A 57671-nucleotide genomic window follows, 5' to 3' on the forward strand; every position below is an offset into this window, starting at 1 on the left:
TTGACCACCGGCCAATTCTGGGTACACCAAGGACCAATCGTATTCGTCATCCACAGGTTCAAATGCAGAGATAGCGAAGATCAATGCTTCAGTAATAAGACCTACCGCAAGAAGAAGTCCACCTGTAAGGGGTCCAAACTCCCAGTGAAGGATCTTGAACAATGCACCAATGATTACCACCGATGCTCCAAGCCCGTAGGCCATGTTAAACAGCTTTTTTGTTGATTTTGACTGTGCCATAATTCTAGTTTTAATTAAGTTATATAAATAAGTATTTGGTTACTGGTTTATTTATATAATGTTCTCTCTAATTCTTAATTGTTATAATCCGCTTCTGCTTCCGTTGGTGGAATCCTCTTCACCCATATAGTCCTGTACGGTCCTGAAACCGATGTAACTTCTGGCGGAATCCTGATATTCATAATCCCTGGTACTCACCTGAAGGAAGTATGCCACATCCTTCCAAGATCCACCGCGGATCACTTTTCTTTGGTTTTGTCCAGAACCTACGTTGGGGTTCATGGTGGACAGGTATTCATAAGCGCCTTGATCAAAGCTGGAGCTGGTCCATTCCGATACGTTACCCGCCATATTGTACAGGTTGTACTCGTTGGGCTCAAACGATTTGGCCTCTACGGTATACAAAGCGGCATCTGCTGCATAATCTCCACGCTGTGGCTTAAAGTTAGCCATAAAACAACCGGTATCACTGATTACATAAGGACCACCCCAAGGGTAAGTACCTCCTTCAATGCCACCACGGGCAGCATATTCCCACTCGGCTTCGGTAGGCAATCTGAACTGGTTCACAAATTGTCTTCCACGAGACTTTTGATCATCGTTCTTGAATTTGGTCCTCCAGTTACAGAACGCTTTGGCCTGCATCCAGTTTACCCCAACCACAGGGTAATCACTATAGGCATCGTGCCAGAAGTAATCGTTGTGCATGGGCTCATTATAGGAATATTCAAAATCCCTGATCCACACGGTGGTATCTGGATAAATCTCCAACTCCTCATGCTGGATAAACTCTTTTCTGCTACCAGCACGGGCTCGTGCGGCAGCCTCAATATCCATCCAGCTGTACTTATATTTTAGTTTGGTAACATCAATAGATCGTAGACCGTTGTAGCTTTCCTCTTCTGAAAGATAAATGGAATCCATTACCTCGGCATAGTATTCATCTGGATACTCGGAAGTATCCCATACCAAATCCACATCTTTGTTCAAACCACGTCCCTCATATCCGGTTTCCCCCAGACCTGCGTAGTTGTCCAACATATACTTGTCATAGACCGAAAGTTCGGTAGTGTCCGTATCCTTAAAAGCATACTCTCCAATACCTTCATCTTCTGGGCTAATCCCCAACTCATCTGCCAAGATGGCCAATCTGGTCCGTACAATGGAATCCTTTACCCACTCCACAAACTGACGGTACTCACTATTGGTGATCTCCGTATCGTCCATATAAAAAGAACGTACGGTAACCGTTCTTGTGGGAGCATTCAATACTTTGGCCTGGTCTTCCTCGGCTTTACCCATAACAAAGGCACCTCGTGGAATCAGTTCCATTCCATAGGGTTTCTCGGGATGCCATTTCTTTCCAGGGGCCCCAACTAGTTCACCTTTCGACCTCGATTTAGAGCCGCAACTGCTAAGCAAAAAAACAAGTGCTATAGATGAAATGAATAGCTTTCTCATACTTTAGGTTAAATTTTCGATTCAAGATTATAAACGGTGCAACACAAATTCATTACTCTCAAAACTATTTTTTGAATAATTTATTGTGTAAGAACAATCAATGCTTAAAAATTAATTTGTTTAGTTAAGGCCCTTTCTATAGGCCTTGAACCACCTTTCTGGAATGTTCTGGTTGCAAGCATCCAAATAGTCCCCTTCGGTGCAAGGTAATAACGCCACCGAATTTGTTTTATTATGTTGGGGTAAAATTGATGGAACTTCAACCCACCAACGTTCGGTAACGTGGCTTTTGTAAAAGACCAGTTCCTCGGTATCCGTGGGCACGGTAAACTTGGTGAAGTCCTCACTTTTGGATGTGGGTTTTTCTTGAATCCTAAAACTCAACCCCTCTATAAAGTACCATACGATCTGGGCAATCATTTGAAAGGCCTGGTACGAGTTTTCCCCTTCGTAGATACCGAACAGGGATACACGATCACTGATACCGGCATAACGGGCAATGGCACAGATTTCCCTTCCTGTAAAACCATTGGGGGAAAAGTTTTTGTGCGAACCCATCTCGGCCGCCCTAATGGCGCGCAGGTCCAAACTTACAATGTCACTGCTTCGTAGAACAGGTTCGGCCAATTCAATGTTGGAGGCTATTTCCCCCAACCGATAGGCATCAAAGAACAAGCGCTCCATAAGATCAATTTCCTCTTGCGCATTGAAATAGCTTTGGTATCCTATGTTGGAAAAATTGAAAAGATTATTGGGCTTGTCCGTGATGATACGGCTCATATAGGAATGGGAGGAAATCAATTCCTCATCCTCCCCAAAATCAAAACGGCTATCTATGGAGACCAGGTTCACCATATCCCTGATCTTGTCAAAAGCCCTGTATGTGGGCAGGGTAATATCTTGGGTATATCCTATTATAATAGGTATGATGTTTTCTTCCAGCAGTCCGGCCGCGATTTCTTTGACCACAAAATAGGTGTCCTCAACGGTCTCACCCTCCTCCACATCCCCAATATCGATGATGGTGGAGTTCCAATTGCCCATCATAAGTCGGTACAATTGAATCCGGATTTCTTCCAAATCCAATTTTTCCGTTTTCTTCTCAAAGGCATTTCTGGATTCCTTTACTCCGAATATGGCCACATCGGCGTGGGCAAAGACGGGAAGCCCGTCCTTTTCGGTATGCATATGGATATTCTTTCCCAGTGCCTGTGGTGGCAACAATTCGGAAAATGCCAATACCTTGTCCTTGACGGGGACCAAAAAATCGAATGCCATATTATTTTTTCGCTTTTGCTTTGGCTTTTTTCTTAGGTGATTTCTTTTCCAAAAGGGCTTGTGCCTCTTCCAAGGAAATTTTTGTGGCATCCACATCCTTGGCGAGTTCCACTTTGATTCTTCCCTTTATGATATTATGCCTTCCCCATCGGGCTTTTTCTATGCGTATTTTTTCCTCTGGCCATTCTTGTACCAGCTTTTCGGCCTCCTTTTTCTTTTTATCCTCGATGAGTTGTTCAATATCGGATTGGGAAAGATTGTCAAAATCGTATTTTTTGTTCACATTGATGAACATCCCATCCCATTTGATGAAAGGTCCAAACCTTCCCGTACCTTTAGTCACCTCTTTACCTTCATAGTTGGCAATCGGGGCATCGGCTTTTTCCTTTTCCTTGATCAATTCTATGGCGCGGTCCAAATCCACATCAAAAGCACTTTCGCCTTGGGCAAGGGAAATGAATTTTTTTCCAAAACGTACATAAGGTCCATATCTACCTACATTGGCTTCAATTTCCTCTCCTTTATATTCCCCTAATTTTCGCGGTAATTCAAAAAGCTCCATGGCTTCCTCAAAAGTAATGGTGCCTATGGACTGTTCGGGCAAAAGGCTCGCGAACAAAGGTTTCTCTTCTTCATCCACGGTTCCAATTTGGACCATGGGACCAAAACGTCCCAATCTGGCTGCTACTTGCCGTCCTGTTTTTGGGTCGGTACCCAAAACACGTTCCCCACTGGCACGTTCCGCATTTTCCTCAACCTCAAGTACATTGGGATGAAAATCCTTGTAGAAGGTTTTCATCATTTCTTGCCAATCCTCTTCCCCTGCGGCGATCTCATCAAAATCTTCCTCTACTTGGGCGGTAAAATTATAGTCGAGAATCTTGGTAAAATGGTCCACCAAGAAATCATTAACGATCATTCCGATATCCGTTGGCACCAATTTTCCCTTATCGGAGCCCACCATTTCAGAAAGTCCTTTTTCGGAAATATTCCCTTCCTCAAGGACCAACTGTACATATTTGCGTTCTGAACCTTCCACGGTTCCTTTTTCCACATAACCCCTATTCTGTATGGTGGAAATGGTAGGGGCATAGGTTGATGGTCTTCCTATACCCAATTCTTCGAGTTTCTTCACCAATGAGGCTTCCGTATAGCGATAAGGCGCCCTTGTAAAACGCTCTGTGGCCGATATAAAAACATTCTGAAGGGCCTCACCGACCTGCATGGCCGGAAGCATGCCTTCCTGTTCCTCGGTCAAATCCTCTTCATCGGTACTTTCCAAGTATACTTTTAGGAATCCATCAAATTTGACCACTTCTCCATTGGCCGTGAATTCTTCGCTATGCGAATTGGCCTTGATCTTTACATTGGTACGCTCCAATTGGGCATCGCTCATTTGGGAGGCCAAGGTACGTTTCCAAATAAGTTCGTAGAGTTTGGCCTGATCCCTTTCCAGGGAGGGCGACTGTAATTTCATATCCGTGGGGCGAACGGCTTCGTGCGCTTCCTGTGCCCCTTTGGATTTCCCGGTAAAGTTCCGTACTTGACTGTAGTTCTCCCCATAGTTCTGAACGATGGCCTCCTTGGCGGCACTCAATGCTTCGTTGGATAGGTTCACACTGTCCGTTCTCATATAAGTAATAAGTCCGGCCTCATATAGTCGTTGGGCCACTTGCATGGTCCTACTCACCGAAAAGTAGAGTTTTCTGGATGCTTCCTGCTGAAGTGTGGAAGTGGTGAACGGGGGTGCCGGGGATTTTTTCGCCGGTTTTTTATCCAGATTCGCCACCGAAAAATCGGCTCCTATGTTTTGCTCCAGAAAAGTGGCCGCAGCCTCTTTGGTAGGAAAGGTTTTGTTGAGTTTGGAAGAAAATACACTCCCATTTGCAGTCTTAAAATCGGCCCTGATCCTGAACGATGCCTCGGGGGTGAACCCTTCAATTTCACGTTCCCGCTCCACAATCAAACGAACGGCTACGGATTGCACCCGTCCTGCAGAAAGTCCCGGTTTGATTTTTTTCCAAAGTACCGGGGAAAGCTCATAACCCACCAAACGGTCCAAGACCCTACGGGCCTGTTGCGCATTCACCAAGTTATAGTTGATGTCCCGGGGATTTTCAATGGCTTTTTGGATGGCCGATTTGGTAATGGAATTGAAAACAATGCGCTTAGTCTTGTCCTTGTCCAATTTCAGCTCTTCTGCCAAGTGCCAAGAAATGGCCTCTCCCTCTCGGTCCTCATCACTGGCCAACCAGATGGTTTCCGCCTTTTTAGCCAAGTCCCTCAGCTTTTTTACCAAGGCCCTCTTCTCCTTGTCTACGGTATATTTTGGCTTAAAATCGTTTTCTACGTCTACACCAAGTTCCTTGGAGGGCAAATCCGCGATATGCCCAAAACTGGATTCAACTTGAAACTCTTTTCCTAAAAAACGTTCTATGGTCTTAGCCTTTGCGGGGGACTCAACAATCACTAAATTCTTTGGCATGCACTGGGTTTTGTGGTAACAAAAGTATATCAAAATTTCGATTTTGAATTTTTTCCAAACTTTTGGGCAAAAAAATATCCCGTGGAAAACGGGATATTCAAGTGTAACATGATGTGTTTTTTAGTTAAGCCCTATCTGGCTGATGAGCTTTATTCCATCCTCCAAATACTCATATTGATACAGCACCTCATCGCCCACCATAATCAAATGATCTTCCAAGGGAATAACATCAAACGTAACAATATCTTCAAAATGATTTAACTCCTGAAGGTCATTGATATCGGTCTTGTCATATATCTTAAGACCAGCATCCCCATCACAGATAAAAAGTTTTTCATCCTTGATTCCCAACCCATAAGGTCCCTCCATGGAATAGATAATGGCCAACTCGGGGTTTTCAATATTGGAAATATCCACTATGTACAACCCACTTTCCGTAGCTCCACACCAATTGCCGCCCCGCAAAGTAACATAGGCGTAGTCCCCATCCACCACTACTGGGTCGCAAGCGGTACCATGCTCAAATTCAGAAACAAAAGTAGGTTCCGCAGGATTGGTAATGTCATAAATGTACATCCCTCTCATACTGCCCAAAAACAGATGGTTGTCCTTGTTGAAAATGGTCTCGATATCGAATCCAGCATAGACATCTTCCTTCTCTTCCGGATTGTCCAAATCGGAAATATTAAAAATATTGATGTTATGGCTGTCCACCGCATAGAGGTAATCGTCCACAATCTTAAACCGGGCCAAAGAACCGCCTTGCCCAGTTCCTCCCCCTGCATCAGTGGCCATGTTGGCATCTTCAGCGAAGGCAATCATATAATTTCCGAAACGGGTCTGGTATTCCTTTTCGGTAAGGCGCTCTGAAACCACTTCCCAGCCAACAAGAATTCCATCCCCAATATTGTTAAACTCATCATATTCCACTACATCCGCTTCAAATGGAAAGAAACCCTGATTGTTGTTCAATACATTTTTCAATCGGGCCACCTGATTGATAGTATTGATGTCCGAGATATCAAGAACCACCAAATCCATAAGACTGTCCGCATACAGATAATCGTCCTTGATGGAGATATCCACATTTCCAATAATTCTGATGAAACCAATTTTTACGGGTTGCTGTGGATTGGCATTGTTGATCACATGAATGCCCTGATACTTGTCATTGACAAAAATGTAGTCTTTATAGGTATATATCTTTCCAGATTCTTCAATGGGGCGTGGTGCTATCACATCCACACTTTCAGAGAATTCGGCCTGGCTCATCACAATGGGTTTGGCCACCAAGTACTCGGTATACTCGCCTTTAGGTTCATCGTCGTCACAGGAAACAAAAAGCAATAGGGTCAAGGAAAATAGGAATAGAATTTTCTTTTTCATTGGGTGTTGTTTTTTATTACCCTAGATGAAACCCTAAAAAGAAAGTTGCGCAAATTTTACCTTAAACTTCCATATCATCTTGAAAACCAACGGTATTCTTATAGATAAAATAGACAGGTATCTTACTCAACATGGCCGTGAAAAATACTCCCACGAAGCACAGTATCACTCCCAACTGGGCTACCAAACTTGTTACCAAGAGCAAGGCAATGATGATTCCCCAGTTTTTATTTCCCAAGGCAAATCCTGCCTTTGCCATCTCCATTCCCGTTAAATCTTCACCAAAAGCCAAAAAAGCGGGGAAGAGCGACATGGGAACAATCAAATAAATGATTCCCAATCCGCAGGTGAGCATCGCCAAAAAAACCAATCCCAGCATGATAAGGGATAGCATCAGTGCTTTCCCCAAATACGGTTTCTTCAAATAGAAAAAGTAAGCATCCTTTTCTACTTCCCCAAGATCGTTCTGCTTGCATATCCGCAGAAAGGCCGCATTCAAGCAAAGACCTATGGTCATTACCGCAAGGAAGAAAAAGGGCATCAACAAAAACATAAAAATCAAGGCTCCTGGAGGCGCCTGTCCATTTTCAAAGGATGCGGGATCGGTTATGCCATAAGCAATCAAGGGACTGTACAGGACAATATAAAAGGGTAGGATGGAAACAAAAGTCAGGAGCAAGGTAATAAATCCTTGAAGCCATACCTTTTTAAAGAGTTCAATGGTTGCATTGAATATGCTTCCAAAATCCAAGGAATTGCTTTGTTCGATGCGTTGGGATAAATCAGTAAAGTTCATAATACAAATGATTTGGGCAAACCCTACATCAACATTAACCAAAAAAACCTAATGGATCATTAAAAAACACTGCCAAATTGTCACTAAAATGGAATAAGCACTATCTTTGCAGCCCATTGTAGCTATATGATCAAGGACGAAAGCGTAGAGAAAATTATAGACGAAAGCCAGCAGGGAAGCACCTTGGCTCTAGAGAACAACGAAAAGAACTCCCGTAAACTTTATATAGAAAGTTATGGGTGCCAGATGAACTTTTCGGATAGTGAAATCGTGGCCTCTATTTTGGCCAAGGAAGGTTTCAATACCACCCAGAAGCTTGAGGAAGCCGACTTGGTACTCGTTAACACCTGTTCCATCCGTGAAAAGGCAGAGCAGACCGTGCGCAAAAGACTGGAAAAGTTCAATGCCGTAAAAAGGACCAACCCCGGAATGAAAGTAGGGGTTTTGGGCTGTATGGCCGAACGTTTGAAAAGCAAATTCCTTGAAGAGGAAAAAATTGTGGATATGGTAGTGGGACCCGATGCCTACAAGGATCTTCCCAACCTTATCCAAGAAATTGACGAAGGCCGCAATGCGGTAAACGTTATCCTATCCAAGGATGAAACCTATGGCGATGTGGCGCCGGTCCGTTTGAACTCCAATGGTATCAGCGCCTTTGTATCCATTACCCGAGGCTGCGACAATATGTGCACCTTCTGTGTGGTTCCGTTTACCCGAGGACGGGAACGTAGTCGTGACCCCCAGTCCATTTTGGAAGAAGTGAACGATCTTTGGGAAAGAGGCTTTAGGGAAATTACCCTTTTGGGCCAAAATGTGGACAGCTACCTTTGGTATGGTGGCGGACTCAAAAAAGATTTTGATAAGGCTTCCGAGATGCAGAAGGCCACTTCAGTGAATTTTGCCAAACTTTTGGAGCTTGTAGCCTTGGCCCAACCTAAAATGCGCATCCGTTTTTCCACATCCAATCCGCAGGACATGACCTTGGATGTGATCGAGGCCATGGCCAAATATGAAAATATCTGCAAGTATATCCATCTACCTGTACAGAGTGGCAGCAACCGCATTTTAAAGGAGATGAACCGCCTGCATACCCGGGAGGAATATTTTGAGCTTATTGACAATATTAAAAATATCATCCCCGATTGTGCCATTAGTCAGGATATGATCACCGGTTTCCCAACAGAGACCGAAGCGGACCATCAAGATACCTTGAGCCTCATGGAGTATGTGAAATATGACTTTGGGTTCATGTTTGCCTATTCTGAAAGGCCCGGAACCTTGGCCGAAAGAAAGATGGAGGACGATATTCCTGAAGCCGTCAAGAAAAGACGCCTTACGGAAATCATCGAAATACAACAAAAACACAGTCTGTACCGCACCCAGCAACATGTGGGCAAAATAGAGGAAGTCCTTATTGAAGGGCCCTCCAAAAAATCCGATGCCCACTGGATGGGCCGGAATTCGCAAAATACGGTGGTGGTCTTTCCAAAGGAAAACTATCAGGTGGGTGAGTTTGTGAACGTAAAAATCAATGATTGTACCTCTGCCACTCTCATCGGCGAGGCTTTGGAATACTCAAAGAACAACTAATATATGGAGAATGTTCAATCCATTAAACAACGGTTTGAGCTCATTGGCAATGATGTCAAGCTCAACCGTGCCATAGAAAAGGCCATCCAAGTAGCCCCCACGGACATCTCGGTTTTGGTGACCGGCGAAAGTGGGGTGGGAAAAGAGGCCATTCCCAAGATCATCCATTCCCTATCGCACCGCAAACACGCCAAATATATTGCCGTAAACTGTGGGGCCATTCCGGAAGGGACCATAGACAGTGAATTGTTTGGCCACGAGAAAGGGGCCTTTACCGGAGCCACCCAGACCCGAAGCGGATATTTTGAGGTAGCCGATGGTGGAACCATTTTCTTGGACGAGGTGGGTGAACTTCCCCTTACCACCCAGGTGCGGTTGCTCCGTGTTTTGGAAAATGGTGAGTTTTTAAAAGTAGGATCTTCCCAAGTCCAAAAAACGGATGTTAGAATTGTGGCCGCTACCAACATCAATATGTTCGAGGCCATTAAAAAGGAAAAGTTCCGGGAAGACCTTTATTACAGGTTGAGCACCGTGGAAATTGGTATCCCTCCCCTTCGGGAACGCAGGGACGATATCCATTTGTTGTTCAGGAAGTTTGCTTCGGATTTTGGACAGAAGTACAAAATGCCCACCATCCGACTGGAGGATGATGCGGTTCAATTATTATTGAAATACCGTTGGCCGGGCAACATTAGGCAATTGCGGAACATAGCGGAACAGATTTCGGTGCTTGAGGAAGACAGGAACATTTCTGCGGCAACCTTGAACAGCTATCTGCCCAATTCAACTGGATCCAATCTACCGGCAGTGGTAGGGCAGACCAAAAAGGAAAGCGACTTCAGCAACGAGCGGGAAATCTTGTACAAGGTCTTGTTCGATATGAAAAGTGACCTCAACGATTTAAAAAAATTGACCTTGGAACTGTTGAAGAACGACAATTCCGAAAAGGTACAGGAGGAAAATGAGACCTTGATCCGTAAAATTTACGGAGGCAAGGAAGAAGAGTTTGAGCAGGAAGAAGAGTCCATGGCCGAGGTACTGCACTTGCCGGAACCCGTAGTGGAAAACCCGGTGGTCGTGTCCCAGCCCCAAGAAGACCGGTACCATTTTGCCGAGGAGATCCAAGAGGAAGAAACCCTATCTTTACAGGAAAAGGAAATAGAGCTGATCAAAAAATCCTTGGAACGCAATCGAGGAAAACGCAAGGCCGCCGCAACCGAATTGGGCATTTCGGAACGGACTTTGTATCGAAAAATAAAACAATACGATCTGTAATGGGATTTATGAAAAAAAATGGTTTTAAAGTTGGGCTTTTAGGGTTGATCATCAGCTTTTATAGTTGTGGGGCCTATAATTTTTCAGGAGCGGATATAGGAACGGCCACCAGTTTTCAAGTCAATTTTTTCCAGAATTATGCCGACCAAAGCCCTGGTTCTACCATTGTGCCCGGTTTGGATCGCGATTTTACCTTGGCTCTACAGGACATGATCAACAACCTCACAAGTCTATCGCTCACGGGAAGCAATGGAGATTTATTATACGAAGGTGAAATTGTGGAATACAAGGTCATTCCCATGACGGCAACCTCGGACCAAAGAACGGCTCAAAACCGATTGACCATGAGCGTGAATGTTCGGTTTTACAATACCACAAAGGATGACTCAGATTTTGAACGACGATTTTCCTTTTTCTATGATTTTGATGCAGCGGCTTCTTTGACGTCAATCCAAGCAGCAGCGCACGAGGAAATTTTTGAACGCCTTACCCAGGACATTTTCAACGCGTCCTTAGGAAATTGGTAATGACTATGAACGTATCGGATTTTATACATATTCTTCAAAAATCGAACACGATCCTGTCCCCAAAGCAGACCAGGGAGCTGGAAGACATTATTGAGGAGTATCCCTATTTTCAAGCCGCACGGGCACTGCACTTGAAGGGGCTTAAAAATCTGGACAGCTACAAATACAATGGGGCCCTAAAAGTGGCCGCGGCCCATACGGCGGACCGTGAGGTGTTGTTCGATTACATTACATCCCAAGAATTTGTACAGAACAATATTGCCGACACCATTGCCGGAAGAGGAAGTAAACTGGAAGATCAAAATGCCGTTTCAGAGGAAATTGAACCCAGTGAGACCGTAAAAGCCATGCTGGTGGATGCCGAAGAAGTGGCTTTGCCCCAAAACCTTCAGGATGCCGAACAAATATTGAATCCGGCCCTGTTCAAATCCAAAACCCCCGAAGATTCCGTTTCAGAGGAAAACAAAGAGGAAGAACCCACTCCAGAAGCCGAACTGCAATTGGGCAAGCCCATTCCCTTTACCAAAAAAGAAAAGCATTCCTTTACCGAATGGCTCAAACTCACTTCCAAACATGAAGCGGAGGAGCCCCAAGAGACACAGGAGGTCATGGAGGAGTTGGAGAAAAAGAAAAAATTTGAGCTCTTGGACAAGTTTATCGAAAACAATCCCAAAATTGTCCCTACAGAAAATGCCAATGCCAAGGTGAACATCAAGGAGTCCACCAAGTTCGATAAAAACGAGCTTATGACAGAGACCTTGGCCAAGGTCTATCTGGAACAAAAGAAGTACAAAAAGGCCATTCAGTCCTTTAAAATATTGAGTTTGAAATATCCAGAAAAAAGTGGTTTCTTTGCAGACCAAATTCGGGCGGTGAAGAAGCTGCAGAAAGAAAAAGAATAATATACAATGAGCACGTTTTCCATTTTTTTGATATTGATCATTATCGTGTGCCTTTTGTTGGTCTTGGTCATCATGGTCCAAAACCCTAAAGGTGGTGGGTTGTCCTCCTCTTTTGGAGGTGGCGGAAACCAAGTTGTTGGTGGTGTAAAAAAGACAGGGGACTTTTTGGATAAAAGTACTTGGACTTTGGCCACTTTGTTGATTGTTTTGATTTTGCTTTCCAACGTTTCCCTAAAGGGAAGCTACAGCCAAGCAGATTCCAAATTATTGCAAGGTGATGGTACGGAAACAGCTGTTCCGGAAGCGCTTCCTGAAGAAGTTCCAGAGCAGGTTCCTGCGGCAGATACCACAAATCCCGCTGACACGATCAACTAAGAACAATGACAACAGATACAAAAATGCCAGCTTGAATGACAAGCTGGCATTTTTGTTTTCCATAATGTCAGTTTTTGGGCAATGGCATAATTTCTGCCCCAATATTTCGAGAATTTTAAAAACAAATACCTAAAAAGTAAAAATATGGCTAAAGTAAGCATCAAACCATTGGCGGATCGGGTCTTGATCGAGCCTCTTCAGGCTGAGACCAAAACTGCCTCCGGTATCATCATCCCGGACAATGCAAAGGAAAAACCCCAAAAAGGCAATGTAGTTGCCGTTGGACCTGGTACCAAGGATGAAAAAGTGACCGTAAAGGTTGGAGATACCGTACTCTATGGAAAATATGCCGGAACCGAACTTAAATTGGACGGAACGGATTATTTGATCATGCGCGAGAGTGATATTTTGGCAATTGTTTAATTAAAAATCAACTAAAAAGAAATGGCAAAAGACATTAAGTTTGATATAGATGCACGGGACGGCCTGAAACGAGGCGTTGATAAATTGGCCGAAGCCGTAAAAGTAACCTTGGGTCCCAAGGGAAGAAACGTGATCATCAGTAAATCCTTTGGCGCTCCCCAAGTGACCAAGGATGGTGTATCCGTTGCAAAAGAAATTGAATTGGAGGATGCCCTAGAAGATATGGGTGCCCAAATGGTGAAGGAAGTTGCTTCCAAAACCAATGACCAAGCCGGTGATGGTACCACTACCGCAACTGTTTTGGCACAAGCAATTGTAAAAGAAGGTTTGAAAAACGTTGCTGCAGGTGCCAATCCCATGGATTTGAAACGCGGTATTGACAAAGCTGTTGAAGCTTTGGTGGCCGATTTGGAAAAACAAGCCAAAAAAGTAGGTAGCGATACAGACAAAATAAAGCAGGTTGCCGCTATTTCTTCCAACAATGACGACACCATTGGTGACCTTATCGCCACTGCCTTTGAAAAAGTAGGTAAAGAAGGTGTCATCACCGTAGAAGAAGCCAAAGGTACCGATACTTACGTAGATGTTGTGGAAGGAATGCAGTTCGACAGAGGATATCTTTCTCCTTACTTCGTGACCGACACTGACAAAATGATTGCCGATTTGGAGAGTCCTTACATTCTTCTTTTCGATAAAAAAATCTCCAACCTACAGGAAATCCTTCCTATTCTTGAGCCCGTTGCGCAGTCAGGAAGACCGTTGTTGATCATCGCAGAGGATGTTGAAGGACAAGCTTTGGCCACTTTGGTAGTGAACAAATTGAGAGGTGGTCTTAAAATTGCCGCTGTGAAGGCTCCCGGATTCGGGGACAGAAGAAAAGCCATGTTGGAAGACATCGCTATCTTGACCGGAGGTACCGTTATCTCTGAAGAAAGAGGTTTCTCTTTGGAAAATGCTTCTTTGGATATGTTGGGTACTGCCGAGACCGTAACCATCGATAAGGACAATACCACTATCGTAAACGGTTCAGGAAAAGCGACTGACATCAAAGCCAGAGTAAACCAGATCAAGGCTCAAATCGAGACTACAACCTCAGATTACGACAAGGAAAAATTGCAAGAGCGTTTGGCCAAATTGGCTGGTGGTGTTGCGGTATTGTACGTAGGTGCTGCCTCTGAAGTGGAAATGAAAGAGAAGAAAGACCGTGTGGACGATGCTTTGCATGCTACCCGCGCCGCTGTGGAAGAAGGCATTGTTGCCGGAGGTGGTGTTGCTTTGGTTCGCGCCAAGAAAGTCCTTGAGAAATTGGAAACCGAATCTTTGGATGAAACCACTGGGGTTCAGATCGTGGCCAAGGCCATTGAAGCTCCATTGCGTACCATCGTTGAAAACGCTGGAGGCGAAGGCTCTGTTGTAATCTCCAAGGTTTTGGAAGGTAAGAAGGACTTTGGTTACGATGCCAAGGCCGATCAATATGTTGACATGTTGAAAGCTGGAATCATCGATCCCAAGAAAGTGACCCGTATCGCTTTGGAAAATGCCGCTTCGGTTGCAGGTATGATCTTGACCACTGAGTGCGCATTGACCGACATCAAGGAAGATACTCCTGCCGGACCTCCAATGGGTGGTGGCGGAATGCCAGGAATGATGTAATATCCTTTCGGGATTTAAAATAGGAACGCCCTGATGAAAATCAGGGCGTTTTCTTTTTTTCAGTTATGGCCCTTTGGGCCAAAAAACCACAAGTTACTTCTTCTTACCAGTAGCTTGGGTAGTCTTCTTGGCATTGCTTTTTACAGCTTTGGCAGGAGATGACTTTCCAGTTGACTTCGCTTGTTTCATGAGTCAATAAATTAAAAACTGAAGTAAATGTATATCAGTTTTCAATTCAATGATTTTTATTGGCTAAATATTAACTAAACTGGAAATAAAATATTTTTTATAGTTTGATTATCAGTTTATTACACCCACTACACTTCCGCATTTCAACATGGCTTCACCGTAATAGGGATTTTTGATTTCGGCATCTAAACTCAGCCAATTTGCCCCGTTGTTTTGATTGGCCATGGGACATTGTTGTACATATAGTTTTACATTCAACCCTTGCATTTGTTGCCCAACTTGAATCATATTTTGGGAAAGAAGAACAAATTCATCCCGTTGACCTTCCAAATCTCTTTTTGAAGCCATATCCTTAAATTGTATGGCCAATTGTGACATATGGCTCTTCCCCATACCATCCATTGGCAAGCCCGAAATGGTTGAGGCCATGCCCGCTCCTTTCTGGGCAAGTTTCTGGGTCTGCACCGGATCCGAAGCAACCAGAGCATCTTTTAACTCTAAATATACCTCTAGCAAATCTCCAAACGTATTTTGTGCCTCTTCGGAAAACTCCATTTTCATACCACCTCCCATGCTTGAATGATGATCTTGGTTCATTCCCATAGTTTTTCCCTCTTGGTTCATCATGGATTTTTTCCCTTGGAGCTGTGCAGCCGCATCCACGGTGAAGGCTCCCTTGACGACAACCTCCTCCCCTGAACTCAATCCAGCAGCTATCACATAATTGCCATTGACCAAATTTCCCAAGGTCACTTCGCGCATCTCAAAAATCCCTTCTTCGGAATTTGGCTTTATATAAACCACCGAACGTTCTCCGGTCCAAAGAACCGCGCTTTCCGGAACGGTAAGGGCTTCCGTTTTGGTATTATTCTCCAATTGGATTTCGGCCGTAACAAACATCCCTGGCTTCAGCAACCCTTTTCTGTTATCCAAATTCGCACGCACCTCAAGGGTCCTGGTGGAACTGTTCAACAAGGGATCCACAAAGGAAATCTTCGCATTAAAAGCTTCATTGGGGTACGACTTTGTCCGCACCGCAAGGCTTTGTCCTTTCTTAAGAAGTGACAATTGGTTCTCGTAGGCATCGAAAACGGCCCAAACCGAATTTAAGTTGGCCACTTTCACCAAAGGTGAGCCGGTGCTTACATAATCCCCTTCTTCGACCATGATTTCCGAAACCACTCCCGAAACATTGGCATATACCGGGAAATTTTCACGAACCTTTCCTGAGTTTTCAATTTCATTGATTTGATTTTCAGAAAGTTTCCAAAAGGCAAGCTTGTTTCGAACCGCGGCATAAAGCGCCGGTTGGGAAGCCTTCAAATTGGCCGCCGTAATCAATTCTTGTTGTGCAGCGACCAGCTCGGGAGAGTAAATAGTGGCCAGTTGTTGCCCCTTTCTCACCTCTTCGCCTTCAAAATTGATGTTGAGCCTTTCCATCCTCCCATTGAAGTAGGCAGATTGCACGGCATCCGCTTCTTGGTTGATAGCCACTTTTCCAGAGAGTTTCACACTGCCTTCCCCTGTCATCCCAGCCCCCACGGTCACGGTTTCCACACCAGCGAGCGCCATGGCATTATTGGACATTCTTATCTGTCCCATGGCGAGACCTTCACCTGAAGAGCTTGCCGGAATCAAATCCATACCACAGATAGGACAATCGCCAGGTTCCGGCTGCATGATCTGGGGATGCATGGAACAGGTCCACATTTGACCGGATGTCATTTCCTCGCTATGATCATGTCCATCGGCAGAACCTTCATCGCTAGCGTTTGAACCAAAAATCAGATATCCTAAAAGAAGTCCAACCACGGCTGCAACTGCAACAAATACACTATTCTTTTTCATGCTATTTATTTTTTTGTTTAACCACTTTTCGAACGGATGGGGAAGACGTGAACCAAAGTAAGAAACCACTCAATACCGTAATCAGTCCCAATAAAGAAAACCCCCTGAGCAACAGGGTATTAAAATCATCCCGACCTTGATAGTCCATGGTATGTGTCATCCATAAAAAATCAAACCAACGCCAATCCCTGTGCCGTACCGTTTGAAATGCCCCATTGTTGAGGGCCACATAAGCCTTTAATTCTTCAGAAGTCCCATACGAAATTTCATAAGCGGGCAAGGGTCTTCCTCGATACTCATGATGCGGCCCCACTTCATTGATCTGGACAATGGAACTGACCTTAAGGTCAGGGCGCATATGATCGGCCGCCACTTGTAAGGCCTCTTCTTCACTTACACTTTTCTTTTGTTCCCCGGTTTTGGCATTGAACAACTGTGCCCCATTGATCCAATAATAGGGTTGACCAGCAATCTCCAAAAGCTCCATGGATGCAATCCCGTTGACACCGTTTAGGCTATCCGTTCCCAAAAGATTGGAAAAAGATGTGATCTTGGGCGGCATTTGTTTGAAATGATCTCCATGGATTTCATCAATATCCGTCCAACTGAAATACATCCCACTGATCGTCCACATGAGGAATTGGATCCCCAAAAAGATACCCAAGTACCTGTGGGTCTTTCGAATTTTGATTGCTGTTTGTCGTTTTACCATTATTTAGTCGATTGATTTAGTTCGAAGTCTGAGTGCATTGGCAATGACCGATACGGAGCTAAAGCTCATGGCCAAGGCCGCTATCATGGGAGAGAGTAACAATCCAAAAAAAGGATAGAGCACTCCCGCAGCGATAGGAACCCCCAAGGTGTTATATACCAAGGCAAAGAACAGGTTTTGCTTGATATTGCCCATGACGGCACCACTCAGGTTGAATGCCTTGACAATACCATGCAAATCTCCTTTTACCAAGGTAATAGAGGCACTTTCCATAGCCACATCGGTACCTGTTCCCATGGCAATCCCAACATCACTTTTGGCCAATGCAGGAGCATCATTGATACCATCTCCGGCCATGGCCACCACCTTACCTTGGGATTGGAGTTCCGATACTTTTTTAAGTTTATCCTCGGGCAGCATACCCGCTTCAAAGTCGGACAAATGAAGTTCATTGGCCACGGCTTGGGCGGTATCCCGGTTGTCTCCCGTAAGCATGATCACACTCACCCCTTTATCCTGCAACGCCTTGATGGCCTTTGCACTGGTTTTCTTGATGCGATCGCCAATGACCACATAACACGCTGATTTTCCATCGATGGCCAAATAGGAAACGGTCTTTCCTTGCTGTTGATAGGTTTTTACCTCAGCTTCCATCTTTTCAGACACCTCTATGTCCATTTGCTGCATCATCTTACGGTTGCCCAAAGCGGTCTTCTTTCCATTTACGGTTCCTTGGACCCCTTTTCCGGTGACGGCTTCAAATCCATCAGCCTTTAAAAAATCAACTTTCTCTTCCCTTCCATAATTCACAGTAGCCTGTGCCAAGGGATGCTCGCTAAGGTTGTTCAAGGAAACCATGTATTGCAGAACCGTGTTCTCATCATTGTCGCCGAATGTTCCTACTTTTTCAACGGTGGGTTTCCCTTCGGTAATGGTACCGGTCTTGTCCACAATAAGCGTATCCACCTTGCTCATTTTTTCCAATGCTTCGGCATTTTTGATCAGCACCCCATGTTGGGCCCCTTTACCCACCCCTACCATAACGGACATGGGTGTGGCCAATCCAAGGGCACAGGGACAGGCAATGATCAATACGGCGATGGCATTGACCAACGCATATACATAGGCGGGCTCTGGTCCCCAAATGGCCCAAACACCAAATGTGACCACGGCTATGGCCACCACAATGGGCACAAAATATCCAGATACGGTATCTACCAATTTCTGGATAGGCGCCCTACTGCGACTGGCATCGTTCACCATTTTAATGATTTGGGACAATAGGGTGTCCGACCCCACTTTTTCGGTTTTCATTAAGAATGATGTGTTCCCGTTGATGGTACCACTGCTTACCTTATCTCCTTTTTCCTTGTTCACAGGAATGGGTTCACCCGTGATCATGGACTCGTCTATGGCCGTCTGACCTTCCATCACCATACCATCCACAGGAATCTTTTCACCGGGCTTTACCCTCAAAATATCCCCTAACTGAATGTCATCAATATGAACTTCCTCCTCTTCCCCGTTCACTACCCTGACCGCTTTGTTCGGGGCGAGCTTCAATAGTTCCTTTACGGCGGAATTGGTCTTACTATGGGCCCTAGCTTCCAATACCTGACCCAAAAGCACCAAGGTGAGAATTACTGTTGCAGCCTCAAAATAGACGTGTACCGTACCAGCTTCTGTTTTGAACTGTTCCGGGAAGAAATCCGGAAAAAGCATCCCAAAAACACTGAAAGTCCAAGCCACACCGGCACCAATACCTATGAGGGTGAACATGTTCAGGTTCCAGGTTTTGATACTTCTATAGGCCCGTTCAAAAAACATCCAAGTGGCGTAAAAGACCACGGGCAGGGACAGCGCAAACTGCACCCAGTTCCAATATTTTTGTGATAAAATGGTGTATAATGGATTGTTGGGCACCATTTCACTCATGGCGATCAAAAAAATAGGCAAGGTAAATGCCAAGGCCAGCCAGAATTTTTTGATCAATTTTTTATACGTTTTCTCCTCTGCTGAAAGATCTGGCTTTTTGGGGACCAAATCCATCCCACAGATAGGGCAGCTACCGGGTTCGTCCCGAACAATTTCCGGGTGCATGGGGCAGGTCCATTGTTCTGAGGAGGAAGCGGACAAATTCTGTTCCTCTACCAAATCCATTCCACAGACCGGACAATCACCAGGCTGGTCATAAGTTTTGTCCCCTTCGCAATGCATGGGGCAGTAAAAGACCCCTGTTCCATTTTTCACTGCGGGTTTTTCTTTTGGTTGGGGTGGATGGTGATGACCGGGCATATGGATACTGTACCTTCCCCCATCCTTTTCCAAGGCTTGTTGAAACCGTTCCAAGGGAATATGTTCCTTCATGGTAATAATGGCTTCGGCCTTTTCCAAATTGACCTCAGCGGAAATCACCCCGTCAACCTCGGAAAGGGTTTTTTCCACATGGCCCCTACATCCGTTGCAGGTCATTCCGTGTATGTGATAGGTGTGCTTCATTGTTTTTGTTTTTATGTCGAAACTACCGCATCCTCCGGTCAACTACTTTTACAATTTTGGTTAATTGTTATACAATTTGGTCCCAAGCCTTTCTGTCCCACTGCTGAAGTTTTTGATATTCCCCCATGGACATTCCGGTGATGGCCTTGAACTGCTTGGCCAAATGACTACCACTGGCATAGTTTAAATCATAGGCAATCTCCGAAAAGGTTTTGTTTCCCATTTGGATCTGTTCCTTGGCCTTTTCAATTTTGAGCCTGATGAAAAACTTTTCAATGGTCATCCCCTCGGTGGCGCTGAAAAGTTTGCTTAGCACCGAATATTCCTTTTTCATTTTGTCGGACAGATACTCCGAGAGATTCCGGTCCACCCCATGATTCAAAGCCATGAGTACATGCTTTTTGATTTCAGCAATGCGGGTGTCGTTTGGATTCTCGATCAGCTCAAACCCATTGCTGACCAAAATCTCCCGAATATCGTCCATGCGATGCGATGCATCATCCAAGAACTGGATTTCACCCAAATCCATTTTCACCACGACAATGTCCGCCTTTTGAAACTCGTCTTTCAAAACGCTCTTGCAGCGGTCGCACACCATATTTTTGACTTTAATGATCATACTCGATGTTAGTGGGTGGGTAAAGTTCTCGAAGCTTAATTATGGGTATGCCCGTCCTTCATGTGCTCCGTATTCAAAACATAGGTCATCCCACAAACCGGGCATTTCCCTTCTGTATCACTGCCACTGCCTTCGCAGTGCATAGGACATACATACGTGGATGTATACTCCTTGCCTTGCATATCCTTGGTTTCCATATCACCCATGTTATGATTTTCATGGTTCATGTTGTCCATATCATGCCCTTCATGCTCCATGGTCGCTTCGGTGGAAGTTTCCTTTGCCTCCTCTGTTTTTCCTTTACAAGATATGGTCAATACCAATGCTGATGCAAATGCGATTCCGATAATTGTTCTGATGTTTGTTCTCATTTTTATTGAAATTAAATTACTTGTTGATTACATAATTGATCAAGGCAGATTGCACATAGTACATCTGCACAGATTGTATTTGATTGAGTTGAAATTTTAATTGCAACTCTTGAATGTCCAGTACATCATTGAAATCAATGGTGCCTGTTTCATAATTTTTGATGAGGATTTCCTCGGCATCCTTGGCCTGATCCAGATTTTTAGCCTGGATGGTATAGGCAATCCGGGCCTCGTTGCGTTGCGAAAGTGCTTTGGCGAAAGTATTTTCCAATACATTCAACCGTTCTTGTTTTTGCAGCTCGATCTCTTGCTGACGCATTTGGTTTTGTTTGGTCACAGACTTGAACTTATTGTTGAAAATGGGAATGGAAAGGGTGACCATGGGCATTACAATGTCCTTGCCATTGTCGTTAAAGCTCATATCGGGCCGTTCCGAAACGGTTACATAGTCCAATCCAAATCCGAGACTTGGGGCATTCTCCTTTTGGTTGAGCAGTTCGGATTGCACCACGGATTCGTACAATTGGTCGTACTTGAGGAGTTCCGGGTTCAGGGTCAATGCTTCCTTTTCAAGAATGGGGTCTTCCTCCGGAATACCCATTTCATCTACCACCTCAATCGAAATGCTCTCATCCCGATTCAATAGGTTATTGAACACGGCCTGTTCCGCTAGGTATTGTTGCTGCAATACTTCTTTTTGTTGTTGAAGTTCGTTCTGTCTGATCTGGAGTTTAAGCACATCCACTGCCGAAGCCTTTCCCACTTCCACTGAGGTAAGGGCCAAGCGTTCATAGGTTTTGAGCAAAGCGATATTCTCATCGAGCTTACCTTGTGTTGCTTGCAGCGCATACAATCGGTAATAGGATTGGGCTACGGACAATGCCAATTTGCGTTTGGCTATGACAATTTCCACATACTCGGCCTCGGCCATGGAACTGGCGTAGTTTTCACGGGCCGTAATGGTTCCAAACCAGGGCAGCATCTGTGATACTGAAAATTTGGCCCGCTGTGGACCGGTCCGTGTTTCAGGTTCGCTCACAAAATAACCCGCACCTATGGTCGTGTTGGGTAAGGTGTTCACCTCTTCCACCTTTTCCTTGGCGATGTTGTACCGAAGTTCCAAAGCCTGGATCAATGGATTGTTCTGCTCCGCTTCCTGAAGATACAGTTCCAATGTCTGGGCATTCATTCCAACTGTCAACAGGGTAAATGCCATAAAAATGAGATTCTTTTTCATCGATTTTGCATTTTAAGTTGCCACTCGCTTTTCCAACTGAACAATACAGGCACCACAAACAGGGTGATCAAGGCGATCAGCATTCCCCCAAAACTGGGAATGGCCATGGGAATCATAATATCACTTCCCCTGCCAGTACTGGTCAACACGGGCAAAAGGGCCAAAATGGTGGTCGCCGTGGTCATCAAACAAGGTCTAATACGCTTCTCCCCCGCTTCCAAAACTGATTCCCTGATGGCTTCCAACGAGGTAGGGGCATTTTTCCGAAAGGTCTGCGTTAAATAGGTGGCCATGACCACTCCGTCATCCGTGGCAATTCCGAAAAGGGCAATGAACCCTACCCAGACCGCAACACTCAGATTAATGGGATGCATTTGGAATAGGTCCCGTAGATTTTCGCCAAAAAAACTGAAGTTCAAGAACCAATCCTGCCCATACAACCATATCATTAAAAACCCTCCCGCAAAGGCCACAGCAATACCCGTGAACACCATCAAGGAAGTGGCTACGGACCGAAACTGAAAATATAGGATGAGGAAAATGATCAATAGCGCCAAGGGCACCACTACGGACAATGTCTTTTCCGCCCGGAGTTGGTTTTCATAGGTCCCCGTGAACTGATAGCTGATTCCTTTGGGTACTACCAACGCACCGCTATCAATTTTTTCCAAGATCTTGGCTTGGGCATTTTCCACCACATCCACTTCCGCAAAACCATCCAACTTATCAAAAAGCACATAGCCCACCAAAAAGGTATCTTCACTTTTAATGACCTGCGGACCTTGTTCGTATTTGATGGTGACCAATTCGCTCAACGGAACGGGATTGCCCTTTTCAACCGGTACATAAATATTGCCGATATCCGTTGGGTTTTCCCTGAGTTCCCGGGGATAGCGCACCCGAACCCCATAGCGTTCCCTTCCTTCGACGGTCTGGGTCAAGGTCATACCTCCAATGGCCACTTCCAAGATTTGTTGTACATCTTCAATGACCACACCGTATCGCACCAATTTTTCACGGTCAATATCGATCAGCAAATAGGGTTTGCCCACAATACGATCGGCGAAGACAGCCTCGTCCTTCACCCCATCAGCTTCTTTGAGGATGGACTCCAGCTGCATCCCAAAGGCTTCGATTTCCTTTAAATCCTGCCCCTTGACCTTGATTCCCATGGGAGCGCGCATCCCGGTCTGAAGCATCACCAAACGGGTTTCAATGGGTTGTAATTTGGGAGCCGAAGTAATTCCGGGCAATCGGGTCACCTTCACAATTTCATCCCAAATATCATCCGGGCTTTTGATCTCTGGACGCCAATTCCTAAAATATTCCCCATCCGAATCTGGAGTCAACAGCTTTCTGTCAATCCGCAATGGTTCGCTTACATGTGAGCTTGCGTAGTTGGTCTCATTCTGAACTTCAAGATTGGGATTGGCGGCCACTTTTCCGTTCTTCAACACAAAATACCCATCTTCATTTACCTTAAAACGTTGTGGTGATCCTGATTCATTTTTCTCGTATTCAGAGCGGTATTGGATCACATTTTCATACATGGAGAGGGGGGCGGGGTCCAAGGCCGATTCGGTCCTTCCCGATTTCCCCACTACGGTTTCAATTTCCGGGATGGTGGCCACGGCCATATCCAACTGCTGCAATACTCTTTTGTTTTCCTCTACCCCGGCATGTGGGAGCGACGTGGGCATCAACAAAAATGAGCCTTCGTTAAGGGAGGGCATAAACTCTTGACCTGTGTTACGCATGATTAAAAACCCAAAGACCACAATCACCGTGGGAATTGAAAGAAACAGTAGTTTGTTCTCCAAAGCCCATAACAAAATCCGATGGTAATATTTTCGGAACAGATAGAACACTCCCAACAATACCCCACAAATCAACCCCACAAAAAATAGGTTAATGGCTATACTCCTATCAAAACCAAGGGGTCGCCAATAGGTCGCCAATAAAAACAGAATGGTAGTGATGCAAATGACCACATTGAGCCACGTAACCTCTTTTTCAGATACCAACTCTTTCAACCTTAAAATGCCCAAAACCCCGAAAGCCACCAAGGTCAGGCCAAGCCATTGTCCAAAAACGATGACCGTCAATCCCAATGCCACAAGTACTCCGTTCCAAATGTATTTTAGGAGAGGCCCTTGCGATTTTCTTTTGAAAATGATGGCCGCAAACGGCGGAATGAGGAACAGGGCCACAATTACCGAAGCGGTCAAGGCCATGGTCTTGGTAAATGCCAATGGGCGGAACAGCTTCCCTTCTGCCCCTACCATGGTAAATACCGGGATAAAACTGATGATTGTGGTCAGCACGGCAGTTAATATGGCCCCAGAAACTTCTGATGTGGCGTTGTAGACCACATTGTTTATGGGTAGATTTTGGGTGTTTTCATCCCGATGCCGGATAATGTTTTCGGAAAGGATTACACCAACATCCACCATGGTACCAATGGCGATGGCAATTCCGGAAAGGGCCACAATATTGGCATCCACCCCGAACAGTTTCATGGAAATGAAGACCATGAGCACGGCCACTGGGAGCAATCCCGATATCAATAACGAAGCCCTCAGGTTGAAGACCATTACCACAATCACCAAAATGGTGATCAGTATTTCCAAGGTCAATGCTTCATTTAAAGTGCCCAAGGTTTCTTGGATGAGTTCCGTGCGGTCATAAAATGGAACGATGGTCAACTGCGATGTAGTACCGTCCTTTAATTCCTTGGACGGCAATCCGGCACTGAGCTCTTTAATTTTTTCCTTTACATTGTTGATCACCTCCAAGGGATTGGCCCCATATCGTGCCACAACGGCCCCACCGACCACCTCGGCACCTTCCTTGTCCAAAATACCCCTTCGAACCGCCGGTCCCAAGGAAACATGGGCCACATCCTGTACTCTTATGGAGGTATAATCCGTTGAAGCGACCACAGCATTTTTAATATCTTCCAAGGATTTGATGTACCCCAGTCCACGGACCAAATATTCTGCCTTGTTAATTTCCAAGGTCTGTGCCCCAATATCCCTATTGCTCTGCTTTATGGCCTTCACCACTTGATCCAATCCAATCTTGTACTGTTTGAGCAATTCTGGATCTACATCAATTTGGTATTCTTGTACAAAACCACCAATGGAGGCGACTTCTGAAACTCCACTGGCCGATGACAGGGCATACTTTACATAGTAATCTTGAACGCTCCGCAGTTCCTGTAAATCCCATCCACCAGTAACATTACCTTCTTCATCGCGCCCTTCCAACGTGTACCAAAAAATCTGCCCCAAGGCAGTGGCATCCGGGCCCAATGCCGGATTTACCCCACTGGGCAAAAGATTATTGGGCAGAGAATTCAGTTTTTCCAGAATACGGCTCCGGCTCCAATAAAATTCCACATCTTCCTCAAAAATGATGTAGATACTGGACAGTCCGAACATGGACGAACTCCGTATGGTCTTTACTCCCGGGATACCCAACAACGAAGTGGTCAACGGATAGGTGACCTGATCTTCCATGTCTTGAGGTGACCTTCCGGGCCACTGGGTAAACACAATCTGTTGGTTTTCCCCAATATCAGGGATGGCATCCACCGCAACGGGGTTTTTGGGCAAAAAGCCAGTATCCCAGTCAAATGGAACGTTCACCGTACCCCATCCTACAAATAGGACTAGGAGTAAAACGGCCACTAATTTGTTCTCTATGAGAAATTTGATGCTCTTGTTCAGCATAAAGGTTTGATTTAAACAATTGGATCAAGAAAAAAGTGCATAAAAGGGCACGCCCAACCACAAGGGGCCGGGTACAATCAACCAACGTTAAAATCAAATAAGGAAAGTCTGATGCAGCACTTGAACGTCCTGTATCAGTGGGGGTGGAGCATAGTCCCTAAAGGCACTGACCTCCTCCACATTGTTTTCGAAAAGGTAAAAATACGAATGGACGAAGCTTGCTAAAAACAACTGTTGTCCAACACTAAAATCATCAAAAGAGATTTTTAGGTCATCCTGACCTTGAACGGTGAAGGACTCATCATCACAACAAGATTTTTCCATCTCCATGTCCATACCACAATCATCCGCATGGGCAAAAAAGGAAATATCCTGAACCTTACCCATACAAATATGCTTGTCCACGGTCCAAGAAACCGTTGAGGCCAAGACCAAGAGGGCCATTACAGACGACATGATTTGATGAAAAACCTGTTTCATTTCCCTACAAAACTACAAAATTTAGCGATTTATTGTTTTGTTTAACAGAAGTTTAAAAATACGGCCCCGTAAGTTTGTTGCTTTATATCGAACAAATCCCCTATTCCATACCTTTGCAAAAAATAGATGTATGTTGGCAACCCTTCAACCCAAAGTACTTTCCATCATAACGGATGATTCGAAAACCGTGGACACCCGTTTGGGTGAAATCTGTGAACTATTACGCAGCGAAGTATCCTATTACGATTGGGTGGGGTTTTACTTCAGAAACGGCAACAAGGAAGAGCTGAAATTAGGACCCTATGCCGGTGCACCCACGGACCATACCATTATCCCTTTTGGCAAGGGCATTTGCGGACAGGTGGCGGTGAGCAACCAGAATTTTGTGGTCCCCGATGTGGCTGCGCAGGACAACTACATTGCCTGTAGCATTACCGTTAAAGCGGAAATTGTGGTCCCCTTGTTCGTGAATGGGGAAAATGTGGGACAAATCGATATCGACTCCAATACCCCCGACCCCTTTTCCGAAGAGGATGAGCGGTTTTTGGAATTCATCAACAAAAAAGTGGCCGGAATTCTGTAAAACTCCTCCATTTTGTTGATAACCCATTCTACTTTTTAGCAACAAAACAAGTACTTTTGTGGGCTTAAGAAATTGATTTTTAAGATACCCATGAAGACTGCCAAAAAAGCCTCCGCTGCACTGATTTCCGTATTCCATAAAGATGGTTTGGAGCCCATCGTAAAAAAATTGGATGAACTCGGCGTAACCCTCTATTCCACAGGAGGAACCGAAACATTTATCCGCAATCTCGGTATCGATGTGGTACCTGTGGAAGATGTTACCAGCTATCCTTCCATTCTAGGTGGACGGGTGAAGACGTTGCACCCCAAAGTATTCGGCGGCATTTTAAATAGGCAGGACAACGAAAGCGATGTGGCCCAAATGCAGGAGTTTGACATTCCCCAATTGGACATCGTCATCGTGGACCTCTACCCTTTTGAAAAAACCGTGGCCAGTGGCGCTTCGGAACAAGATATTATCGAGAAAATCGATATCGGTGGTATTTCCCTAATCAGGGCCGCTGCCAAAAATTTCAAGGATGTACTCTGTGTTTCCTCCATGGAGGATTACGAAGACTTCCTCAACGTCATTTCCGAAGGAAACGGCACCACTACTATGGAAGACCGGAAGCGATTTGCCGCCAAGGCATTCAACGTTTCCTCGCATTATGACACGGCCATTTTCAACTATTTCAATGCGGAAAAAGAAGAGACCGTACTTAAAATCAGTGAAACCAAAGGACAAGTGTTGCGTTATGGCGAAAACCCCCACCAAAAAGGATTCTTCTTTGGGGATTTTAATGCCATGTTCACCAAACTGCACGGCAAGGAGCTTTCCTATAACAATTTGTTGGATGTGGATGCCGCGGTGAACCTGATGGGGGAATTTGTAAACGACGATCCAACTTTCGCCATTTTAAAACACAACAATGCCTGTGGTCTTGCCACCCGAAGCACCATCAAACAAGCTTATGTGGATGCCTTGGCCGGTGACCCGGTATCTGCTTTTGGCGGGATTTTGATTTCCAACGTTGAAATTGATGCTGAAACCGCAGCGGAGATCCACAACCTGTTCTGCGAAGTAGTCATTGCACCTAGCTATTCCGATGAAGCCCTGGAAACCCTAAAAGGAAAAAAGAACCGTATCATCCTTGTTCAAAACCAAGTAAACCTACCTGAGACTTTGGTCCGCACTTGTTTGAACGGATTCTTGGTTCAGGACAAAGATTCCAAAACCGATGCCAAAGAGGACTTGAATCCTGTTACAGATAAAAAACCGACTTCAGAGGAAATCGAAGATTTGATTTTCGCTTCCAAATTGTGCAAGCACACCAAGAGCAACACCATTGTTTTGGCCAAGAACAAACAACTGTGTGCCAGTGGAACAGGTCAGACTTCACGTGTGGACGCTTTGAACCAAGCCATCCATAAAGCAGGGTCGTTCAATTTCGATTTAAATGGCGCCGTAATGGCCAGTGATGCCTTTTTCCCTTTCCCTGATTGTGTGGAGATTGCGGACAAGGCAGGTATTAAAAGTGTCATCCAACCGGGAGGGTCCATCAAAGATCAATTGAGCATTGATTATTGCAATGAAAACGGAATGGCCATGGTAATGACAGGCACACGGCATTTTAAACATTAATTTTAGTACATTAGCCGGTAATTTTTTACCGTTAATCCGAAAATAAACGCTTTTTATGGGATTTTTTGATTTCATGACCGAGGAAATTGCCATTGACCTTGGTACTGCAAATACCCTGATCATCCACTTGGATAAAGTGGTGGTGGACAGCCCTTCCATTGTGGCAAGGGATCGCGTGTCCGGAAAAATCATCGCGGTGGGGCGCGAGGCCAACATGATGCAGGGAAAGACCCATGAAAATATAAAGACCATACGGCCTTTGAAGGACGGGGTTATCGCCGACTTTGATGCTTCGGAAAAGATGATCAATATGTTCATCAAAAACATTCCGGCCCTAAAGAAAAAATGGTTTCCGCCAGCGTTGCGAATGGTCATTTGTATCCCTTCCGGAATCACCGAAGTGGAAATGCGTGCGGTCCGGGAATCTGCGGAAAGGGTAAATGGCAAGGAAGTATACCTCATCCATGAGCCCATGGCCGCAGCCATTGGTATTGGATTGGATATTATGCAGCCCAAAGGAAACATGATCGTGGACATTGGTGGGGGTACCACCGAAATCGCGGTAATTGCCTTGGGGGGTATTGTCTGTGATAAATCAGTGAAAATTGCAGGTGACGTGTTCACCAACGACATTATTTATTACATGCGTACCCAACACAACCTTTATGTAGGGGAAACTACTGCTGAAGCCATTAAAATAGAGATTGGATCGGCCACTGAGGACCTCAAATCACCTCCAGAGGATAAATCCATCCAAGGACGGGACTTGTTGACAGGGAAGCCAAAACAGGTGCAGGTGTCTTATCGTGAAATTGCCAAAGCCTTGGACAAAAGTATTCTACGGGTAGAGGATGCGGTAATGGAAACTCTTTCCCAGACCCCTCCAGAACTTGCAGCCGATATCTATAACACTGGTATTTATTTGGCTGGGGGTGGTTCCATGTTAAGAGGATTGGATAGAAGACTTTCCCAAAAAACGGACCTTCCAGTCTATATTGCAGAGGACCCCTTACGAGCTGTGGTTCGTGGAACGGGCATAGCACTGAAAAATTTGGAACGCTACAAAAGCATCCTGATCAAATAATCGGGACATAGTGGTTTTCAATTCGCTTAAGGGCGTTTAAACTCTCATAACGATACGATTGCATGCAACGGATCATCAACTTTGTTTTACGCAATAGAAATGCCTTCCTATATGGTTTTCTCCTGCTTATTTCATTGGTGATCACCATTAGATCGCATTCCTATCATCAATCCAAATTTTTTAATTCCTCCAAATGGTTGACGGGCAACGTGTATGGCTCGGCTGCTGATATTTCATCCTATTTCGGACTTCGAGAAGAGAATAATAGACTGGTCAGGGAAAACGAGCAGCTACGAAAAATGCTGTTTAATATGAAAGTTGACAGTGTACAGCCCTTGGATTCTACATTGACCGCTTACGAAGTTCTCAGTGCCCGACTGATTAAGAACAGTTTTACCTCCCCAAGAAACTATATCACCATTGATAAAGGGGAAAACCAAGGGATAAAACAGGACATGGGAGTCATCACCACCAAAGGCATTTTAGGTATTGTTGAAAACGTATCCTCAAATTTCGCCACGGTACAGAGCGTGCTCAATACCAAATCCAACATCAATGCCAAGATCAAGCACTCCGAATATTTTGGGTCATTGGTCTGGACCGCTGAGGATTATACCATTGCCCAATTGGTGGATATCCCCCGATTGGTCCCATTAGTGGTTGGCGATACCATTGTCACCGGCGGCATGTCCAGCATATTTCCGAAAAACATCCCTATTGGCACCATCAAAAAATACGATCTTAACGCGGCAGGGAGTTTTTATAATATTGATGTTGAGCTGTTCAATGATATGGCCAACATAAAGAATGTGTACCTTATAGAGAACAAAAACAAGGAAGAAATAAAAGCATTGGAGGCACGAACCTTAAATGAATAACACCGTATTTTTAAATAGTCTTCGGTTTGTACTGCTGATATTGGCGCAAGTATTGATTTTCAATGCCATGAACTTTATGGACAGCATCAATCCCTTGGTCTATGTCATTTTCTTTTATTGGTATCCCATCAAGGGAAACCGTACCTTATTCATGCTTATTTCCTTTTTACTCGGATTCATGGTGGACATTTTTTCGGACACCATGGCCCTGAATGCCATTGCTTCCTTGACCGTTGCCTATGCCAGACCCGTGATAATGCGTTTTTGTTTTGGAGTGAACTATGAGTTTCAAAATTTCAGTTTTAAAAACACCACCAAAGTCCAGCGCATCACCTTTATGGCTTTGTTGATATTGATCCATCAACTTGTTTTCTTTTCGTTGGAAATTTTAAGTTTTGCCCACATCCTTTTAATTTTGAAAAAAGTTTTTGCCACAGGTCTTGTAACTTTGGTACTATGTACGCTCTTTAGTTCTCTTTTTAGCCCAACAAGCGAATAAAAAAGACAATGTCACGTTGAACTATAGAGGTTTAGACCTTAAACCATTTTGTCCATGAAAAAACTGCTGCTATCTTCCGTGGTCATCTTAATAGGATTCACCTTTATAGGTAGACTTTCCTATTTGCAGCTTTTTCGTTTTTCTCCCGATCAAATATTGGATGATCCCGCCATCAAAAAAATCTACGATTATCCCGAACGGGGATATATCTATGACCGCAATGGGGAACTCATGGTGGGCAATCAACCTGCCTATGATGTTATGGTAATACCACGGGAAGTAACTCCTTTGGACACTTTGGAATTTTGCGATCTTTTGGGTATTGAAAAAGCCGATTTTTTGGATAAAATGGAAAAAGCAAGAACCTATTCCCCAAGACTTCCCTCGGTAATGGTCCCCCAGCTTTCCAAAGAGGACTATGCCAAATTACAGGAAAAAATGAGGCATTATGCCGGGTTCTATATCCAAAAACGTTCCCTGCGCTATTACGCCACCAATAGTGCCGCCAATGTATTAGGGTACATTAGTGAGGTAAATGAATGGGAACTCAAGAATAATCCCAACTATGTGGCTGGAGAACTAAAAGGACATACAGGTGTTGAGAAACAATATGAAGAGGTTTTAAGGGGTCGAAAAGGAGTAAAACACATTCAGAAAGATCGCTTTAACCGAGATATCGGCCCTTATAAAAGCGGAAAACTGGACACACTTCCTGAACAAGGCAAGGAAATCCATATCACCTTGGACAAAAAGCTTCAGGAATACGGAGAAAGACTTATGCACGGTAAGCATGGTGGTATTGTTGCCATAGAACCAAAATCCGGCGAAATCCTGGCCATGATCTCCGGTCCCACCTATGACCCTGCTCTTTTGGTGGGAAGACAGCGTTCCAAAAACTACAGTAAGCTTCACTTTGACACCATTTCCAAACCCACATGGGACCGTTCCATCTTGGCACAACCCTCGCCTGGGTCCCCATTTAAAACCTTGAATGCCCTGATTGGATTGCAAGAAGGGGTCATACAACCTGAGACCAAATTTCGGTGTTACCATGGTTTTTATGTGGGCAACACACTCCGAGGCTGTCACTGCGGTGGCGGGGTACGCGATTTAAATTCAGGAATTCAACAATCCTGCAATGCCTATTTTGCCGGGGTTTTTAGAAAAATCTACGATAAATATCGCACCACGGATGAGGGCATGGATGCCTGGGAAAAACATATGAAGAGCTTTGGTTTGGGCAACTATCTGGGAACCGACTTACCCACTGGCGCCCCCGGCCGAATACCCGACAAAGCTTATTATGACAAATGGTATGGTGATGGCCGATGGGCTGCATCTACCATCATTTCCAATTCCATAGGGCAGGGTGAGATTGCCGCTACACCCTTACAATTGGCCAATATGACCGCCGCTATTGCCAACCGCGGTTATTTCTATACTCCCCATGTCATCAAAAACATTGGTAATTCGGGAGCCATAGACCCCAAATACACGGAACCCCATTATACTACCATAGATCGGAAATATTTTGATCCTGTTATTGAAGGCATGGCCAATGTATACAAATATGGAACAGCCCGATGGATACAGATTCCCGACATTGAAATAGCCGGAAAAACAGGGACGGTAGAAAATTTCATCCGCATTGATGGTGAACGTATGCAGCTTACGGACCATTCTGTTTTTGTGGCCTTTGCCCCTGTGGAAAACCCTCAGATTGCCTTGGCGGTATATATTGAAAATGGGTATTATGGCGCACGCTACGCCGGGCATATTGCTTCGCTTCTTATTGAAAAATACATCAAAGGCGAAATCACAAGAACAGACTTGGAGAAGCGCATGTTGGAAAAGACCTTGGAACACGAATATGCAAAGCCGTATAGTGGAGAACCTTTCAAGATAAACGAATATGTTTGGTAGAGGGGTTTTTGGAAGGATAGACTGGATCACCATTATTCTTTATGCCCTTTTGGTCTTTATAGGATGGATCAATATTTATTCCACCTCCTTAACCGATCAAAGCACTTCCATTTTTGATTTTTCCACGCTTTATGGGAAGCAACTCTTTTTTATCGGGGTATCCCTTTTAGGGATAATCTTGGTCCTTTTTGTGGAATCCAACTTTTTTGAACGCTTTTCCTCCATTTTCTATGTGGTATCCTTATTGCTGTTGGCTGGACTCTTTGTTTTTGGAAAGACCATAGCCGGGGCCACATCATGGTACAACCTTGGTTTTTTTAACTTACAGCCTTCGGAGTTGGGAAAGGTGGCAACCGCATTGGCATTGGCCAAATTCTTGAGTGATATACAGACCGATATCAGGACCCGCAAACACCAAATGTATGCCTTGATCATTATATTGCTGCCCGCTTTTCTCATATTGCCCCAACCCGATCCCGGAAGTGCCTTGATTTATTTTGCCTTCTTTTTTGTGCTTTTTCGTGAAGGGTTTCCCCTCTACTATCTCGGTATTTTGCTGTTCATCGTGGCACTCTTTGTTTCCACCCTCATGTTTGGAACGGTATGGGTCACTATCGGCATGGTAGTCATCGCCTTATTGGTATTTACATTTAAAAAGGCATCTCTCAAGATTCCATTGCTGCCGGTGCTGGGGGTCATTATCATATCCACATTGTTTTCCCTTTCGGTGAACTTTGTATACGAAAATGTGTTTGAACAGCGCCATCGCGATCGTTTCACGCTATGGTTGGGTCTGGAAAAGGATGAGAAAAAGCTGGAGGAAATCAGAAAGACCATTGGCTACAACACCTATCAATCTGAAAAGGCCATTGAATCCGGAGGTTTCTTTGGCAAGGGGTTTTTGGAAGGTACCCGGACCAAAGGTGATTTTGTCCCCGAGCAACATACGGATTATATTTTTAGTTCCGTAGGCGAGGAATGGGGGTTTTTGGGAACTGCAACCGTAATATTGTTGTTTTCCGTTTTCTTTTTACGATTGATCTATATCGCGGAGCGACAAAAAAGTGATTTTAGCCGCATGTACGGGTATGGGGTCATTTCCATTTTAGTGTTCCACTATTTTATCAACATTGGCATGGTAATCGGACTGTTGCCCACCATTGGTGTACCGCTGCCCTTTTTTAGCTATGGAGGTTCCGGGCTCATTTTCTTTACAATGCTGCTCTTTATCTTTTTGAAATTGGACTCCAACCGCTTAAAGGACGGTATTTAAAAGTCCCACCCCGATGTATTGATCTGATGTTCATGGGCATCTTGCCATGTTTTGGGTTGTTGTTCAAAAAAATCCAGTCCCGTTTTTTCCTCCAATACATCAATAGGGACCAAAAAGGTATGCAAGGGCGCGTTGCTCTCCTTATTGGGAATCAAAAAGGCCAACACTCCCCTAGAATCATTCTTTGTATTGAACACGATTTTATAGAATGCCCGAGGCACATCCACATCTTCTTCCCCGATTTCCTCCAGACCTTGCTCCAAAACACCTCCTGTGACCACAAATAAATCCCCATGTTTTTTGCACCACCTCCTTACCTTTTGCTCCAAACGGTTCCAAACCCCCGCGTTAAAATCCCTGTCCTGCGGACTTATATTGCTGGTATAAAAAGTCTCGTTATACGCATACTCGGAAAAGCGTCTGTCCCCTGCTGGGCATAGGTGTCCACGGTCATATCCAGACCCCCGGTAATTTTTCCAATCGGCCGACTTGGTCCGGACCTCAGGGTCTTCTATAAAATAAGGTCGTTTTCTGTCATCATAGGTCAGGTGCTCCTTTTTAAGTTCATAAGCCACCCATTCGGCCTGCTCATGGGCCTCGCTATAGGAAAGGGAGAAATACTGGTGATGGACCACCTCTCCCGTAGTTGAGCTTGGCAAAAGGACCCCATTGGTTTTCTCGCCATTGGTGTTGGGGTCCGTGTAGGTGGCCGGGGTATAAAAATTTTCAAATACCCAGAACCCTATCACACAAACGGCCAAAAGGAGGGCAAAGACGGTCTTGTTTTTCATTCTATTGGTTTCACTACAAAGTTGAACAATAATTTATCATCCAAAAAAATAAAGAAGAGCCTATCCATTGATTTATTTTGATCATCGGGATTTTTACATTCCACAGCATGCCCTAAAAGACAAAAGCCGACCCAGTTGGGTCGGCTTTTAATATCTATCTATAATTTTTATTATCCTTTTACGCTGGCCAATTTGCGCTCATTGTTCTTGATGTTGTTCATTTTAAGGTCTTTGAGCACATTAACGGCCTCTTCCACATAGATGTCCTTGGCCAGACTCTTGTGCCATCTATCCCTTTTCTCCCGTAATACGGAGTCTTGGGTAAACAATTCGGTTTCATACTCCAAAGACTCAAAAGCCAATTTGGAATCATAATCCCTTAAGGTCTTAAAACTTTCAGAGCGTTTCTTCGCTTCATTTTCCCTACCGATATAGGTATCATAATTCAAAGAAATTACGGTTTCATCCTGTTGTTCTTTCAACCACTTGGCATTTTCATCGATAAGCTTGATCTGGGCATTGTTTTCCATCCGTTTCTTACTATTGGCAACGGTGGTCTCAAAATCGATGTAACCATCCCATACCTTGTAGTCGGCCGGGGTGATCTTATCCCAACCCAATGGGTTTTCCTGATCTCTTTCTCCCAAATCAATATAGCTGTATCTATCCGGAACCACAATATCACTCTTTACCCCTTCCAATTGGGTAGAGCCTCCGTTGATACGATAGAACTTTTGGGTGGTCAATTTTATAGCTCCCAAATCACCATGCTCATTGCTTCGCACAATGTTGTCCAAAGGAATTACATTTTGAACGGTTCCCTTACCAAAGGTCTGCTTGCTTCCTATGATTACGGCACGCTTGTAATCCTGCATGGCCGCGGCCAAAATTTCGGATGCCGATGCGGACAGTTCATTGACAAGAATCACCAATGGACCATCCCACTGTATACGCTCGTCCTTGTCTTCATGTACCTCCTTGCGTTGTCCTGAGGAACGCACTTGGACTATAGGGCCGTCCTTGATGAACAATCCGGCCATTTCCACGACGGTTTTCAGTGATCCACCGCCATTGTCCCTTAGATCTAGAACAATACCTTCTGCTCCTGCCTCCTTGAGACGCTCCACTTCCTTGGCCACATCGGTGGCGGCATTTCTTTCGGTATAGTCCTCAAAATCGATATAAAACTTCGGCAAGTTGATCAATCCAAACTTGTGGGCATCATCTGTCTTTATGGTCGCCGATTTGGCATAGGACTCTTCCAGCTCCACAACATCCCTGACAATGGAGACCACTTCAATGGTCCCATCGACCCTTCTCACAGTAAGGTCCACAATAGTACCTTTGGGGCCTTTGATCAATTTAATAGCATCATCAAGGCGCATTCCCACAATATCAATAGGCTCTTCGCCATCTTGTCCTACTTTTAGGATTTCATCCCCTACTTCCAAAGTCTGGTCTCTCCAAACCGGACCTCCTGAAATGATTTCCACAATTTTTGCACCTTCTGGTCTTTTTTGCAAACGGGCCCCGATACCTTCAAACTTACCGGACATCCCAATGTCAAAACGCTCTTTTTCTTCTGGAGCGAAGTAAAAGGTATGCGGGTCAAACTCTTCCACTATGGTATTGATGTACTGTACAAACCAATCCTTTCTTTCCAAATCACCCACAAAATCGAAGAACTCATCCAAAGTGTTCTTGGTGTTTTCACGGGCCTCTTCCTCAGTCAATGCCCTATCCACAGAAGTTGGGATTTCGTTGTATTTCACCAAAACATCTGCGGAAGCCTGGGGACCATCCCCCTGTGTGGCATCTAAAATTCGATTCTCGACTTTGTTTTCAAAAACGGCCAAAGTGTTGTATTTGAGTTGTTTTCTCCAACGCTCCTTGAGCTGTTTTTTATTGGTGGCAAACTCCTGCTTGTCATAATCAATGTCAATCACCTCGTCAAGGGTATAGTCGAATGGTTCGGCAAGCACTTCCTTATAAATCTCTTTGGCCTCGTTCATCCGTACCATCAAACGTTGGTAGACCACATTAAAAAATGTGATTTCCGTATTTCTGATCTCATCATCGATCATGAACCGGTACTTTTCAAATTCCCTGACATCACTTTCCAAGAAATATCTTTTTGTAGGGTCCAGGATATCAATAAAGTCATCAAAAACATTGGAACTAAAGGTGTCGTCCAAATCTTTGGGCTCATAATGGCCCCGCTCCAAGACATAGGTAATCAAATCCAACAGTAATTTGTCCTTATCATCGTTCTCAAAGGACTTATTGGTAAAGCTACAAGAGGCGACCGCTACAAGGATCACCAAAAGTGCCAAAACGAAGTTCTTCTTCATAATATGTTTTTATCGGACCGAAACTATCTCCCCCAAGAGGCTGGATTTAGGTTGCGGTTTCCGTCGTTTTTAATTGTATGAATTCCCTAAGATACTGAAAAAACCGTGCCAGTTCTTTATGGGTCCGCTTAATTTTTTGTTAAACGGTCGGGGCATCATATCCTTATGAAAAACGTATTTTTATGCCATTAATTATACGAAATGGAAAAACCACTTATCCTGGTCACCAATGATGATGGAATTACCGCTCCGGGCCTTAGGGCCTTGATACGGACCATGAAAGAAATAGGGGACGTTATTGTTGTGGCCCCGGACAGCCCCCAATCGGGCATGGGACATGCCATTACCGTGGATAGTACCCTGTTCTCCAAGAAGGTGGTCGTAGACCATAAAGAGGGCGCTCCGTTTGAATATAGCTGTAGCGGGACCCCAGCGGACTGTGTAAAGTTGGCCCTTAAAGTAATCTTGGAGCGAAAACCGGATATTTGCGTGAGTGGCATCAACCACGGTTCCAACTCTTCCATCAATGTCATCTATTCCGGCACCATGAGTGCTGCCATAGAGGCAGGGATCGAGGGTATTCCTGCCATTGGGTTTTCCCTGTGTGATTATTCATGGGAGGCCAATTTTGAGCCTTCCTTAAAACCCATCAAAAAGATTGTGGTCGAGGCCTTGGCCAATGGGATACCCAAGGGAACCGTACTCAATGTGAACATTCCCAAAACCTCTGAAGAGCCCAAAGGCATCAAGGTTTGTAGACAGGCAAGAGGGAACTGGAAGGAGGAGTTTGACAAGCGTACCAGTCCATCCGGAAAGGATTACTACTGGTTAACAGGCGAATTTGAGCTTTTGGACAAAGGAGAGGATACGGATGAATGGGCGTTGGCCAACGGTTATATTTCGGTGGTTCCCACCCAATTTGACCTTACGGCCCACCACGCCATATCGAACATAAACAACTGGAACTTGAATGGACACTAAAAAGGAAATCATTATCGGTTTTGCTGTGGGCATCATAGCAAACACTTTTGGCACTTTACTATACATTCTTTTGTTTTCCGATATCGGTATTGTGGATACCTTCAATGCTGCCGTGGAACAAGGCCATATTGGCAGTTTATTGGCCTTGGGTGCCATTTTGAACCTGATTGCATTCTTCGGGTTTCTCCGTATCAAAAGGGATTTGAGGGCAAGAGGGGTCATGATTGCCACATTGTTGACCGCCTTGGTGATTTTGGCCTACAAAGTTTTGTTCTAATTGAACTTGAGCATTATACGATGAAGTATTATATCATAGCAGGTGAGGCTTCCGGCGATTTGCACGGCTCCAACCTTATCAAGGCACTGAAGCAAGAAGATCTTGACGCGGATATCCGTTGTTGGGGCGGTGATTTGATGCAGCAGGCCGGAGGACAGCTGGCCAAGCACTACAAGGACATGGCCTTTATGGGATTTCTTGAGGTGATCATGAACATCCCCACTATTTTTAAAAACATCGCTTTTTGCAAGGAAGACATCAAAAAATTCAATCCGGATGTGGTCATTTTTATTGATTTTTCCGGCTTCAACCTTCGGATAGCCCAATGGGCCAAACAAAACGGTTTTAAAACCAACTACTACATTTCCCCTCAAATATGGGCCTCAAGGGAGGGCCGTATCCAAAAAATCAAGCGCGACATTGATGCGATGTACGTTATCCTTCCTTTTGAAAAGGAGTTCTATGAAAAAAAGCATGGATACCCCGTACAGTTTGTGGGTCACCCCCTTATCGATGCCATAGAGAACACCCCTTTGGTGGACGAGGCCTCTTTCAGAAAAGAAAGTGGATTGGACGCCCAGAAACCTATTATTGCCTTACTTCCTGGAAGCAGAAAACAGGAGGTTCAAAAGATGTTGGACGTGATGCTATCCGTAAAAGGTGATTTTTCCGAATATCAATTCGTGATTGCCGGAGCCCCAAGCCTACCCGACGATTTTTACGCTCCTTTCCTAAAGGAAAACAGGGTGGGTTATGTATCCAACAAAACCTATTCCTTGCTCAAACATTCCCATGCGGCACTAGTGACCAGTGGGACAGCCACTTTGGAAACGGCCCTTTTTGGCATTCCCCAAGTGGTATGCTACAAGGGCAATTGGATTTCGTACCAAATTGCCAAACGCATCATCACACTCGACTTTATTTCACTGGTCAATCTGATTATGGGAAGAGAGGTGGTCAAAGAACTCATCCAAAATGACCTGACCACCAAAAACCTCAAAAAAGAGCTTTCAAAAATAGCGGTCGGCCCCGAGCGGGAACGCATTTTAGAAGACTATGAATTACTTCGCGAAAAATTAGGCGGAAAAGGTGCCAGTCAATTAGCCGCCCGATTAATCGTTGAAAATGCTTAGATTTAACGCCCAAGAAAGCAATACAATTTCTTGGATGTTACGCAAAACCATTTTCTTACTGTTTCTTTTTGCCCTGATCGGCTGCGGCCCAGGCAAGAGAAAACGAACCTACAGCAAGACCCGAACCGTTACGGTAGAGGGGTCCACCAAAGAGACATCCCCCGAAGAAAAACCAGAAAAGGAAGAACGTGAAAATGCCAAGGCCGAGGCCATCATTTCCACCGCTATGGGCTTTTCTGGAACACGCTACAAATACGGGGGCACCACCAAAAAAGGTATGGATTGTTCTGGATTGGTCTATGTTTCCTTAAAGGAAAACGAAATCCTATTCCCAAGAACTTCGTACCAAATGGCACTAGAGGGCGAAAAAATTCAGGTGGAAGACGTAGAAAAGGGCGATTTGCTCTTTTTTAAGACAAGTAAAACAGGAAAACGCATCAACCATGTGGGCCTTGTGGTGGATGTGGATGGAGACGACATTAAATTCATTCATGCCACGACCTCAAGAGGCGTTCTGGTATCCTCATTACGGGAGGGATATTGGAACTATGCCTTTGTAAAGGCCATGCGTATCTTGTAGTGCGCTCGTTTAATTTTGTGTCCATCAAACTCACAATATTTCTCATTGTGGGGATTGTTTTGGGCTTTTATCTGGATATCGCCCCCCGCATCCCGTTCATTGCGATTTGTATCATGCTCCCCATCCTGTACTTTACCTATAAAAGGCAGGCAAGAGATGGTATTCCCTTTTTTGAGTTGACCACCCTGCTTATAACCACATCCTTAGGTATGTTGGTGGTTAGTCTATCGCTCTCCAATAATTTGGGAAACCACTATTCCCATAACAATTTTACCCTGGACCAATTATGGCAACTGAAGGTAAAGGAGATCTTAAAACCCAATCCCTACACCCAACGCTATGTGGTTGAAGCGGAAGGTCTGGAACAAAAGGAGGCAACAGGTAAACTATTGCTGAGTCTTCCTGTGGATTCCACTAAGGAGAACTTTAAAATTGATGAGAAATTATTTGTGTTCACCAAGGCGGAAACCATACAACCTCCCCTGAATCCATATCAATTCAATTACAAAGGCTACCTGAAAAAGCAGGGCATCTTTCATCAGATACGGACCAATCATGAATCTATTGTTGTGCAAGAAACATCCACTTCGACCATGGTTGGGTTGGCCTCGAGTTTTAGGGAACACCTCATCGCTAAATTGAAAGAGCATCCTTTTGGCAAAGACGAATTGGCCGTAATCCAAGCCCTATTATTAGGCCAACGGGACGACATTTCAGAGGAAACCTATAACAACTACTCCAAAGCAGGGGCCATACACATCTTGGCGGTATCCGGACTGCATGTGGGCATCCTCCTTTTTATCTTCCAATTTCTTTTATCGCCTCTGGAGCGTTTCCCAAAGGGAAAAACCTTGAAACTGGTCGGCGTGGTCTTCCTGTTATGGGCATATGCCTTTGTGGCCGGACTCTCCCCTTCCATCGTACGGGCCGTTACCATGTTTTCCTTTGTGGCCTATGCCCTCTATTTGAACCGGCCTACCAACGCCTTCAACATCATTGCACTTTCCATGTGGTTTATTTTGTTGATAAAGCCTCTTTTCTTATTTCAAGTAGGGTTTCAAATGAGTTATGCTGCTGTTTTTGCCATTGTTTGGATCTATCCAAAATTGCAGCGGTTTTGGTTCCCGGAACACATCATCGTCCGCAAAATATGGCAATTGTTATCTGTGAGCTTGGCCGCCCAATTGGGAGTCTTACCCATTAGCCTGTTCTATTTCCATCAATTTCCGGCCTTGTTTTTTGTATCCAATCTTTTGATCATTCCCTTTTTGGGTTTGATTTTGGGCCTTGGCATTTTGGTCATGGCTTTGGCCCTACTGAATCAACTTCCCACTTTTTTGGTGGTTTCCTATAATTGGGTCATACAAACCATAAATTCCATTGTGGGTTGGGTGGCCCAACAAGAGGAATTTGTAATCAAGGACATTCCGTTTGATGGTGTACAATTGGTTTTGGGCTACGCACTGGTCATTTCCGTGGTTGTATTCCTATCCCATACTAAGCGAAAACCTGCTCTGATTTTATGCACTGGCATCATTGCTTTCCAAACTTGGGGCATTTGGAACCAGATACAACTCAAGCAAAAAGAAGCCTTGGTCTTGGTCCACAAGTCCCAAAACACCATTTTGCTGCACCAGTTGGGGAATGCTTTACATATATATGCGCAGGATAGCCTTAATTCAGGTAGCATTGTTCGGGATTATTCGGTAGCAGAACGAATCAAGACCATTGACAACACACAGCTCAAGAACAGCTATTCCATCGGACAAAAAAAGTTGTACATCATGGATAGTTTGGGGATTTATCCAGAAAACAAAAACCAAGATTTTGTGCTGCTCACCCAGTCCCCAAAAATCAATCTGGAGCGTTTATTGGACTCCGTTCGTCCCAAAATGGTACTGGCCGATGGCAGTAATTATCCCAGTTATGTATCTCGCTGGAAACGGACTTGCACCCAAAAAGAAATCCCTTTCCACCATACTGGTGAAAAGGGAGCTTATTATTTCAATGATTAATTGCTAAATCTGATTAGTTAACGTTCCCCATCCATTTTTTGATAAATGGACTTGCCGCAAAAAATATTAGTCCCGCTCCAACGGAAACCCAAACTACATTCAAAAATATATTTGGCATTTCAACCACATTTTCCGGATCAAAGTTACCTCCGATCAGTCCTGCAATCAAATTCCCTAAAGCCGCACCCACAAACCATATTCCCATCATTTGGCCCAGATACTTTCCAGGGGATAATTTGCTCGTCGCACTAAGACCTACTGGACTAATTGTCAATTCACCTATGGAGTGTAAAAAGTAAGTAAGGATCAATGCAAACATTCCTGCCTTGGCACCACTAGCTGCCACATGTGCAGCTTCTACCATAACCCAAAACCCTAATCCAAGTAAAATCAGTCCAATGGCAAATTTAAATGGGGTGCGTATGTTAATATTTTTCGCAGCCAACTTTACCCAAAGTGCTCCAATGATTGGAGCAAAAATGATTATAAATCCAGAATTGAAAGATTGCAACATGCCCGCTGGCATTTCCCAACCACCGATAAAACGATCCGTAAAGTCTCTGGCAAACAAGTTCAGTGAAGACGCAGCTTGTTCAAAACCAGACCAAAAAATGGCAATCCCAACAAAAAGGATAAAAATAATTGACACTTTTTTCTTTTCCTCAACAGACAACCCCCCATTGAAAAGTATGTTTAGAAAATATCCCATTGTAATGACAACAATGATCAAACCAAGAGCTTGTGCAATTCCAGTAGCCGTGGTAACATCAATATAATTGTATAACTGTAAAATCACCAACAGTATCAATACAATCGCAATTATGGCATATGTGACCAAACTATTTGATTTTTTTGTTTTCTCCATTTGCTTGACTTTTGGCTCGACACCGATATCACCAAGATGCTTTGGAGCAAAATACTTATATGCTATCAAGCCCAGCAACATTCCCAATGCAGCAAGTCCAAAACCTAAGTGCCAGTTATATTCAGCTAGAAGCGGCACAAAAATTTGTCCGAAAAATGACCCAAGGTTGATTCCCATATAGAATATGGAAAATCCAGCATCACGCTTGGCTCCATCTTCATTTTCATAAAGCTCTCCCACCAGCGTACTTATATTTCCCTTTAACAGCCCAGTTCCCAAAGCCACAAAGGCCAAACCTGCAAAAAATATTGCCGGAGATCCTGGTATTGCAAGAATCAAATGGCCTATCATGATAAGGACACCTCCATAAAAAACCGCCTTTCTCTGCCCAAAAATATTATCGGCCAACCAACCGCCGGGCAATGTCATTAAGTAAACCGAAGCTGTATAGAGTCCGTACACTGCTCCCGCCGTTTCCGTGGTCAGGCCAAGACCTTCTTGCACAACATCCGTGGTCATGAACAAAATAAGGATGGCCCTCATACCGTAATAGCTGAAACGTTCCCACATTTCAGCAGCAAACAAGACATAAAGCCCTTTAGGATGGCTAAACTTATTATTGCCTGTGGTAGATTTAATAACTTCCGACATATCTAGTTAGTTTGGTTACAAATTTTCCTTGATGAAATTGGTCATTTTGGTGTACAGGTGCAATCGGGTATTTCCTCCATGGATGCCATGATTTTTATCGGGGTAAATGGCCCAATCAAAAGGCTTGTTGGCCTGCACCAAGGCCTCTATCATTCGCATGGTGTTTTGCACGTGTACATTGTCATCCCCGGAGCCATGCACCAATAAATATTTCCCTTTCAACAATTCTGGATAATTGAATGGGGAATTATCATCGTACCCTGATGGATTTTCCTGCGGGGTCTGCATATAACGTTCGGTGTAAATGGTATCGTAGAAACGCCACGAAGTTACCGGGGCCACGGCAATCGCCATTTCAAATACATCATTGCCCTTTAAGATACAGTTGGTAGACATGAATCCACCATAACTCCAGCCCCAAATCCCAGTTCTATTCGCATCGATATAGGGGAGTTCGCTCAATTTTTTGGCCGCTGCAATCTGGTCTTCCACCTCATATTTACCAAGCTCCTTTTGGGTAATCTTTTTAAAATCACTCCCTTTTAGCCCAGTACCTCTTCCATCCACACAGGCCACAATATACCCTTCACTGGCCAACATCTGGTGCCAATAATCCTTATCGCGCAACCATCTATTGGCGACTTCTTGGGAACCTGGACCACTGTATTGGAACATGAACAAGGGGTATTTTTTATTCGGATCAAAGTCTGCCGGTTTTATCATCCACATGTTTAGGTCATTCCCATTGATGTTAATGGTGGAAAATTCCTTTGGGGCGATCTCGTAACCCTCAAGTTTGTCCCCAAGTTTTGAATTGTCTTTGATGGCCTTCACCAATTTTCCGTCGGATGCGGTATGAAGTGTAAATTCATAAGGCGTTTCGGAACTGGAAAACGTATTGATGAAATAGGTGAAATCCGTGCTAAAGGCCGCAGCATTTGTTCCTGCTTTGGTGCTCAGTCTTTTCTTTTTCTTTCCCTTGCTCGAGATACTGTACACATCCCGATTAATGGAACCGTTCTCCACGGATTGATAGTAGATCTTATCCTTGGCCCCATCGTATCCATAATACCGGGTCACCTCCCAAGGCCCCTCGGTTATACGGTTCTTCAGCCTGCCATCCTTATGATGTAGGTACAGATGGTTATATCCATCCCCTTCACTGGTCCAAATAAAACTATCATTCGGTAAAAAAGTAAGGTCATCATCAATATCCACATAAGCTTTGTCCTTTTCTTCCAACAAAATGGCAACCGAGTTGTCCTTGGCATTCACATCGAGTAGCTTAAGGTCGTTTTGGTGTCGGTTGAGGGTCTGTACGCTCAAGTGATCGGGACTGTTCATCCACTTGATGCGGGGAATATAGTAGGGATTGCCCAAATCCACTTTGGTTATGGAACCTGACGTTACATCCAGCATGTGCAAGGTTACTGTGGAATTGCTCTCTCCCGCCTTGGGGTATTTAAACTCGTAAGGAAAAGGATAGAGTCCCTGACCATAAATATCCATGGAAAACATGGGGACTTCGGTTTCATCAAACCGTAAAAAGGCAATCTTGGAACCTTCACTGTTCCACTCAAAGGCACGGACAAAGGCAAATTCCTCTTCATACACCCAATCCGTGACCCCATTGATGATGGTCCCCTTGCTCCCATCCGTGGTTATTTGTTGTACCGTCTTGGAGGCTACATTGAATATATATAGGTTGTTGTTATCCACATAGGCCACCTGGGATCCATCCGGGGATAACATGGGTTCTTGAATTTTGGTATCGCTGACCTTTGTCAAACTTTTGGTGGCAATGTCGTACACATAATAAATTCCCAAGGTTGACCTCCTAAAAATGGGCTCCATCTCCGTGGCCAACAAAATTTTGGATTCATCCTCACTAAAGGCATACGATGTAAAAAAAGGAACCGCACCTCCCGAAGTCACTATGGTTTCCACCTTTTGCAAGGTTTCATAATCATATTTATCCAAACTACTGGTCCAGGGAGAACGCATAAAATTCAATATGGTATACTGTTTTCCATTTTTCATGGAACGGAGTACGTCCATTTGCTCAGTCCTAAATTCCCCTCCCCAAATTTCTTCGAGGGTGATTTTTTTCTTTTGGGCAGTTGAAAAAGTCAAAAATCCTAAAAGGGACAGGATCAGGAGGAACTGTTTATTCATGTGAAGAAAAAATTATTTAAAACCGTCAAGTTTACTAATATTTATCGGAAAAATAAACTTAAATGTTGCATTTGCAACAAGAATTGATTTCCCCAAAAAGCCCTTTTTAGACCATCCCCAGGACAATCTGGATATCGACAAAGTACAATTATCTTTATATTTGAACCCTTTAACCAAACACTATGGACACCCCTGTTGAAGGTTTTTCCAAACGCTCCAAGGCCGAAAAGATAGCCTATATTGCCGAGCACTTCACCAAAGACCCCGAAGCCTCCAAAAAATTACTGGAGCAGTATTGGAATCCGGACCCTGCGGTCCAGAAGCTGCATGACGAGTTCATAGAGAACACCATTTCCAATTATTACCTCCCTTTTGCCATAGCACCCAATTTTTTGATCAACGAAAAACTGTACGTCATTCCCATGGCCATTGAGGAAAGTTCCGTAGTGGCCGCTGCCAGCAAGGCTGCCAAATTCTGGTTGGACCGGGGCGGGTTCAAGGCCAAAGTCATTGACACTGAAAAGGTGGGACAGGTACATTTTATATATAGAGGGGATGCTCAAAAACTCCAACGCTTTTTTGAGGCGTTAAAACCGAAGCTCATCCAGAGTGTGTCTTCCATTACCCAAAACATGGAAAAACGTGGCGGGGGTATCAAGAATATAGAGTTACGAGATCTAAGTGACAAAATAGAAGGCTACCATCAATTGCATTGTACGTTTGAGACCTTGGATGCCATGGGGGCCAACTTCATCAATTCGTGTTTGGAGCAGTTTGCCAAGACCTTGAAAGATGAAGCAGCTTCATATGCCAACTTCAGTCCTGAGGAACAGCAGATTGAAGTGGTGATGAGTATTCTTTCCAACTACGTTCCACATTGCTTGGTCCAGGCCGAAGTAAGCTGTCCTGTTTCACAATTTGAACAGGGCGGGATATCCGCGGAAAAATTTGTGCAGGCCGTGAATATCGCCAAAGTAGAACCCTACCGTGCCGTGACCCATAACAAAGGAATTATGAACGGGGTGGATGCGGTGGTCTTGGCCACTGGGAACGATTTTAGGGCCGTGGAAGCCGGGGTACATGCCTATGCTTCCAAAGATGGGCAATATTCCAGCCTTACCCATGCCTCCATCAAAGATGGAACCTTCACCTTTTGGATTGAACTGCCCTTGGCATTGGGTACAGTGGGTGGACTTACCTCTTTGCACCCCTTGGTGAAATTGGGACTGGAAATCCTTCAAAACCCGACTGCCAAAGAACTGATGCAGATTGTGGCCGTTGCTGGATTGGCACAGAATTTTGCAGCACTGCGATCACTGGTCACTACGGGCATCCAAAAAGGGCATATGAAAATGCACTTGATGAACATGCTCAACCAAATGGGGGCCTCAGAAAGTGAAAAACAACAATTGGTCCAGCATTTCAAGGACCGAACCGTGACCAATGCTTCGGTAAAAGAAGCGTTGGAAAAGATACAGTCCCAATAATGCAGACCAAATTCCATAGCAATGGTAAGTTGTTGCTCTCGGGCGAGTACGCCATTTTGGATGGGGCCTTGGGTCTGGCCGTCCCTACACAATATGGCCAATCCCTTGAAGTATTGACTACCGAAACAGGTCTGCTGGAATGGAACAGTTATAATGAAAAAGGCGAAATCTGGTTTCAGGCGGTATTGGGTTTGGATGGTTTTAAAACCATTTCCACTTCGGACGGGAAGATTGCAACAACCTTGACAGCCCTAATTAACGAAGCCAGCACACAGAACCCCGATTTTTTATTGACAAGTAAAGGAGCACAAGTGAACACAAAACTTGATTTTCCAAGGTCTTGGGGGCTGGGCACTTCATCAACATTGATCAACAACATGGCACAATGGGCAAAAGTAGATGCCTATACATTGTTGTGGAACGCCTTTGGGGGAAGTGGGTATGATGTTGCCTGTGCGCAACATAATCTACCTATTACTTACCAATTGAAAGATGGCAAACCGGTAGTCAACGAAGTAGCCTTTGACCCCATCTTTAAGGAGTCCCTTTATTTTGTGCACCTCAACCAAAAGCAAAGCAGCAAAGAGGCCATTGCCAACTATAGGAAACAGCAATTCAACAAGGATAATTTGCTGGACAGCATTTCCACGATCACCCAAAAAATGGTCTCGGAAAACGATTTGACCAAATTTGAAGGCCTGATGGAAGAACACGAGGCCATCCTATCCCATACGCTCAAAATCCCAACGGTGAAATCACGACTTTTCCCCGATTACCCCCATGCCATTAAAAGTCTGGGAGCTTGGGGCGGCGATTTTGTATTGGCCGTGGGAAATGAGAACACTTTGGATTATTTTAGGGGTAAAGGGTTCCAAACGATTGTCCCTTTTTCCAAAATGGTATTGTGACCTACCCTTTCCTTAAAGACTCCATCATGAAGAGATTTCATCTATACGCTATTTTCTTTTTAGTCCTATTGGGCTGCACGTCGAAAAAAACTCCCATCCGATATGAAAGCGACCAACTTGTGGTAGAGCAACTGACCGAGCATACCTTTCAGCACATTACCTATCTGAACACCCAAGATTTTGGGAAAGTGGCCTGCAACGGTATGATTGTGGTCAATCAAGGCGAAGCCATCATTTTTGACACCCCTAACACGGATACCGAATCTGAAGAACTCATTCACTGGGTCCAAGAAGAACTGGGTTGTACAGTAAAAGGAATCGTTACCACCCATTTCCACACCGATTGTCTGGGAGGATTGCAAGCATTTCACATAAGAGATATTCCCTCATATGCCACTGAAAAAACCATTCAATTGGCCACTGCAAAGGGGCATCCCGTACCTCAAAATGGATTTATAGGCACCAAAGAACTGAATCTTGGGGATAAAAAAGTAATCCTGGACTATGTGGGCGAAGGCCATACCAAAGACAACAGTATCGGTTACTTCCCCAGTGAAGAAGTGTTGTTTGGCGGATGTTTGGTAAAATCACTGGGAGCAGGAAAAGGCAATCTGGAAGATGCCAATACAGCGGCGTGGCCGCAGACCATTCAGAACCTAAAATCCAAATATCCCAAGGCAAGTACCATTATCCCAGGACATGGAAAACCCGGCAATGTCGACTTACTTGATTTTACCGCGGCCCTCTTTGTGGATTAAACTTTTGTACTCCCGATACATTTTTACATAAAACCTCCCGTTTTGGCCATTTCGTGAACTCAAACAGGGTATCCGTCAATTGGCGACCATAAGATTGAAGGTTTTTTCACATCTTGGAATCGAATCCCCATACATAGCTGTTGCCCATTAATTCTATAAAAAGAAGCCGTTATGTTATTCTGGGAATATACCTTATTGTTGTTTTCGCTGCTGGCCCTCTTGTTGGCCATGACACTCCTTCTGAAAGAACGGAAAAAAAAGTCCAAAAAGTTGTTCTTCCTATTCTTCTCCTTTGTACTCTACAACATTTTATTGACCCTTTACAGTTGGACCAAATTTAATGATGGGCTATTTGTACTTCTGAGTTATGTCCAATTCATCCCTTTGATGTTTTATGCCATTATGATTTATGGTCATTTGAACGGAACCATTGATATTGCAAAAACCAAAGAAGAAAACTTATTTGCCAATCCAAGGAACAAATATGAAAAAACAGGCCTCTCCGAAACCTTTTCCTTGGAATTGAAACAGAAACTGGAGGAGATGATGGTCACCAAAAAACCCTATCTAAACCACGAACTAAGGTTGGATGACATTGCAGATTTACTTGATGTTTCCAGGCATCATGCCTCACAAGTCATCAACGCACATTTTAATATGGGGTTTTATGATTACATCAACGCCCACAGAATAGAAGAAGCAAAAAACAAGCTGTGTTCCTCTGGTTTTGAAACCTCTTCCCAATCCATCTCCGACATTGCCTACCTATGCGGTTTCAACAATAGGGTATCGTTCTACAAAGCCTTTAAAAAGTTTACCCACACCACCCCTACCGAATTTTTGGATGAAATGGTAATGAATGCCCATGGATGATACCCCTGTCCCATTTCCAATGCGCTTTCTTAATCTGGCATCTGTTAATGTTAATCTCCTTCGGCGACTTAGTAAAGGTTCTTAAACCTTAACAAGCCCCCTGTTTTCTTTCATTTTTTTTGCTCGGCAATCTTCAGGGCGGGAGTACCAAAAACCTTCCCATACAACAACAGGTTTTGTTCTTACAAGTGTGCTGAATTAGCTTGATTTAAGATGATGTTCTATCTCCTGCTTTGATGGATTGCACTAACTAACTATTAACTAAAAATTCTTTAATGAGAGCAAAAAAATGGATGATGCTAGTGCTGTTCATATGTACTTGTACCATAGCACTTGCACAGGAAAAAACGGTTACCGGAACGGTTACCGACCAAAATGGATTGCCCCTGCCCGGCGATAATATTGTTGTTTCGGGAACCAATACCGGTACCCAAACCGACTTTGATGGAAACTATGCCATCAATGCCAGCCAAGGTAAAACCTTATTGTTCACTTATTTGGGGCAGCAGGATGTTCGTATGTCCATTGGAACCCGCAATGTCATCAATGTACAGATGCAGGAAGATGCCCAAGCTTTGGAAGAGGTTGTGGTGGTTGGTGCCTTTGGCATAAAAAAACAAGCACGTTCCTTGGGATCTGCTGCAACCAAAGTCACCGCTGAGCAACTTACGGAAGTTTCAACCCTTAACCCCTTAGAAACTCTTTCGGGTGCCATCCCAGGTGTTGACATCTCCGCCCCTGCACAACCCGGAGCATCAACAAAAGTCATTTCCCGTGGCTTTGGATCTATTACTGGCAGCAATACACCCTTATATATAATCAACGGCTCACCTGTTTTGGACCGTTCCAATGGTTCCATTGACACATCAAGTTCATTTGATGTTGGGTCGGGAGTAGTCGATTTGGACCCAAACAATATAGAGAGTATCAACTTCCTAAAAGGAGCAGCAGCAACGGCACTCTATGGTTCCAGAGCTGCTAACGGAGCCATAATAATAACCACCAAAACCGGTAAGGGAAAAATCAGGGTCGATTTTACTTCTTCCATAGATTATAACGAAGTAGGAAAGCTGGTGGACAAACAGCAAAAATTTGGAACAGGATGGTCAGGTCTATCTTATTCCAACGTTTCTGGGGAAGGTCCTTTGGCCGCCAGTAATGAAAATGGCTCGTGGGGAGCTCCCTTTGATGGGGAGGTCAGGGCTTGGAGCCGCATCGTGGATAATACCCAATTAATTAAACCATATGTTCCACTTGAAAATAATGTTAGGGAGTTCTTTGACATAGGGCAAACCTACACCAATTCCTTGACCATCAGTGGTAGCAATGAAAATTCACATGTAGCCCTCACCTATTCCAGAGTAGATTCTGATGGAGTATTCCCTACTGATTCAGATTCTTTTATCAAAGATAACTTTGGGCTCAACGCGGGCATCTCTTCAGGACGTCTTGCGCTTAAGGCAAGTGCCAACTATGCTTTTAAGGATCAGTGGGCCATACCTTCAGGTCAAGGGGATGATGCTTCTTTTGGAAAATCATTGGTTCAAGAAATACTTCAGATGCCCAATGATATCAGTATTGTAGATATGGAAGACCAATCCAATATTTTCAATACTCCCAGTTACTTCTATACCCCATATGCTGCCAATCCCTATGTTACTTTGGAAAGCAATAAGGTACACTCTCTAAAAAATCGATTCTTTGGCAACATTAATCTTAATTATGCCATAACAGATAATCTTAATGTTATTTGGCAAATTGGTGGGGATGTGGACAATGAATATATCAAACGAACCGGAGCCATTATTGAATATATAGAAGGTTCTCCACAAGATTTGGCTGGCGCGAACGGTGTAGTTGGAGCAGTTGGCGAGTATAAATATACCAACACCGAATTGGATACCTACTTGAACCTAAACTACAATAAGGATTTTACAGATGACCTTAATCTAAATGTTCTTGGCGGTTTCAACTACAACCAAAGAGCTGGTAATTCACTATCTGTTGTCGTGACCGATTTGGACCTGCCCAATTTTTACGAACTCAGTAATTCTGCCTCCACACCATCCCTTGGGCAAAGTGATTATCTCAGAAGGGTGTTGGGCATCTATGCAAGTGCAGAATTAGGGTATATGAACCGTTTTTTCTTGACCCTTACCACAAGAAATGATTTTTCCTCGACCCTTCCTATTGAAAATAATTCGTATTTCTATCCTTCAGCTTCTTTGGCTGCCGTGGTAGTGGATGGAAGCTCAACCTTTGTGAAATTACGGGGGGCTTATGCACGTATTGGTAACGATACCGGTTTATATCAAGTATATTCCACAGCAGGCCAAGCAGCAAATGCAGGATATTTTGGTTCCATCCAATACCCTTTTGCAGGTCTGAACAGTTATGAGGTTTTTGGACGAATTGAAAATCAAAACCTGAAACCTGAAGTCACCGATGAGATTGAGCTTGGGATTGAAACCCAATTCTTTAACAATCGTCTGGGTCTGGATGTTGCTGTATATAATCGGGACACCAAAGACTTGATCGTAGATTTAAATGTTCCACGCTCTACAGGGTATTCCCAGATTACTGGCAACTTTGTTGATTTGCGCAACCGGGGTATTGAATTGGCCTTTTCAGCAAAACCTATCCAGACACAAGATTTCACTTGGGACTTAACCTACACTTTTTCCAAAAACGAAAGTGAGGTAACCAATGTTGTGGGTGACGAAGATAGTGAGGAAGGCTCAAAAATTTCCATCTACTCAGCATACAACATCAACTTTTATGCTGAGAAAGGAAAACCCCTGGGTGTATTTTATGGTCCTAAACCCGACACTACTGATGATGGACAAATCATCGCCGACCCCAATACGGGATATTATACCTATAGCGGTGAAGAGCAATATTTGGGAACTTCCCAGCGTGATTTCGTTATGGGGCTACAAAATGCCTTTGAATTTAAAGGATTTCGCCTTTCCTCCAATTGGGACTGGAAAAAAGGAGGTAAAATGTACTCCTACACCAAAAGGCTCAGCTATTTTGTAGGGAATGCCCAGGAAACCACCTATAACGACAGAAAGCCCTTTATTATTCCAAATTCCGTAGTGCCCGTAACAGATGACGAAGGAAACGTAACTGGTTATGAGGAGAATACTACCTATGTTGACTATGAAAACGTAACCGCTTTTTATAGCGCAAGCCAAAACCAAGCTATTGAAGGAGAACACATTATTGACAAATCCTTTATACGACTGCGTTCTGTAGCCCTAACCTACAGCTTCCCTCAAAAGTTCATTCAGTCAGTAGGCCTTTCAGGTATGTCACTTTCATTCTATGGCAAAAACCTTTTTTTATGGACACCAAGTGAAAATACCTATGTAGACCCTGAAACCACTTCATATGGAAGGGGCATACGAAGTGAGTTTGGTGAATTTGCCACTAACCCAGCACAGCGCTCCTACGGAGCTAGCGTAAAATTCTCATTTTAAAAATAAAACAATGAAAAAGACATTCATTCTATACTGCCTATATATCATTGCAGGAACCGGTTTGGTTTCTTGTGATCATGAGTTGGACATCAATACGGACCCAGACCTCCTCACACCTGAACAAATCCCGATGTCTGCAGAACTACCTGCGGCACAAACAGGAATAGCAGCGGCGGCAGGAACCTATTTTGCGATACCCGGTGGATTCTGGAGTCAGTTTTGGACCCAAAGTGCCGTGGCCAACCAATATCGTACTATAGACAGCTACGCGATAGCCAACTCCCATGCATTTATCAATGACGGTTGGTCCCAATTATATGATGCTTTGACCGATATCCGAAACATTAAGGCCAATGCAGAAACTGAAGGAAATTGGAATTACTATTTGATTGCCTCAACGCTTGAAGCTTATGCATTTCAAATCTTGGTGGATTTCTATGGCTCGGTTCCTTATACAGAGTCCAACAACACGGCTATATTGACCCCAACTTTTGAAAGTGCAGAAACCGTTTATAATTTGATGGTTTCCGATCTTCAAGAAGCACTGTCCAAAAATCTTTCCAACTCTCCTTTGGATAATGTCCCTGGTGAAACAGATCTGTTGTTTGCCGGTGATATGGACAAATGGACACAGTTTGCCAATACCTTACTGCTTCGGTTATACCTAAGGCAATCCAATGCGAGACCATCTGTTGCCTCTGCAGGGGTTACCGCCCTTATGAACTCAGGGGCCAGTTTCTTGGATGAGTCCGCCGCGATAACCCAATTTGTGGATGAGGCCAGCCGAAGTAACCCCTTGTACGAAAATGAGAAAAGACAACTCAATGTGGGTACCAACCTAAGGGCAAGTCATACTATGGGAACTTTTTTGGACACCAACTCCGATCCCAGGCTTGCTTCCTTTTATGATGGCACTACTTTTCAATTGCAAGGCGACTTTGACGATGGTTCCAGTAGCACATCCGTTGTCCTCTTGAACGCAACAGATCCTTTTTATTTTATATCCGCAGCAGAGAGCAAATTTCTTCAAGCTGAGGCCCGTGTACGCTATATGAATGGTAACGGCGCACAAGCACTGTATGAAGATGGTGTCATAGCTGCTTTTGCCCAATTTGGGTTGGATGGCACACCGTTTGTCAATGCGGCATACGCCTATCCCAATGGTACCAGTGAAGAAAACATACAGGCTATTATTACCCAAAAATGGGTATCCTTCTATCCTGGAAATGGCTATGAAAGCTTTATTGAACAGAACCGGACAGGTTATCCGGTCATTAGTAGTGTAGCGGGTGACGATCCAGCCTATGTACCCGGGGAACTCACCTATGCCGTAGAAGCCAACACTAATGGATTGTTTCCAAGAAGATTCCTATTTCCTCTGGATGAGGCCCAGCGAAATCCCAATACCCCGTCACAAATTGCCTTGACGGAGAAAGTTTGGTATGCTAACTAAAAATAAGACACAATGAAAAATACACTCATACTATTTACTATACTGGCAGGAATTATTACCTCCTGCACTAAAGATGAAACTGCAGATGTTTCAAGACTTACCAGTTTCCCCGTAATCACGCTTAACGGTAATGCCGAAATCTTGGCCCCTTTCGGGTCAGAATATGTAGATCCAGGTGCTTCTGCCTTTGCGGGGGATGTATCCGTAACCACCATGACTAGTTTTGGAAGTGGCACTTACCAAGGCGCGGCAGGCGTGGACACATCGGTACCGGACAACTATATGGTCACCTATTCCGCTGAAAATAGCGATGGCTTTGATGGCACCGCCATCCGAAACGTTTGGGTAGCCAATACCGGAGATTTGGTCAACAGCATAGAGGGGCTTTATTTGGCAGATGTGCAAAGAGCACCTGATTTTACACCATCGGCACAGTATAGCGGGCTAACCTATGTGCTTATCTGGAAAACAGGGGATAACACCTATGAAATTTCCCATGCGGTTGGAGGTTATTATGACTTTGGTCGTGGCTATGGCCCAAATTATGCAGCACGAGGTTCCATAATTACCGTAAATGATATTCCCTCCAATGACTTTACCATAACCCAAGCAATTTTTCCTGGTTTTGGCAACGTTGCCGATATTACCGAGTTTACCGTTAACCCCATAGGACGGACCATCGCCTTTACCGGAACAGCAAACTTTGGCAATGGAGTCTTCCATGTACAATTAAAACAAGTTCAATTTTGATATCCCTTACCATGAAAATCATTCTGAAAAATACAATTCTAAAAGCGGTACTGCTCACTACAATATTGGTGTCGGCCTTGTCCTGTGATAAACATGAAGCTCTGGAAGTGGATCAAACTGCCTTGAAAGATTTAAGCGGTGATTGGTACGTCCGTCTTTTTATCAATAATGAAGAAGCACTGGAGTATAGTTTAATCACGACCACAAACAGTGCAGATGTAAACTCCCTTTGGATTGATGACCATCATCATATTTGGGATTTTAAGGTTGTATGTCCTGCAGATGGTGAAAATTTAAGTTTCTCAGGAGCCAATTTGCCCAGTAACGTAGATGGCTATGAAGTGGACATCAACATCACCAATGGCTTGATTATTAAGGAAGGTACCATTGCCCCCGGAGGAAGCGTTGTTGATAGCATTTACTTTGAAGCTGAATTTTCCGACGATTTGAATCCTGGGACAATTTATCAGTTGGCAGGCTACAGACGAACGGGTCTAGCGGCAGATGAACACTAACCAAGCTCCCTTTTTTTGATTTCAAGAAACCTAGCTGCCCATAATGGGCAGCTTTTTTTATTTCATTACATTCAATACACTTATCCATAAACCCAAACAGGGCATTCGTCAATTGGCACACCTAAAGCATGGAACTTTGTGCTAGGTTTAAATCAATAAACCAAAACCCAATACCATGTCACGGTTCAGTAAACTCTCTGTACTTTATCTCTTAATGGGACTGTTCATCTCCATGTTCAATGGATATTCCCAAGTAAGTAAAAGCGCTTCCGCAAGACTTGATCGGTTCCTAAAAGAGAATTCCAATATCACCTTTACAGCATTGGTGTCCGATGCCACCGAACAGATTTTAAGACACAAAGTATATTGTATTGCCTTGGAGACCACCAATATCTATGACGATTCCGGAAAGGACCTGGATGAGTTTATTGTAATTGATGATGGAACGGACATACAAAGTTGTCAGAAGTTCAGGAAAAACACCTCCATGGATTTCTTTCTGGATCATCTTCATGAGGATTTTTCCCTGACCCCTGCGACCGCTCCCCTATTTCAAGATTTGTTGGACATTCTATATCCCGTGGAGGGTTGGAAACTGGACAAAAGGGAGTTCTTCTTCAAAGACGGTAAGTGGTACTTTCTACGTGATGCGTATATGAGATCTAAACAAGGTTTTGAAATACAGGTAGATTCCGAAGGAAAAATCACGGACATGCGCTACAAAATGAAATGGGATGTCCCGGACCGATCATAAAAAAAGCGCCCCGTTAAACGGGGCGCTTTTTTTTATAGGGTTCAAAACTGTGTCCTAGTAGAACACAGCCCTGTTATCTTCAATTTCCGCCTTGTCTTTAAGGGCATTGTACACCCCAGTATTAACACGGTTGGCGGCACTGGTGCGCAAACTGTTGGCATAGGTACTAAAGTTTTCCATGGCAGGGGCATCCTCTTTTTTGGTCACCTTTACCATATAAACCCCAGATTCTCCCTTGATCAATCCAGAGGTCTGGTCTTGGTTGAGGGCAAAAGCGGTTCCCACTACCAAAGGCTCTCTTCCGGCTCCGGCCAAAGTGGGTGCTTTAAGGGTCACCGACGTAGCACTGCTCAAGCTCACGTTGTTATTGGAGGCTATGGCATCCATGGCCTTTCCTTGGTTGGCTGCCATAATCCTTTCTGCTTTCAGTTCCTTTCTGATTTCTGGCAAAGCCGTTGCCGAGGCATCTTCAGGCGTCATAAGGCCTTTTTTGTACTTCTTGGTCAACTGTACCACGGCATAGCCGTTGTTGACATTAAAACGTCTGATATCGCCCACACTGGTCTCTTCGTTGAAGGCCCATTGCACAATACTACGCTGTGAGCCCAAACCAGGAAGGTTCTCATCCATTTCCTTGATCTTGTTCACAGGTCTTACCGTATAGCTGCTTTCCCTGGCGATGTCCCCAAAGTTCTCTGGTTCGGCATCCAAAGCCGACATTTCAAACTTGGTGGCATTGGTAAATAGCGTATTGATGGTCTCTTCAGAAGGCTCTATTTCCCTGGACAGGGTGGCAACTCTAAGCACATCTTGCTTGTCATCCACTTTGATGATATGGAACCCAAACTGGGTCTCTACCAAACCAATGGTCCCAACAGGATTTCCAAAACAAAAATCATTGAACTCATCGGCCATTACACCTTCTTCAA

General features: G+C 44.3%; 47 protein-coding genes (2 of these 47 running past the window's edge). 28 read left to right on the plus strand and 19 right to left on the minus strand.

Annotated elements, in window-relative coordinates; translation table 11 throughout:
* The 6 genes from porL to F8C76_RS09910 form a co-directional block, all read right to left on the minus strand.
* Nucleotides 1–240, minus strand: the 5' portion of a protein-coding gene (gene porL, locus F8C76_RS09885) for a type IX secretion system motor protein PorL/GldL (RefSeq protein WP_129653462.1). The gene continues 417 nt to the left of window position 1, outside the view; the window shows 240 of its 657 coding nt (coding positions 1–240); its start codon is at nucleotides 238–240; the stop codon falls past the left edge of the window.
* An 81-nt stretch (nucleotides 241–321) separates the two neighbouring features.
* Nucleotides 322–1701: a T9SS ring complex lipoprotein PorK/GldK gene (porK, locus tag F8C76_RS09890; protein ID WP_152131593.1), complete on the minus strand. Its 1380-nt coding sequence runs from the start codon at nucleotides 1699–1701 to the stop codon at nucleotides 322–324.
* Between the two features lie 120 nt (nucleotides 1702–1821).
* On the minus strand, nucleotides 1822–2979 hold the full coding sequence (locus F8C76_RS09895) for a formimidoylglutamase (protein WP_152131594.1): 1158 nt from the start codon (nucleotides 2977–2979) through the stop codon (nucleotides 1822–1824).
* A 1-nt stretch (nucleotide 2980) separates the two neighbouring features.
* The gene (gene topA / locus F8C76_RS09900) at nucleotides 2981–5464 is read right to left on the minus strand and encodes a type I DNA topoisomerase (RefSeq protein WP_152131595.1); all 2484 of its coding nucleotides are present in this window, start codon (nucleotides 5462–5464) and stop codon (nucleotides 2981–2983) included.
* A 120-nt stretch (nucleotides 5465–5584) separates the two neighbouring features.
* Nucleotides 5585–6850, minus strand: coding sequence for an LVIVD repeat-containing protein (locus F8C76_RS09905; protein ID WP_152131596.1), 1266 nt, complete (start codon nucleotides 6848–6850; stop codon nucleotides 5585–5587).
* A gap of 61 nt (nucleotides 6851–6911) precedes the next feature.
* Nucleotides 6912–7646, minus strand: a complete 735-nt coding sequence (locus tag F8C76_RS09910) for a hypothetical protein (RefSeq protein ID WP_152131597.1) — start codon at nucleotides 7644–7646, stop codon at nucleotides 6912–6914.
* A gap of 126 nt (nucleotides 7647–7772) precedes the next feature.
* Between F8C76_RS09910 and miaB the strand changes: the two genes are divergently transcribed.
* From miaB to groL, 7 genes are all read left to right on the plus strand, one after another.
* Nucleotides 7773–9236 carry a tRNA (N6-isopentenyl adenosine(37)-C2)-methylthiotransferase MiaB gene (gene miaB / locus F8C76_RS09915; protein ID WP_152131598.1) on the plus strand — a complete coding sequence of 488 codons (1464 nt, stop codon included), beginning with the start codon at nucleotides 7773–7775 and terminating at the stop codon, nucleotides 9234–9236.
* 3 nt (nucleotides 9237–9239) lie between these two features.
* Nucleotides 9240–10511, plus strand: coding sequence for a sigma-54 interaction domain-containing protein (locus F8C76_RS09920; protein ID WP_152131599.1), 1272 nt, complete (start codon nucleotides 9240–9242; stop codon nucleotides 10509–10511).
* Nucleotides 10511–11038, plus strand: coding sequence for an LptE family protein (locus F8C76_RS09925; protein WP_129653470.1), 528 nt, complete (start codon nucleotides 10511–10513; stop codon nucleotides 11036–11038). Before F8C76_RS09920 ends, F8C76_RS09925 begins: the two co-directional genes overlap by 1 nt.
* A 5-nt stretch (nucleotides 11039–11043) precedes the next feature.
* Entirely contained in the window at nucleotides 11044–11940 is an 897-nt protein-coding gene (locus F8C76_RS09930; protein WP_152131600.1) for a DUF8458 domain-containing protein, read from the plus strand.
* Between the two features lie 6 nt (nucleotides 11941–11946).
* Nucleotides 11947–12315: a preprotein translocase subunit SecG gene (gene secG / locus F8C76_RS09935; RefSeq protein WP_129653472.1), complete on the plus strand. Its 369-nt coding sequence runs from the start codon at nucleotides 11947–11949 to the stop codon at nucleotides 12313–12315.
* 144 nt (nucleotides 12316–12459) lie between these two features.
* Nucleotides 12460–12738: a co-chaperone GroES gene (locus tag F8C76_RS09940; RefSeq protein WP_116216218.1), complete on the plus strand. Its 279-nt coding sequence runs from the start codon at nucleotides 12460–12462 to the stop codon at nucleotides 12736–12738.
* Between the two features lie 21 nt (nucleotides 12739–12759).
* Nucleotides 12760–14391, plus strand: coding sequence for a chaperonin GroEL (gene groL / locus F8C76_RS09945; protein WP_129653473.1), 1632 nt, complete (start codon nucleotides 12760–12762; stop codon nucleotides 14389–14391).
* A gap of 300 nt (nucleotides 14392–14691) precedes the next feature.
* On the opposite strand, the gene F8C76_RS09950 is transcribed toward groL, so the two are convergent.
* From F8C76_RS09950 to F8C76_RS09985, 8 genes are all read right to left on the minus strand, one after another.
* Nucleotides 14692–16428, minus strand: coding sequence for an efflux RND transporter periplasmic adaptor subunit (locus tag F8C76_RS09950; RefSeq protein ID WP_152131601.1), 1737 nt, complete (start codon nucleotides 16426–16428; stop codon nucleotides 14692–14694).
* Nucleotide 16429: 1 nt separating this feature from the next.
* Complete coding sequence (locus F8C76_RS09955) at nucleotides 16430–17140, minus strand: PepSY domain-containing protein (RefSeq protein WP_152131602.1); 711 nt, start codon at nucleotides 17138–17140, stop codon at nucleotides 16430–16432.
* A 3-nt stretch (nucleotides 17141–17143) separates the two neighbouring features.
* Complete coding sequence (locus tag F8C76_RS09960; RefSeq protein WP_152131603.1) at nucleotides 17144–19639, minus strand: heavy metal translocating P-type ATPase; 2496 nt, start codon at nucleotides 19637–19639, stop codon at nucleotides 17144–17146.
* 67 nt (nucleotides 19640–19706) lie between these two features.
* On the minus strand, nucleotides 19707–20258 hold the full coding sequence (locus F8C76_RS09965; RefSeq protein WP_152131604.1) for a helix-turn-helix domain-containing protein: 552 nt from the start codon (nucleotides 20256–20258) through the stop codon (nucleotides 19707–19709).
* Between the two features lie 35 nt (nucleotides 20259–20293).
* Nucleotides 20294–20629 (minus strand): heavy metal-binding domain-containing protein, encoded by a 336-nt coding sequence (locus tag F8C76_RS09970; protein WP_152131605.1) that lies wholly within the window; start codon nucleotides 20627–20629, stop codon nucleotides 20294–20296.
* 16 nt (nucleotides 20630–20645) lie between these two features.
* The gene (locus tag F8C76_RS09975; RefSeq protein WP_152131606.1) at nucleotides 20646–21866 is read right to left on the minus strand and encodes a TolC family protein; all 1221 of its coding nucleotides are present in this window, start codon (nucleotides 21864–21866) and stop codon (nucleotides 20646–20648) included.
* Nucleotides 21863–25600 (minus strand): efflux RND transporter permease subunit, encoded by a 3738-nt coding sequence (locus tag F8C76_RS09980; protein ID WP_152131607.1) that lies wholly within the window; start codon nucleotides 25598–25600, stop codon nucleotides 21863–21865. Before F8C76_RS09980 ends, F8C76_RS09975 begins: the two co-directional genes overlap by 4 nt.
* A 93-nt stretch (nucleotides 25601–25693) precedes the next feature.
* Nucleotides 25694–26056, minus strand: coding sequence for an HYC_CC_PP family protein (locus tag F8C76_RS09985; protein WP_249042395.1), 363 nt, complete (start codon nucleotides 26054–26056; stop codon nucleotides 25694–25696).
* Nucleotides 26057–26210: 154 nt separating this feature from the next.
* Between F8C76_RS09985 and F8C76_RS09990 the strand changes: the two genes are divergently transcribed.
* The 7 genes from F8C76_RS09990 to rodA all read left to right on the plus strand — a co-directional run bounded on the left by F8C76_RS09990 (nucleotide 26211) and on the right by rodA (nucleotide 33943).
* Nucleotides 26211–26663, plus strand: a complete 453-nt coding sequence (locus tag F8C76_RS09990; RefSeq protein ID WP_152131609.1) for an XrtF-associated fRMsr-like GAF protein — start codon at nucleotides 26211–26213, stop codon at nucleotides 26661–26663.
* A gap of 90 nt (nucleotides 26664–26753) precedes the next feature.
* The gene (gene purH, locus F8C76_RS09995; protein WP_152131610.1) at nucleotides 26754–28286 is read left to right on the plus strand and encodes a bifunctional phosphoribosylaminoimidazolecarboxamide formyltransferase/IMP cyclohydrolase; all 1533 of its coding nucleotides are present in this window, start codon (nucleotides 26754–26756) and stop codon (nucleotides 28284–28286) included.
* Between the two features lie 55 nt (nucleotides 28287–28341).
* Nucleotides 28342–29370 (plus strand): rod shape-determining protein, encoded by a 1029-nt coding sequence (locus F8C76_RS10000; RefSeq protein WP_116216229.1) that lies wholly within the window; start codon nucleotides 28342–28344, stop codon nucleotides 29368–29370.
* A gap of 62 nt (nucleotides 29371–29432) precedes the next feature.
* The gene (mreC, locus tag F8C76_RS10005) at nucleotides 29433–30248 is read left to right on the plus strand and encodes a rod shape-determining protein MreC (RefSeq protein ID WP_152131611.1); all 816 of its coding nucleotides are present in this window, start codon (nucleotides 29433–29435) and stop codon (nucleotides 30246–30248) included.
* A complete protein-coding gene (locus F8C76_RS10010) occupies nucleotides 30241–30747 on the plus strand; it encodes a rod shape-determining protein MreD (RefSeq protein WP_152131612.1) in 507 nt (168 codons plus the stop codon). The genes mreC and F8C76_RS10010 overlap by 8 nt, the downstream gene beginning before the upstream one ends.
* Before the next feature lie 54 nt (nucleotides 30748–30801).
* A complete protein-coding gene (locus tag F8C76_RS10015; RefSeq protein ID WP_152131613.1) occupies nucleotides 30802–32670 on the plus strand; it encodes a peptidoglycan D,D-transpeptidase FtsI family protein in 1869 nt (622 codons plus the stop codon).
* A complete protein-coding gene (gene rodA, locus F8C76_RS10020; RefSeq protein ID WP_152131614.1) occupies nucleotides 32660–33943 on the plus strand; it encodes a rod shape-determining protein RodA in 1284 nt (427 codons plus the stop codon). Before F8C76_RS10015 ends, rodA begins: the two co-directional genes overlap by 11 nt.
* Here the strand turns inward: rodA and F8C76_RS10025 are convergent.
* Nucleotides 33940–34734: a DNA/RNA non-specific endonuclease gene (locus F8C76_RS10025; protein ID WP_152131615.1), complete on the minus strand. Its 795-nt coding sequence runs from the start codon at nucleotides 34732–34734 to the stop codon at nucleotides 33940–33942. The two genes, rodA and F8C76_RS10025, sit on opposite strands and share 4 nt — an antisense overlap.
* A gap of 170 nt (nucleotides 34735–34904) precedes the next feature.
* Nucleotides 34905–37085 (minus strand): carboxy terminal-processing peptidase, encoded by a 2181-nt coding sequence (locus F8C76_RS10030; RefSeq protein ID WP_152131616.1) that lies wholly within the window; start codon nucleotides 37083–37085, stop codon nucleotides 34905–34907.
* 201 nt (nucleotides 37086–37286) lie between these two features.
* Here F8C76_RS10030 and surE point away from each other — a divergent pair, with 201 nt between their 5' ends.
* From surE to F8C76_RS10055, 5 genes are read left to right on the plus strand one after another with little or no spacing between them, the layout of a single operon-like run.
* Entirely contained in the window at nucleotides 37287–38066 is a 780-nt protein-coding gene (surE, locus tag F8C76_RS10035) for a 5'/3'-nucleotidase SurE (RefSeq protein ID WP_152131617.1), read from the plus strand.
* A complete protein-coding gene (locus tag F8C76_RS10040) occupies nucleotides 38056–38343 on the plus strand; it encodes a hypothetical protein (protein ID WP_129653491.1) in 288 nt (95 codons plus the stop codon). Before surE ends, F8C76_RS10040 begins: the two co-directional genes overlap by 11 nt.
* Nucleotides 38344–38363: 20 nt before the next feature.
* The gene (gene lpxB, locus F8C76_RS10045; RefSeq protein ID WP_152131618.1) at nucleotides 38364–39476 is read left to right on the plus strand and encodes a lipid-A-disaccharide synthase; all 1113 of its coding nucleotides are present in this window, start codon (nucleotides 38364–38366) and stop codon (nucleotides 39474–39476) included.
* A 34-nt stretch (nucleotides 39477–39510) separates the two neighbouring features.
* The gene (locus tag F8C76_RS10050; RefSeq protein ID WP_152132861.1) at nucleotides 39511–40056 is read left to right on the plus strand and encodes a C40 family peptidase; all 546 of its coding nucleotides are present in this window, start codon (nucleotides 39511–39513) and stop codon (nucleotides 40054–40056) included.
* 47 nt (nucleotides 40057–40103) lie between these two features.
* A complete protein-coding gene (locus tag F8C76_RS10055; protein ID WP_249042396.1) occupies nucleotides 40104–42071 on the plus strand; it encodes a ComEC/Rec2 family competence protein in 1968 nt (655 codons plus the stop codon).
* Between the two features lie 13 nt (nucleotides 42072–42084).
* On the opposite strand, the gene F8C76_RS10060 is transcribed toward F8C76_RS10055, so the two are convergent.
* Both F8C76_RS10060 and F8C76_RS10065 read right to left on the minus strand, forming a co-directional pair.
* Nucleotides 42085–43587, minus strand: a complete 1503-nt coding sequence (locus F8C76_RS10060; protein WP_152131620.1) for a peptide MFS transporter — start codon at nucleotides 43585–43587, stop codon at nucleotides 42085–42087.
* Nucleotides 43588–43602: 15 nt separating this feature from the next.
* Nucleotides 43603–45762: a S9 family peptidase gene (locus tag F8C76_RS10065; protein ID WP_152131621.1), complete on the minus strand. Its 2160-nt coding sequence runs from the start codon at nucleotides 45760–45762 to the stop codon at nucleotides 43603–43605.
* 182 nt (nucleotides 45763–45944) lie between these two features.
* On the opposite strand from F8C76_RS10065, the gene F8C76_RS10070 reads away from it, so the two are divergent.
* From F8C76_RS10070 to F8C76_RS10110, 9 genes are all read left to right on the plus strand, one after another.
* Nucleotides 45945–47249: a hydroxymethylglutaryl-CoA reductase, degradative gene (locus tag F8C76_RS10070; protein ID WP_152131622.1), complete on the plus strand. Its 1305-nt coding sequence runs from the start codon at nucleotides 45945–45947 to the stop codon at nucleotides 47247–47249.
* Complete coding sequence (locus F8C76_RS10075) at nucleotides 47249–48157, plus strand: GYDIA family GHMP kinase (protein ID WP_152131623.1); 909 nt, start codon at nucleotides 47249–47251, stop codon at nucleotides 48155–48157. The genes F8C76_RS10070 and F8C76_RS10075 overlap by 1 nt, the downstream gene beginning before the upstream one ends.
* Before the next feature lie 26 nt (nucleotides 48158–48183).
* Nucleotides 48184–48915, plus strand: a complete 732-nt coding sequence (bla, locus tag F8C76_RS10080) for a subclass B1 metallo-beta-lactamase (protein WP_152131624.1) — start codon at nucleotides 48184–48186, stop codon at nucleotides 48913–48915.
* Between the two features lie 171 nt (nucleotides 48916–49086).
* Nucleotides 49087–49788: a helix-turn-helix domain-containing protein gene (locus F8C76_RS10085; RefSeq protein ID WP_152131625.1), complete on the plus strand. Its 702-nt coding sequence runs from the start codon at nucleotides 49087–49089 to the stop codon at nucleotides 49786–49788.
* A gap of 275 nt (nucleotides 49789–50063) precedes the next feature.
* The gene (locus F8C76_RS10090) at nucleotides 50064–53270 is read left to right on the plus strand and encodes a SusC/RagA family TonB-linked outer membrane protein (RefSeq protein ID WP_152131626.1); all 3207 of its coding nucleotides are present in this window, start codon (nucleotides 50064–50066) and stop codon (nucleotides 53268–53270) included.
* Nucleotides 53271–53280: 10 nt separating this feature from the next.
* Nucleotides 53281–54723 carry a SusD/RagB family nutrient-binding outer membrane lipoprotein gene (locus F8C76_RS10095; RefSeq protein ID WP_152131627.1) on the plus strand — a complete coding sequence of 481 codons (1443 nt, stop codon included), beginning with the start codon at nucleotides 53281–53283 and terminating at the stop codon, nucleotides 54721–54723.
* Between the two features lie 12 nt (nucleotides 54724–54735).
* Nucleotides 54736–55473 carry a BT_2262 family domain-containing protein gene (locus F8C76_RS10100; protein WP_152131628.1) on the plus strand — a complete coding sequence of 246 codons (738 nt, stop codon included), beginning with the start codon at nucleotides 54736–54738 and terminating at the stop codon, nucleotides 55471–55473.
* An 11-nt stretch (nucleotides 55474–55484) separates the two neighbouring features.
* Nucleotides 55485–55988, plus strand: coding sequence for a lipid-binding protein (locus tag F8C76_RS10105; protein WP_152131629.1), 504 nt, complete (start codon nucleotides 55485–55487; stop codon nucleotides 55986–55988).
* A gap of 175 nt (nucleotides 55989–56163) precedes the next feature.
* Nucleotides 56164–56742, plus strand: coding sequence for a hypothetical protein (locus F8C76_RS10110; RefSeq protein ID WP_152131630.1), 579 nt, complete (start codon nucleotides 56164–56166; stop codon nucleotides 56740–56742).
* Between the two features lie 54 nt (nucleotides 56743–56796).
* Here F8C76_RS10110 and F8C76_RS10115 read toward each other — a convergent pair whose 3' ends face one another.
* Nucleotides 56797–57671 carry the final stretch of a peptidylprolyl isomerase gene (locus tag F8C76_RS10115; protein WP_152131631.1) on the minus strand. It continues 1249 nt past the right edge of the window, so the window shows 875 of its 2124 coding nt (coding positions 1250–2124); the start codon falls outside the window, past its right edge; the stop codon is at nucleotides 56797–56799.

The organism is Flagellimonas olearia (assembly GCF_009184425.1).
GTDB classification, from domain to species: Bacteria; Bacteroidota; Bacteroidia; order Flavobacteriales; family Flavobacteriaceae; genus Flagellimonas; species Flagellimonas olearia.

What these genes read in the sequence shown, in the direction of transcription:
- porK (WP_152131593.1), bottom strand. Translation starts at nt 1,701, where the DNA reads ATGAGAAAGCTATTCATTTCATCTATAGCACTTGTTTTTTTGCTTAGC.
- F8C76_RS09895 (WP_152131594.1), bottom strand. Translation starts at nt 2,979, where the DNA reads ATGGCATTCGATTTTTTGGTCCCCGTCAAGGACAAGGTATTGGCATTT.
- topA (WP_152131595.1), bottom strand. Translation starts at nt 5,464, where the DNA reads ATGCCAAAGAATTTAGTGATTGTTGAGTCCCCCGCAAAGGCTAAGACC.
- F8C76_RS09905 (WP_152131596.1), bottom strand. Translation starts at nt 6,850, where the DNA reads ATGAAAAAGAAAATTCTATTCCTATTTTCCTTGACCCTATTGCTTTTT.
- F8C76_RS09910 (WP_152131597.1), bottom strand. Translation starts at nt 7,646, where the DNA reads ATGAACTTTACTGATTTATCCCAACGCATCGAACAAAGCAATTCCTTG.
- miaB (WP_152131598.1), top strand. Translation starts at nt 7,773, where the DNA reads ATGATCAAGGACGAAAGCGTAGAGAAAATTATAGACGAAAGCCAGCAG.
- F8C76_RS09920 (WP_152131599.1), top strand. Translation starts at nt 9,240, where the DNA reads ATGGAGAATGTTCAATCCATTAAACAACGGTTTGAGCTCATTGGCAAT.
- F8C76_RS09925 (WP_129653470.1), top strand. Translation starts at nt 10,511, where the DNA reads ATGGGATTTATGAAAAAAAATGGTTTTAAAGTTGGGCTTTTAGGGTTG.
- F8C76_RS09930 (WP_152131600.1), top strand. Translation starts at nt 11,044, where the DNA reads ATGAACGTATCGGATTTTATACATATTCTTCAAAAATCGAACACGATC.
- secG (WP_129653472.1), top strand. Translation starts at nt 11,947, where the DNA reads ATGAGCACGTTTTCCATTTTTTTGATATTGATCATTATCGTGTGCCTT.
- F8C76_RS09940 (WP_116216218.1), top strand. Translation starts at nt 12,460, where the DNA reads ATGGCTAAAGTAAGCATCAAACCATTGGCGGATCGGGTCTTGATCGAG.
- groL (WP_129653473.1), top strand. Translation starts at nt 12,760, where the DNA reads ATGGCAAAAGACATTAAGTTTGATATAGATGCACGGGACGGCCTGAAA.
- F8C76_RS09950 (WP_152131601.1), bottom strand. Translation starts at nt 16,428, where the DNA reads ATGAAAAAGAATAGTGTATTTGTTGCAGTTGCAGCCGTGGTTGGACTT.
- F8C76_RS09955 (WP_152131602.1), bottom strand. Translation starts at nt 17,140, where the DNA reads ATGGTAAAACGACAAACAGCAATCAAAATTCGAAAGACCCACAGGTAC.
- F8C76_RS09960 (WP_152131603.1), bottom strand. Translation starts at nt 19,639, where the DNA reads ATGAAGCACACCTATCACATACACGGAATGACCTGCAACGGATGTAGG.
- F8C76_RS09965 (WP_152131604.1), bottom strand. Translation starts at nt 20,258, where the DNA reads ATGATCATTAAAGTCAAAAATATGGTGTGCGACCGCTGCAAGAGCGTT.
- F8C76_RS09970 (WP_152131605.1), bottom strand. Translation starts at nt 20,629, where the DNA reads ATGAGAACAAACATCAGAACAATTATCGGAATCGCATTTGCATCAGCA.
- F8C76_RS09975 (WP_152131606.1), bottom strand. Translation starts at nt 21,866, where the DNA reads ATGAAAAAGAATCTCATTTTTATGGCATTTACCCTGTTGACAGTTGGA.
- F8C76_RS09980 (WP_152131607.1), bottom strand. Translation starts at nt 25,600, where the DNA reads ATGCTGAACAAGAGCATCAAATTTCTCATAGAGAACAAATTAGTGGCC.
- F8C76_RS09985 (WP_249042395.1), bottom strand. Translation starts at nt 26,056, where the DNA reads ATGTCGTCTGTAATGGCCCTCTTGGTCTTGGCCTCAACGGTTTCTTGG.
- F8C76_RS09990 (WP_152131609.1), top strand. Translation starts at nt 26,211, where the DNA reads ATGTTGGCAACCCTTCAACCCAAAGTACTTTCCATCATAACGGATGAT.
- purH (WP_152131610.1), top strand. Translation starts at nt 26,754, where the DNA reads ATGAAGACTGCCAAAAAAGCCTCCGCTGCACTGATTTCCGTATTCCAT.
- F8C76_RS10000 (WP_116216229.1), top strand. Translation starts at nt 28,342, where the DNA reads ATGGGATTTTTTGATTTCATGACCGAGGAAATTGCCATTGACCTTGGT.
- mreC (WP_152131611.1), top strand. Translation starts at nt 29,433, where the DNA reads ATGCAACGGATCATCAACTTTGTTTTACGCAATAGAAATGCCTTCCTA.
- F8C76_RS10010 (WP_152131612.1), top strand. Translation starts at nt 30,241, where the DNA reads ATGAATAACACCGTATTTTTAAATAGTCTTCGGTTTGTACTGCTGATA.
- F8C76_RS10015 (WP_152131613.1), top strand. Translation starts at nt 30,802, where the DNA reads ATGAAAAAACTGCTGCTATCTTCCGTGGTCATCTTAATAGGATTCACC.
- rodA (WP_152131614.1), top strand. Translation starts at nt 32,660, where the DNA reads ATGTTTGGTAGAGGGGTTTTTGGAAGGATAGACTGGATCACCATTATT.
- F8C76_RS10025 (WP_152131615.1), bottom strand. Translation starts at nt 34,734, where the DNA reads ATGAAAAACAAGACCGTCTTTGCCCTCCTTTTGGCCGTTTGTGTGATA.
- F8C76_RS10030 (WP_152131616.1), bottom strand. Translation starts at nt 37,085, where the DNA reads ATGAAGAAGAACTTCGTTTTGGCACTTTTGGTGATCCTTGTAGCGGTC.
- surE (WP_152131617.1), top strand. Translation starts at nt 37,287, where the DNA reads ATGGAAAAACCACTTATCCTGGTCACCAATGATGATGGAATTACCGCT.
- F8C76_RS10040 (WP_129653491.1), top strand. Translation starts at nt 38,056, where the DNA reads ATGGACACTAAAAAGGAAATCATTATCGGTTTTGCTGTGGGCATCATA.
- lpxB (WP_152131618.1), top strand. Translation starts at nt 38,364, where the DNA reads ATGAAGTATTATATCATAGCAGGTGAGGCTTCCGGCGATTTGCACGGC.
- F8C76_RS10050 (WP_152132861.1), top strand. Translation starts at nt 39,511, where the DNA reads ATGTTACGCAAAACCATTTTCTTACTGTTTCTTTTTGCCCTGATCGGC.
- F8C76_RS10060 (WP_152131620.1), bottom strand. Translation starts at nt 43,587, where the DNA reads ATGTCGGAAGTTATTAAATCTACCACAGGCAATAATAAGTTTAGCCAT.
- F8C76_RS10065 (WP_152131621.1), bottom strand. Translation starts at nt 45,762, where the DNA reads ATGAATAAACAGTTCCTCCTGATCCTGTCCCTTTTAGGATTTTTGACT.
- F8C76_RS10070 (WP_152131622.1), top strand. Translation starts at nt 45,945, where the DNA reads ATGGACACCCCTGTTGAAGGTTTTTCCAAACGCTCCAAGGCCGAAAAG.
- F8C76_RS10075 (WP_152131623.1), top strand. Translation starts at nt 47,249, where the DNA reads ATGCAGACCAAATTCCATAGCAATGGTAAGTTGTTGCTCTCGGGCGAG.
- bla (WP_152131624.1), top strand. Translation starts at nt 48,184, where the DNA reads ATGAAGAGATTTCATCTATACGCTATTTTCTTTTTAGTCCTATTGGGC.
- F8C76_RS10085 (WP_152131625.1), top strand. Translation starts at nt 49,087, where the DNA reads ATGTTATTCTGGGAATATACCTTATTGTTGTTTTCGCTGCTGGCCCTC.
- F8C76_RS10090 (WP_152131626.1), top strand. Translation starts at nt 50,064, where the DNA reads ATGAGAGCAAAAAAATGGATGATGCTAGTGCTGTTCATATGTACTTGT.
- F8C76_RS10095 (WP_152131627.1), top strand. Translation starts at nt 53,281, where the DNA reads ATGAAAAAGACATTCATTCTATACTGCCTATATATCATTGCAGGAACC.
- F8C76_RS10100 (WP_152131628.1), top strand. Translation starts at nt 54,736, where the DNA reads ATGAAAAATACACTCATACTATTTACTATACTGGCAGGAATTATTACC.
- F8C76_RS10105 (WP_152131629.1), top strand. Translation starts at nt 55,485, where the DNA reads ATGAAAATCATTCTGAAAAATACAATTCTAAAAGCGGTACTGCTCACT.
- F8C76_RS10110 (WP_152131630.1), top strand. Translation starts at nt 56,164, where the DNA reads ATGTCACGGTTCAGTAAACTCTCTGTACTTTATCTCTTAATGGGACTG.